The organism is Arthrobacter sp. 10T413_2 (genome assembly GCF_056394205.1).
Window position 1 is genome coordinate 1 of sequence record NZ_JBFTHK010000002.1, and the last position, 57671, is coordinate 57671.

The following is a 57671-nucleotide window of genomic DNA, read 5'->3' on the forward strand; positions in this document are numbered from 1 at the left end:
TCAGGGACGACGCCGCCCCGTTCGCCAAGGCCTTCGGTTCGGTGAAGGTGACCGCTTCCATCGCCGGGGAACGTTGGTCCACGTCGGTTTTCCCGGACAGCAAGAGCGGCTCGTACCTCCTGCCGGTCAAGAAGAGCGTCAGGACGGCGGCGGGCCTCCGCGCCGGCGACGAGGTCGACGTCGAACTTCAACTGGAGCTTGGCGGTTGAGAGGGCCTGACACAGCACAGGTGGGTTAAACAAAAGCAGGGCCCGTCCGAAGACGGGCCCTGCTCGAAACCTAACGGTCCCGGGTATCTAAAAGGAAATTAGATAGCCTGGATGTTGGTGGCCTGGGGACCCTTGGGGCCCTGCTCGGTTTCGAAGGAGACCTTCTGGTTCTCTTCGAGGGAGCGGAAGCCGGAGGAGTTGATCGCAGAGTAGTGTGCGAAAACGTCCTGTGAGGAGTCATCGGGGGAAATGAAGCCGAAGCCCTTTTCAGCGTTAAACCATTTGACGGTACCAGTAGCCATTATTTTTGTCCTTCGTGAAGGTGGAGGAACTGTCCCGACTTTCGGGTCCTCCTGTTTGGGGTGCTCAAAACCGCTGCTTCAGAAGAACAAGGTCTTGCAACCTTGCGTACTGCCTGAACTACGAACTGCATAAACACAACAACAGGATCAACTGTACAGGAGATTCTTGGGGCGGATTACCACACCCCCATCTTCTCAACATCTGCGCGGCCACCGCCCGCGGCAGCCCGGCACACGCGCCAGCTGCCTGCAGGCAGACAGCCTGTACCGGTCCCCGCCGCGGGCATATCCTGCAGGAAGACCAGTCCGTGACCGTCAGTTACCGGAGGAAGACCCATGGAAATGCCCAAAGCGTCCGACGCCGACAAGGAGCACTTCCGCTCGGTGCTCCCGGATCGTCCCGAGGTGGTCGTCAAGCCCATGTTCGGGAACCTCGGGGCGTTCGTGAACGGGAACATGTTCGCCGGCCTGTTCGGGCCCACCATCGGCGTGAAGCTGGGCGCGGAAGACAAGGAAATGCTCGAAAGTACCGAGCGGACTGTTCCGTTCGGACCGGCCGAGCGTCCGATGGGCGGCTACACCGGGCTGCCGGAGATCTGGAATGCCGAGGGCGACGGCGATGAGGCGCGGGCCAGGGCTTGGGTGGAGAAGGCATTCGAGCACGTGGCTGGCCTGCCCCCGAAGGCTTCGAAATCCCCCAAGGCTCCGAAGGCGAACGCCACGAGGAGGTAGCCATTCCACGTCAGCAGAGTCGGGCCGTAAAGGCGACCACGTCGCCCCCTGCTCCAGGGACGCCATCCTCGTGACACCTTCTCCACAGAAAATGTCCGCGGCGCACTCTAGAGTGAATCCAAGGACGTGATGCGCAACACCGCGAGGACCGGATGGACTACTACGCAATCAACGCACTGCGTGAGAACCATGCAGGCTGGTCCCTGCTGCGCGCCCAGAACGCGCCGCTCGCCATCTCGTTTTTCATGGCCGCCTTCACCGGCCCCAACCAGCGCAACCTGGGCCGCCAGCAGCTCATCGACAGCCTGGACGACGTCCTCTTCGGCCTCCGCGATGCCTACGGCGAGGACAAGTTCCCGCGGCAGGCAGCCGAGTATCTGGATGACTGGGCTGCTCCTGAGAGAGCGTGGCTGCGGAAGTACTATACCCAGGGCCAGGACGAGCCCCGCTACGATCTCACCGCGGCGGCCGAGGACGTGGTCCGCTGGGTGGAAAGCCTGCGCGGCCGCGACTTCGTCGCCACCCAGTCCCGGCTAACCAGCATCTTCGCCGTCCTCGAGCGGCTGGTCCAGCAGTCCGAAACGGACCCCGAAGTACGGCTCGCTGAGCTTCAAAAACAGCGCGACGGGATCGACGCCGAGATGCAACGGATCCGGGACGGCAACATACGCGTCATGACAGGCCCGGAAGCACTGGACCATTTCCAGCAGCTGACCGCCCTGGCCAAGGACCTCCTCTCGGACTTCCGCGAGGTCGAACAGAACTTCCGGAAACTGGACCGCCAGGTTCGCGAGCAGATCGCTACCTGGAACGGCACCCAGGGTGAGCTCCTGGAATCGATCTTCGCCAACCAGCAGGACATCAGCAGCTCCCTGCAAGGCCGGACGTTCCAGGGCTTCTGGGACTACCTCATGTCGCCGGAATCCCGGAGAAGACTGCAGGAACTCCTCCAACGCGCCACCCAGATCGAAGCCCTCGCCCACACCGAGAACCTCCACGCCGTGGCGAACCTGCACCAGGACTGGTTGCCCGCCGTCGAACAGACCCAGGGCACCGTCCGCCAGCTGTCCCAGCAGATGCGCCGGCTGCTCGACGACAAGGTCTTCCTGGAAAACAAACGCATCATGCAGCTCATCCGGAGCGTCGAATCCGGCGCCCTCGCCACCCGGGAGCAGCCGCCGTCGGGGGAGTTCATGACCATTGCGGCACCGTCCGTCGACATCACGCTGCCGTTCGAACGTCCCCTCTATGAGCCCAGCCGGCGGGTGATGGTCGACGACGACGTCCTCACCGCCGACGACGCGGACGTGGACGCCGGCGCCCTGTTCAGCCAGTTCCACGTGGACAAGGAACGCCTCAAGGCAAACATCGACGCCGTCCTCGCCGAGACGGAACAGGCCACCCTCGCGGAGGTTACCGCCGCCTACCCCGTCTCGCAGGGGCTCGCAGAGATCGTCGGCTACTACCAGCTGGCCACCGAGTCGGACTGGGCCAGCATCAACCCGGACGCCTCCCAACAAATCGCCTGGCAGTTGCCCGACGGCCGCATCCGCGAAGCCACCCTCGAACAGATCATCTTCGGAAGGCCAGCATGAATCCGGCAGCGAATTCTCCAGCCACTGCAGAAACGGAACTCCGCACACCCGAGGAACTTCCCGGCGTCGTCACCCGGCTGTTCAAAGGCGTGCTGTACGCCGAAGGGGACCAGAAGCTTTGGCAGTCGCTGCTGGGCCTGTCCTCCCAGGTCCGCGACTACGTATCCGTGCTGGGACTTGACCTGATCCTGGACGAATCTGAGGGCTACGCGTTTTTGAAGTCGCGCGAAGACCCCGACGGGACGCTCCCCCGGCTGATTCCGCGGCGGCAGCTGACCTTCAACGTCAGCCTGCTGCTGGCCCTCCTGCGCGGCCGGATGCTGGAGTTCGACACCAACAGCAGCGAGCTCCGGCTCATCATGACCGAGCAGGACATCGCGGACATGGTCGCCGTCTTCCTGCCCGAATCCAGCAACGAGGCCCGGATCATGGACCGGCTCGCCACCGACATTAAGAAGGTGGTAGACCTCGGTTTTCTGCGGCGGCTGAAGGGCCAGCCGGGCACATACGAGGTGGCCCGCATCCTCAAGGCCTTCGTGGACGCCCAGTGGCTGGAGGAGTTCGACGCGCGGCTGGCGGACTACCGGGCGACACTCGCCGGAACGCCGGTCAGCGGGACCGAAACGCCGGACGCCAGCGCAGAAGAGGAGGACAACAAGTGACCGCCGAACTGCAGGACACCCTTTTCAGCCTGGAGGATAAGACGGACGACGCCGGCACTCCCCCCGGCTTCCGGCTGCACCGTTTGGAGCTGCTGAACTGGGGCACGTTCCACCAAGGCGTGCGGACGTTTCGGCTGGACGGCGCCAACAGCCTCCTCACGGGCGACATCGGCTCCGGGAAGTCGACCGTCGTCGACGCCATCACCACCCTGCTCCTGCCCGCCAACCGGATCGAATACAACAAGGCCGCCGGCGCGCAGAAGAAGGAACGCTCGCTGATGTCTTACGTCCGCGGCTTCCATAAGAGCACGCGCAGCATCGGCGGTGAGTACTCCAAACCGGTGGCGCTGCGAGGCACCGGCGCCCTGACCGTGGTGCTCGCTGTCTTCCACAATGCCGTCCTGGAAAAGTCGGTCACCCTGGCCATCACACTCTGGGCCACCCAGGAGGCGGGCCAGCCCAGCCGCTTCTACTCGCTGGCCGAAGCGGACCAGTCCATCGCGGCCGACTTCTCCAACTTCGGCCAGGACCCGGTCCTGCTGAAAAGGAAGCTCCGAGCCGCCGGTGCCGCCGTGCACGACACCTTCGAGCCCTACGCCGCGGCGTTCAAGCGGCAGTTCGGCATCAGCGGCAACCAGGCCATGGAGCTGTTCCACCGCACGGTCTCCATGAAGCAGGTCGAGAACATCACCTCCTTCGTGCGGACCAACATGCTGGAGGAGGACAACGTCGGCGAGCGGATCGGCAACCTCATCCACCACTTCGACGATCTGAAAAAAGCCCACGATGCGGTGCTCCGGGCCAAGGACCAGATCGCCCTGCTTACGCCGATCAGGGACGGTGCCGCCCAGCACGCGAAGCTGAGCCGCGAGGACGAGTTGGCCCGCCGGCAGCGGGATCAACTGCACCTTTGGTTCACTGACCGGAGGCTGCAGCTGAGCCTGGAGCACCAGGCCGAGTTGGAACGAACCGGGGAACGGCTGCTGGAGGACAGCACCAAGCTGCGCACGGAGATCACGGCGCTGCGGCACGAGCTGCAGGCCGTGCAGGAGGATATCCGCACCAACGGCGGCGGGCGGCTGGCGGCGATCGACGCTGACATCGCTCGGCACGCTGTCGAGTCGCGGATCCAGCGGCAGCGCTTCGACACTTACGCCGCCGCGGCGAAGGACCTGGGGCTCCGCCCGCCCGAGGACAAGGTGTTCTTCGACGCCAACCGTGCCGGGCTCGGCGAAGTCGAAGCGCAGCTCGGCGCCCAGTCCGATGAGCTGCAGGACGACCGGACAAAACTGACCATCACCCGCACCGAGCAGACGGCCCGGCTGGCCGAGATCGGCGCGGAACTCCGCAGCCTGCAGTCCCGCCCCAACCTGCTCCCGCTCCCCCAGCTGGAGCTCCGCCGTCGGCTGTGCGACGGAACAGGCATCGCGGAAGCGGCGCTGCCGTACGCCGGCGAACTGCTGCGGGTCCGCGACGGCGAGGGCGCGTGGGAGGGGGCGGCCGAACGCACGCTGCACGGCTTCGCCCTCTCCCTGCTGGTGCCGGCCGAACACTATGCGGCCGTGAGCAGCTGGGTGGATGCGAACAACCTGCGCGGCCGGCTGGTCTACCTGAGGATCGGGGAATCCCCCGCCGCGCGGGCTGCCGAAGCGGGCACGCTCGCTGCCAAGATCGGCATCAAGCCGGGCACGCCGTTCCGCAACTTCCTGCTGGACGAGCTCGCCACCCGGTTCGACCACGTCTGCTGCGACACCCTCGAGGACTTCCGCCGCTATCCCAAGGCGCTCACCGTCAACGGACAGCTCAAGGGCGGCCGCGGCAGGCACGAAAAAGACGACCGGCGGGAGCTCACGGACCGGCGCAACTATGTGCTCGGCTGGGACAACCACGACAAGATCAGCCGCTTCCTCGCCGAACAGGACGAGGTCAAGGGCCAGCTCCAGATGACAGAGGCGCAGCTGGACAAGGTCAACGCGTCGCTCGGCGCGCTGGGCCGGCGGAACCAGCAGCTCGGCACCGTGCGCTCCGTGGCCGACTTCGGCGAGATCAGCTGGCAGCTCACGGCCCGGCGGATCGAAGAGCTTAAGGCCGAGAAGCGTGAGCTGGAAACCGCCAGTGACGTGCTGAAGCAGCTGACGGCCAAGGAATCCGCGGTGACCGCCGAGCTGGAGCGGCTGGAGGACAAGGCCGGCAAACTGCGGGAGCGCCTGGGCGCGAATGAGAAGGACGCGCGGGACATCGCCGAAGCCGTCGAGGAATGCCGCGGCATTCTCGCGGAGACTCCCCTGACGGACGACGGCGGGGTGCTGGCCGCCGTCGAACAGCTCACCGCCGCGGCACTCGGGGACAAGACGCTGACGTACAAGAACACCGGCACGGTGGAGAGCTCGGTCCGCGCCGGACTGACGGACACCATCGACGCGCTGTCCAAGCGGATCGCGCGGGCGGCAGAGAGCACCGTCCGGCTGATGGCGGACTTTCGTAACAAGTACCCGAACGAGACTACGGACATCGACGCCGCCCTCGAGGCCGCCGGGGACTACAACCGGCTGCTGGAGCAGCTGGTCAGCAACGATCTTCCCCGCTTCGAGTCCCATTTCAAGGAGTCCCTGAACCAGAACACCATCCACGAGGTGGTGGCATTCAACGCGTTCCTGGACAGCCGGCGGCAGGACATCGTGACCCGGATCGGTGAGATCAACCAGTCGCTGGCCGGGATTGAGTACAACCCGGGACGGCACATCCAGCTGGAGCACCAGAACACCTCGGACCAGGACGTGCGCGAGTTCATGTCGGATTTGCGGGCGTGCTCGGAGGGGACCATCGGCGACGAGGACCAGTACTCGGAGCAGAAGTATCTGCAGGTGGAGCGGCTGATCGAGCGCTTCCGCGGCCGGGAGGGCCTGACCACGCTGGACGAGCGGTGGACCGCCAAGGTCACCGACGTGCGGAACTGGTTCACATTCTCCGCATCCGAGAAGTGGACCGAAACGGGCGAGGAGTTCGAGCACTTCACCGATTCGGGCGGCAAGTCCGGCGGCCAGAAGGAAAAGCTGGCATACACGATCCTCGCGGCGGCGCTGGCCTTCCAGTTCGGGCTGGGGTCGGCGGCGGGCGGTACGTCGGCGGGTGCGGCCGGGAAGAAGTCCGGCCGGAGTTTCCGGTTTGTGGTGATCGACGAAGCGTTCGGCCGCGGATCCGACGAGTCCGCGCGGTACGGGCTGCAGCTGTTCCAGCGGATGAACCTTCAGCTGCTGATCGTCACGCCGCTGCAGAAGATCCATGTGATCGAGCCGTTCGTCTCGCACGTGGGATTCGTGGCGAACACCAACGGCGACGACTCCCAGCTGCGCAACATGACCATCCAGGAGTACCGGGACGAACGGGACCGGCGTGCCTAACCGGCGTCCCGAGGGCCCCGAATCGAGCTTGCGAGGTTTGGGAAGGGACTTCCGCGCTGAGTCCTGGACTACGGTGGCTGGGTTGCGGGCGCAGTCGCTGAAGGCGTGGACCAGCGGTGCGCTGCTTCGGGAGCTGCTGGAACCGTCGGGCGCGTACCCGCGCCGTCGTTCGCTGAAACGCCCGACGGCGGCAGCCCTCCTCAGCGATTACGCTGCGGCCCAGCGGTGGGCGGCTGAGCTGTTCGCTGGGGCCGGGCCATACGAGCTGGAGACAGTGGAGGTAGGGCGCCGCACGGTCGGCTCCAACCGGATTCCGGCCGGGGCGGTATTCGCTACCGTGGAGGACGAGATCGGCTTTGTTGGCAAGTCGCGCGAGGCGGCGCGGTTCAGGGAGCTGGCGTCCGGCCTTAGTGAAATCGATCCGCTGCTGCTGGACTGGGCTGTGCGGCGACCGCTGAGGCTTTTGGAGCTGGGACCTGACGCCCTTCCCGCGGCGCGGGTAGCACTGTGGCTTCGAGACAATCGCAAGCCTGGAATCTACGTTCGGCAGCTCGGGCTGCACGGGGTGCACACGAAATTCATCGAGCGGCACCGGCAGGACATAGATCAGCTGCTCGGTGCGCTCATGCCTGATTCCGGTATCGATGAGCCGGACGCTGTCGTGGCAGCGTCCGTGGAAGAACCTCCCGTGGAACCGGCCGAGCCGGAGGTTGCCCTGGACGAAGGTGCCGGCCGCACTCCGGCGGCACGCTTTGCCCGCCGGCACGGGTTCCTGCATCCGCCTGAGCTCGTCCGGTTCCGCGTCCTCGACCCTGCGATTTCTGCTCTGGGCGGCGCCGTGGACATCACGGTCACAGCTGAAGCCTTCAGCACCCTGCAGCTGCCTGTGCGCACCGTGATTGCGACTGAGAACCTGGTCAACTTCCTTGCCCTGCCGGAGCGTCCCGGAACGCTGGCCCTGTATGGAGCCGGTTATGGTTTTTCGTCCCTGCGGGATGCCGACTGGCTCCGTGAGTGCGAGATCCTGTACTGGGGCGACGTCGATACCCACGGCTTCCGGATCCTCGACCAGCTCCGCGCGGTCCACCCGCACGTGGAGAGCGTGCTGATGGACGAGGAAACCCTGCTCGCGCACCGGGAGGCATGGGGAACGGAGCCGTCGCCGTCGCGGGCTGCGCTGACCAGGCTGACGGCTGAAGAAGCGCTCCTCTACGAAGCACTGGGCAACGACACCTACGGACCGGCCGTCCGCCTGGAACAAGAGCTGATCCGCTGGGATTGGGCGATGGAGCGGCTCAGACTCCAGCGCCCGAGCTGAACGATGAGCGCGAGTCTGGGCTTCTGAGCACTAATCCGGACTCCACTGCCGCTTCAACAAGACGGTCCTTCTCAATGACCCGCCCAACCCGGCCGTAGGCGGCGAGGTCACCTCCGACCGAAGCGACCCCTCCGGCCGCAAGCCCAAGGGGATCCGACCGACGTCTTTATTAGAGGAGTGCGGAAGCCTTCACAGGTACTTCTTCAAGACTCGTGCGAATGTGTCCCCGGTAGCCACGAGCCACTCGACGAGCTCCTGGGACTGAGCCCCGTCTAGGAAGTCGCCGGGACGGCTGATGACGAGCTTGGATGCCTTGCGGTCGGGTTTGTCGTCCCACTCGAGGACGAAGCCAAGGTCGGCTTCGATGGCCTCGCGCTGCGCCAACAGCTTCGCGTAGAGGTCCTTGTCGTAGTTGATCCAGAAGATCGTTGTGACGAGCTTCTTCTGCGAGTTGGCCTGGAGGGAGATCACCGCACGGGAATCTCCGATGCCGACGTCGTACCAGTTCTGAGGGGCGGGCTTGCGCCAGGCACTGATGTGGGTCGCTTTCACCAGGCCGTAGTCGCGTACCCGCTCGAAGAACGCAAGCTGGGCGTCCTTCACTGACACTCGGCTTCCGGTCCCAGTGTGACCGCTCATCTTTTTGCGGCGGGTGGTCATCGCCTCCTCGTCGACATCAAAGCCGGAAGCTTCCGCGAGCTCTCCTGCACCGATGAACTGCTCGGGATCCGCGTGGCCTTGTTCATCGAACCGGAGCCCCTCCTTCTCAAGCACCACCCGCGGGTCATCGACGCGGGCGGGATCGGTCCAACGGAAACCAGATGAGATCGTCCCGCTGCTCTGCAGGACCCGCCAAGCGTTGGCCATTGGGTAGTTCGCGATCATTGCAGCCAGCGGCTGAGCCCAGGTGCCGGCGACAATCGCGACGTCGCCATAGGAAGTCCAGCGCCCTGCAGGGATCTCGGCGACTATGGCAGCAACCCGGCTACGCAGGGCTGACGGCTCGTCGCCCACAGCGACGACACTCTCGTCCGGACCCGGCCAGAGTTCGATGATCTTCTCTGCCAGTTCAGCGCTGCGGGCGTTGATCTCGTCGAGGCCCCATGTAGCGCGCGCAGCAATCGCCTGGTTCATCGATACGCCGCTCCTGGCCAGCATCTCGCGCTTCTCTTCGAACGGCTTGTTGCTGAGTTCGCTGTTGTAGCCGCTTAGAGTGAGGTTGCCGAGCGTATGCACGACCCGCTCGTGTTCGTAGTCGATGTCTGCGTCAGCGCTGAGACCCTCCGCGAACATCGTGCGCACGGAATCAGTCATAGTCTGTGGCAACACATGCTCAATTGTTAGGTGCCTAGGGTCGAGGTCGACAATCTCCTTCGGGCGGTACGCCTCTTCGAGCCACTGCAGGATGAGCTTCTTTTGCGTCCCACGGCCCTGCCAGTAAAACGCAACGGTCCCTGCAGCCTCGCGAACCTGTAGGTCGGTCGCGAAGTGCTTGCGGCCGCGGGACAGGTATTCGCGCAGCGCGACGTCGATGTGGTCCGCCTCGCTGATAGCACCCACAGCCTGGAGCAACGTTCGGTTCAGATTCGCGGTGGCACGCCCAATCACGATGCGCCGCACGAAGTAGGACTCCAGATACGTCAGCGCCCGCACTACTTCATCGTCAGCCGCGGTGCCGGCAGCACGTCGCGCAAGGATCTGCATCACCACCGGATACGCGGTCGTCGAGCCCCAGGACTTGATCCTGGTGAGTCGGCGGTGAATCTCGGCGTGCTTCTCCCCCGCAGGCTTGAGAATGGTCGCGAGCACGTCGCCGAGCTTGGCGATACGGACCACCTCGGCCTCGATCTGATCGACAGTCTTCAGCTTCTCCAGGCGCCGTTGCTGTCCGACGTAGGTGTCCGACTGCTTGGCTCGTTCGTCGCGCTGAGCGAGGTCCAGCCAGAACAACAGCTCGAGATTCTCAGAGTCGAGTTTCTTCTCAAGTGGAAGCCAAACGTTCTCGTAGACCAAATCTGCGCGGTCACCGAGTCGCATGAACAGATAGTTCTTGAGCAGGTCACTTTGCGTCAGCCGGAGGCCCGTGTTGTTCAGCGACTCGAAGATGCGGTGTGCGTTGTCCGAGGGCTCCGCTGTGACGACGACAAGCGCGAGACCGCGAACGACAGCAGCTTCGAGCATCTCCAGGTCATTTGGGTCGTCCGGGTCCCCGGCCGCAGCGATCTTCGAGCGAAAGAACCGGTACGCGTCGCCAACGGCATCTTCCCCGCCAGCCTGAGGCGCACGATTGAGAACCGCCATGTATGCGGGCCGATCCGTCTGGGTCGGCAAGACCTTAAGCGGTTTGCCGCTGTCGAAGACGTTGATTAGGTACTGTGCGTCAAGGCCGCTCGCCCGATCGGTGTCTCCCGTCTCAATCAAGTGGTCGCGGAGCGCTGCCAGAAGGAGAGTTAGGGTCGTCAGGCGCTGCTGACCGTCGACGACCAGGAACTTGTTGACGCCGATGGCGCCGAAGTCAGGACTGCTCGCCAGCACGAGGGAGCCGATGAAGTGCGAGGCCTTCGGGTCGTCGACAAGAGTGCGCTCCAGCTCCACGACGTCTGACCACAGCTGGTCGAGCTGCTTCTTGCCCCACGAGTACACGCGCTGGTAGAGCGGAATTTGGTATTGCTTCTTGCCTTCCAGAACACCCGCAAGAGTCCCGTTTTCCGCTCGAACCACACATGCCTCCTTCGGGTTACGCTAACGAAACGAGACTACATGGCGTTGTCTCGCTACCGGCGGCTACCAGAAGCCGAAAATCCCCGCGCTGTCGGCCCAGCTGCCTGGCCACATCCTGCAGCTTCACACCGACAGCTACCGCAACCCGGGCCAGCTGCCCGAGGGTGCCGTGCTCATCGTTGGCACAGGCCAGTCCGGCGGCCAGATCGCCGAGGAACTCCTCGCCGTCGGCCGCGAAATCCACCTCGCGGTGTCCACGTGCCCGGAAGCGCCGCGCCGGTACCGCGGCAGGGACCTCCTCTATTGGATGATGCAGCTTGCACAGTTCGGCCCCGACTTCGGACTGAACGGCCTCACCGTGGGGCAGCTGCCCTCCCCCGCGGCGAGGTTCGCCTGCAACCCGCTGGTGTCCGGCGCCGACGGCGGCCACGACATCCACCTGCGGGACCTCGGCCGGCGCGGCGTCCGGCTGCACGGCCATTTGGAAGCAGCCGACGACGGCGACCTCGTTTTCAGTGATGACCTTCCGGAACGCCTGGGCCTGGTGGAGGCGGCGTTCTACCAGCGGATGAAGCCGATGTTCGACAGCTATATTGCCGCCGCCGGCATGTCGGCACCGGAGCCGGAGCCACCGCGCAAGGACGACTGGCTTCCTTCGGAGCCGGCGCGGCTGAATCTCGAAGCCGCCAACGTCACGTCGGTCCTCTGGGCCACGGGCTACCGGCTGGACTTCAGCATCTTGGACATCCCGGTGCTGGACGAATGGAACTACCCCCGCCACCACCGCGGCGTCACCGAACACCCGGGCTTGTACGCCGTCGGGTTGCCGTGGCTCACGGGGCACGGATCGTCCATCGTGGCGGGTGTGGGCCGCGATGCCGAATACATTGCACAGCACATCGCCGGTAACATTGGGAAGGACGCCGCCGCCCGATGAAGGCGGCGTGCCAGAGGGGCGGCTACCCGGTCAAGGACTGTCGAAGTCCACTGGTGCGGCGAGGCCGGCGGAGCTGAACCAGTCCCTGGCCCATGCCTGGACCGAGGGCATCGCGAGTTGCTCGGCAACAACCTCCGGCGGCCCGTCGAATACAGACTTCCCCTCCTCCAGGAGGTCCCCGGTGCCGCTGCCGGCGAGGAGCCCGAAGAGGGCAGGCTGGTCGAGGAAGGGAAGCTTCCCGCCGTCGCCGTCGGTCAGCACGCCCCAGCGCGAGGTGAACAGCGAAAACCCCTCCGGGCGTTCCCCGTGGTCCGCTACGAGCGGGCAGGCTTCGCCGTCGAGCCGGATCCGCCGGTAGTTGGGCTCCGTTTCGTCAAGGGCCATCAGTTGGACATCGTCCAGCCACGAAAGCCAGACCGCTGTGCACTCTCCCGTCAGCGGATACGGGGCGGCGGCGATGTAGCCGGCCTTGCTCACGTGGGCGGAGTGGCCAACGGCGATGTTGTGCAGCTGCCCCCCGGACCAGCGGCAGGACCGCGCTGACAGGCTGGCGGTAGCTGGCGAATTTCCGCCGCATCACGTCGGCGCTTGAATTCGAGCCGATGGAGACCACCAGGGAACGGGCCTCCAGGGGTGCCGCGCCGGCTTGCGCAAGGGCTTCATCCAGTCCGGCGGAAAGATCAAGGGACCGGAATTCATTGCCGTCCATGACACCCGAGACCACGGGCGGGTCCCACGGATACAGCAGCGGATCGAGATGGCCGGCGCCGCCGGCCCTGCTCAGTCCCATGGAATCAGCCGGGTGAAGCCTGATGGAGCCGTCGGCACCGTGCTGGAGACTAATCAAGGTGGCCCGCTTTCATGGTCGGGACTTCCAGTGTCCCGCACTCTTGGGGAACCGGGCCTTCGGCGCAGAGGGAGCCCCAGATCCCGGCCCCGGAGATCGACTACGTCTCCATGGACGAGTGGGACGGTAACGCAGTGTCGCGCCGCCGGATAACGCAGGGCTGGGAGGACACGAACATCCGCAGCGCCGCGGTTCTCCCCGGAGACGTGCACCGCAGCTGGGCCAACGACGTCAAGGGCGGACTACAAGGACCCAGCCTCCCCTGTGGTCGGCTCGGAACTGTCTGCACCTCCATCACCTCCACCGGGAATGGCTCAGACTCAACTGTGGTCCGGTCAGGCCCTAAACCCGCATCTGAAGTTCTACAAAAGCTGTCACTTTCGCCGAGATCGCCGTTGCGAACAAGTCGTTCGACGTCCCGGAGCAACCTAGGCGTCCTGTCAGCGCGAAGGTCATTCGAGGAAGCTTCTATGAGATTACGAAGGGAGCGGATCCGGGCCTGAAGTTGGAAGGCTGTGCACAGTGAGCCAGAGCTTCGTGGGTCCGCTGGTGGAGACGTCCCTGGAACGGATGAGCTTTGACCGCCGCGCGTTCCTGGGCGCCGATACCGTGACGGCCAAGGACGGGATCTGCGAGGCGGACCATGCCCAGACGCGGCTCAAGGAACTCATGGCCCGCCAATGGGGTTTTGAGACGTGGGGGCCCGCGATGTATAGGTCGCCCCCGTGTACGGACGATACATTGAACCCATGACGGACGAAGACCCGTGGTACGCGCAGTTGCGCAGTCAGTGGAAACCCAGCCGCGTGAAGTTGCTGATGATCGCGGAGAGTGCGCCGGCCGACGGCGGCGATGTCTCGGCCCGCAGGTTCTTCTATGCAGACCGGCTTGGTCCCGACAACCTGTTCCGTGGCGTGGTTGAAGCGATGTACGGCGCCTCTAAAATGGATCTACAACGAAGCGGGAAGCGTCCCTGGTTGGAACGCCTCCGCGATGACGGCTTCTTCCTCATCGATCTCGCCCCATACCCAGTCAATGCCCTCAGCGCTGCCGAGCGTCGGCGAGTCCTGCACCAAGCCGTTCCGAGTTGTGTGGCGCGCGCATCGGCTCTTGATCCCGTGGGCGTCGTCGTGGTGAAAGCGGATCTCTACGGGATACTTAATCTGCCGCTCGCCTCCGCTGGCCTTCCGCTCCTGCATGACCGCCCGATCGCGTTTCCCCTCGGCAATACGCGAGCCAATTTCGCCGCTGGGTTCAACCAAGCCCGGCAGCGGCTTCCCTCGTAGTGCAGTCCGATCGCAGAACGATCACTGCGGTGGCGGCAGGCACGGGATTGCGGCTACCGAGACAGCGAGAAACGTCCCCAGGCTCGTCCTACTCGTAGCCGGCAAATCTGGGCAGATTCATACTCGCGAACGTGATGAGGAGCGAAAATTACAGAGCCCCACTGCCACCACCCGAGCCGCCTGGAGCCCTCGTTCATTCGGCATCGATACCACCTGCGTGCCGTTCGGCCTCTCCCCGACGTCCTACATAAGGCTGACGTTCTTGTGATAGTGGAAGTGGCTCTTGACACTTGTCGACACGTCGATGTTCTTCACTCCGGTTGTGCTCGGGGTGAATCCTTTGAGGCCGGCCGCTGCCTGTCCTCCCTGGGCGAGGCTGAAGGCGATTTTCAGGACGTCGTCGTTGGTCGAGTGGTAGTTGTAGACCGCGTCGTCGACCCGTCGGGTCAGGGTGTGCCAGTCGCTCTTGGCAGCGATGGCGGCGCCAAGCAGGTGGACTGCTTGAATCCGTGGGCCGTCGGGCTTGGTGCCCAAGGTCTGGGCGGCGACTGTCATCGCGCGCGCGCCGAGGCTGTGGCCCACCAGAACGTAGGACTCCGCGTTGGTCCGGGCAAGCAGGTCGGCCAGAATGACACCGGTCTTTTCGGCGCGGTTCTTAGCGACGTGCCAGGGGTTCTTCGCCAGGTCTGCTGCGAACAGAGCCGGGGCAAGTGGGCCAAGCTTCTTCGCCGCCATCTTCGCGGCCTTTGCCGCGGCCTCCTTCAGAACTGCAACGGCCACGACCGTTGCCGCTCCGCCACCACCGAGGACCCCAAGGTCCTTGAGCTCCTTGGCGCCCCAGTGGACCCGGTAGACAGGTGAGTCCGGGTACCGCGTGGTGATGATGTCATGCCACTCGCCCCATCCTTTGCCGTTCTCGCTGAGGAAGCCGTTGCAGACGACCACCGGTACGCCTGGTCCTCCTTGCAGCATCTCGATATGGAATGACTTGTCCTCGCGGACATAGGCATTCATCACCGAGGCGCCCAGCGCGCAACCCAGGGAAGCACCAAGAGCCGTTATCACGAGGGTGCCGCCGGCCATGCCGAGCCCTCCGACCGCCAGCGCGCCGCCACCCAGCAACGCCAGCCCATAACTTGTGGCTGCGGCGCCGGTGTAGCCCCCAACGAGCGCGCCGACAGCCCCTCCGATCGCAGGTGCCGCGAGGTAGGCAAAAGGGGTCGCTGCAGCGATGCCCGCGCCTGCGAAGCCTGCAACTCTGATGTCACGGGCGAGGTTGCGTTTGTCGTATTTGAGGAACTCCTCATAGTTGTTGAGCTCGCCCATCTTTCGGTCGGCCTTGGCGAAGCCGGGGATCTCGTGGCGGTGCTCGGCGCAGTACCGCTGAACCCCGATGGCGCCTTGTCCGCGCACGGCCATATTTTTGCAGACGGGGCCTGCCGCGCAGGGCGAGGTCGGCGATCCGCAGTCGCTACACAGGTATGCGGGCACGTGTCCCATCGGCAGGTTGGACTTCCGGTGTGAGTGCTCTCCGAAGCAGGCCGAACACCACCCGTACTTCTCTTCGATCGCGAGGTCGTGTGCCAGATCGGCGATCCACTCGGCCACCTTCTGGTGCCCTTCAGCTCGCTTCTGAGCGTTCTTCTGCTGTTCCTGATCTGGCCTGGTGACGGCTTCGTACCTGGCTATTGCGAAGGCCCACGCGTTTGTCACTAAGGCGCGGCTGTCACCGAGCCCACCTTTCTCGAACTCGGGTACTTCGTCCGTGCTGCTGCCGGAGAGCGTGAGCCTCTGCCCCTCAGGCGGGACGACCTGACACTGAATGCGATTCCCGTCAAGGATGCGGAAGAAAACCTCTGATTTCGACATACCTACGATCCTCTCAGATTCGGATTGCCGTGGCCCCCAGCAGCTAGAACATGTTCAGCTCGCGCATAACGGCAGTCTCAGTCCTGCATTGCAGGCGTATGACTCTGACCTATCTCGGCCGCGCCTCCTGTGCGATCCAGCGGCCGGCTTATCCTGCAGGAAGACCCGTTCAATTGCCGTCAGTTTCCGGAAGCACCCATGGAAAGGCCGAAAGTGTCCGACGCTAGCAAGGAGCACTTCCGCTCGCTGATGCCGGACCTCCCCGAGGCCGTCGTCAAGCCGATGTTCGGGAAGCTTGGGGCGTTCGTGAATGGCAACATGTTCACTGGCCTGTTCGGTCCCACCATCGGCGTGAAGCTCTCCAAGGCGGACAAGGCGACGCTCGAAAGTACCGAGCGAACCGTTCCGTTTGGGCCGGCCGAGCGCCCCATGGGCGGCTACACCGGATTGCCGGAGATCTGGAACGGCGAGGGCGACGGCGATGAGGCGCTCGCCAGGGCCTGGGTGGAGAAGGCGTTCGAGCACGTGGCCGGGCCGCCGCCAAAGACTCCCAAGGCCCCCAAGGCCTCGAAAAAGTAGACATGCCAAGTAGTGAGCGGAACTCGTCGTCGTAGCGGACGTCTAATCCTGACGCGATCCACTGAGTTGCTTCCGACAATTCGTCGATTAACCAAGAGTTATTCGACGTCAACCTCGCCTGCGCTCTCTGCGGCGACCAGTTCGGCCTCGATCTGCTCTGAGACTTGGGCGTCCACGCCGACCTCGTCTCCTTGGTCATCTTCGCCAAGGCTGGCGCGGTATTCGTTGCGAACCTCCCAGAGCGACTTCCCAGACCCTTGGATTTTCCAGAATCGCCAACCATTGATGCCGCCCCGATACAGGTCGGCCGAATTGACAGCCACCCCCGCCGCGGACGGCGTGTCATAACCGACATCGCCGACAAACACGCGCCCGTCGAGCCCAACCGCGGCGGTCGCGCCGTTCAGGACAGCGGGACGAGCTACGAGCACGGTTCCCGGCTGAATAAGCCCCTCCGAGACAAGCAGAGCCAGGTCGACTTCCCCCGAAGGTTCTGGCTGCTCCGGCTGCGCTGCGAGTCCAGTATGTCCTGCTGGGGCAGGCCAAACCTTTAGGACCGACGCCGCGAGCCTCGCCGTACGCGCAGTGATCGCCGTCTCGTCCCAATTGGTCGGGGCGGCCTGAATGACATCGTTCGTGAGGAGCACGTCGTTGACGTGCTGAAAGTGCTCTACCTTCGTCGCCCATGACCCGTTTGAAACCTTCGAATTCAGTTTCTGGGTCACCAAGGTGAGATTGCCCATTTCATGCAGAGTGCGGTCACGTGACGCCGCCTTCATTTCAGCATCGTCAGGCGACCAAGTATCCGGCCAGTTTGCCCGCCACTTCCTAGGGAGGAAGTGCTCGACCGTACCGACCCCACGCGCGATCGGCCCCATAGCCAGTGCATTCCAATCAGGGTAACCACGGCGGTAGTCTTCGAGCGCTTCAAGGATCATTCGGAGTCGAGCCCGGAGATACCTGTTGTATGCGGGTGCGCCCTTCAGCGCCGAGGTGACCTCTGCGTCGTCCGGCCAATACCCGACCGGCGTCTTGTTCGAAGCGAGGTAGGACTGGACTTCAATGGCCAGACGATCGTGCGGCTGCTTGCTGAGGTGGACGAGGAGGTCGACCATGAATCGGTTTGTGCCCTGCGAGGGCGCTTTCACGATCGCGCGGCGGACGAACCAGCTTTCGAGGTACTTGAGGATCTGGCTCTTTTCTTCTTCCGGAACATCGAGCTGTGGCTCCTCATCGAGCCAGATCAACAGTGGTCGCACGACCTCAGAATCAAGAGTGCCGACGCGGTAACTGAACCATTGTGCCCTCGTCAACGGACCGTTTACCGCCTGCGCCCCCTCGATCACGAACCGATATCTATCCGCCGCCGTCTTGATCTCAGGTAGCAAAGTGGACAGGTCGGACCGCTTGTCGGTCACGTAGCCCTTGAACTGCGTGAATAGCTCTCGAATCGGGAAATCTTCCAGCAGTCGGGCGCGCAGCCAGTGCCAGAGGAACCAGGACGCGCGCGCGTGCGAGATGCGTCCGGCCGTCACCTGCGTGACCCACCACGGAGTCTCGAGTTCAGCCCAGTTACTGAGGTACGCGACTTCGACTTCCGCTTCGGTGCCCGCGTGATTCTGGAAGATGAAGTTCTTGATGAGGTCCGCGGCGCTCAATGGCTCGCCCCGTGCATTCAGCGTCTCAAAGATCGCCTGCGCATCCTCTGTCGCGTCGAGGCGAATGCTCACGATCTCGAGCTGACCGGACACGGCATCAACGAGGAGCTTCGCGCTGATCTCGAGCTCGTCCGCTTTGTCGAGCCACACGCCTATGGAATCGCTGAAGTACTGATGCGCCTCAGCGAGCCGCGATGGCACGACGCTCGAGTAGTCAATCGGAGCAGGGGCGCTCATGACCGATTTAAATCCCACCCGGTCGAGATTCGTCGGCCAGACCTTATAGCGGTCCTCAGGCTTCTTGAGGAAGGCGGCCGGATTGACGATGAGCGGCTCGACCTGTGCCGCGAGCATCGTCAGACCGCGGTCGTCAAGCTGTGAGTGAAGTGAGTCGAGGAGGATCTGGAGCGTCGTGAGTCGCTGCTGACCATCGATGACACTCCACTCCTGCATTGTGCCAAGCGTGGAAGGCAGTTGCTGTACGACGAAAGCGCCGAGGAAATGTGTGGCGGCCGGGTTTTTCGTGGCCAGCACATCAGCGAGCCGCGCTATGTCCTCCCACAGGGGCTGCCATTGCCGCTCCTTGGACCAGACGTAAGGGCGCTGGAAAAGAGGCACCACCATTCTCGAGGGCTGATAAAAGACCTCCCTCGGATTGACCTTCTCGGGCTTCATGCCTTGTTCTCGTTCGTCGCCATGACTGCACATTCCTAGCTGGGTGAATCAGTTGTCATCTGCTGTCATCGGCTTCCCCAGGAAGGGGTGGTCCGAGACAAGCCCATAGCTGAACCTACACAGCGCGGCTGGTGTTCAAGATCACCAACGGTGTCGGCGCGCCGTGCCACTCCGATTCTCAGCTGAATGTCGCAGCTCACCGGGCAGGAGTCCCACTACAAGGCGGCGCTCATTACACGCCAATTCGGCCTCAACAAAAGTTGGTCACCCGCCTGCCTCACTTCCACCTCAAGGTATAGGCTCGTGGCGAGCCATGGAGGGGCAATGAATAAAGACAAGTCGAAGTTCCGCGAAGTGCTGGTCGAAGTCGCCGAGTACGACAAGGACGGAAACCCCATCCCCCTCGACTCGCTGAGTTCGGGTGGGGCCCGGAACGCCGACGGCTCTCTCATCACTCAATACCGGAATCCGAGGCTTCCGGAGCCAGCCAACGAGCCTGAGGTTGACCCTGAGTTTGACGAGTGGCTGAACCGTGAACACGACGCGCGGGTCAAACGCGAAAAAGAGGCCGAGGATCTCCGTATCAAGGAATATGCGGAACTCGCCAACCTTGTTCTTGACAATGTCGTGAAACCGTACGCGCGGCAAGTCGTCATTCCGCGGGCGACGGAGCTGTGGAACACCACATTACTGCCCGGGGGCAAACGGTTTGGGCAGCGTTGGATCCGCTCAAAGAAGAGCCAGCCCGAGATCCCAAACGTGAGCGGGGATGCGCCTGAGTTCCCGGCCGGGACCGTCGAACCGCTCGTAAGCAGCCACAACACCGACCACATCGTTGACATGTCGCCCATCCAAATCGGCGACGAGGACACCCCGCTGGTCGGCGTGATCCACGTAGATGAATATTGGAGCATCAATCCGCCGAGGGCCTCAGCGGCGTTTGACGTTACGGGGAACTGGGCAAACGTACGCCCAGTCGAAAATCGTAAATCACACCCTTAGCGCTATCCAGCAGGGAACACGGCTCTGATCGTTGATCTCGCAGCCATCCTTCCTTATGGGATGCGAGACTTCTCGCGGGGATCTTGCTTCTGGAGGCCTCTATCCATTCCTCGATCTTGGGCAGGAACGGGTCCGTAACCGGCCTCGATAGACCGGTTCCGCGATCGGCTGGCCCGTGTCTCGGGCAGCAACGTGCCTGGCCACCATGTGGTGCGAGCGGCAGGTGAGGGCAGTAGCCGCCTGCGGGCAGTTTTCCATGGCCGCTAACATATGCAGTTCTTGTTGCCGCAACCACAGCGGTTTTCACGCATTCGCCTAAGACGACCCATGAGCTCGTCGGGTATTGAATCTCGGGAGAATGACGGGGCTATCTCACTTCTGATCCAATTCCGAGCGACGTCGGCGCCGCGTTGAGCCTGTCGGCAGTGTGGGCCAGGATCTGCAAGTTCTCAATCTTCTCTACAAATTTGCCCACATCGCGTACGCCGGGGCCGACAAGAGGACGGGCCGGGTGCATGACGTCATTTCGAAAGTCCGAAAGCCCAGACTTGAGACGTTGCCAGCCGCGGCCTGCTGGGAGTGCCTCACGGAACACTGCGTCCTTGCCGGCCAGTCTCAGCAGGTCCTCCAGACTGCATGCGGCAATATCATCGATGTACTGGTCCGCTTCCCTGAGGCTGCTTACGAGTACCGCATGGGCAGCCCGCCTAGCTTGGGTCAAGTGCTCGATCGCAAACTCTTGGCGATGAAAGCGGCCACGCAAGAAGTCAGACAGGCCGATTTCCACCGACGCGAGTTGAAGATAGGCGAACGATCTCGCCAGCGTTGAGCCTAGATCGGAGGGAGTTATGAAGCCCGAAATACGGCTACCTGTCAGGACGAATATAAAGTCATGCTCATCGAGCTTCCGTGCCAATTCTAGTATCGGAGTATCCGCGGAGATCAGCTGACCAATCCTGAGCGCCTGTGTGCCCTGCGCGACGCTAGCGGGCGCTCCCAGGCGGCTAAAGATGCCAACGGGCTCTCCGTTATCGACTACGGGGCAATAATCAAACTGCTTTTGTTGCATGCGAAGAATGAGCGGCTCGATTGGCTCCTGGGTTCCGCAGACCATCGCTTCAGAGAGCGGCCACGCCATGTGTCGCGCCTCCATCGAACCCAAAACACCCCTGAGTTGCGTCAAGTTGTTGTCCCTTCAGACGATTCAGCTTGCAGCGGTCCTCAGACCTCAGGACCAAGGAAGCTGCCCTAATCATCGGATATGCCGGCACCATCTTTCCCGTTGCCCCCGTCTGAGACGTTACGCTGTTCTGCCGCCGGATTGCCGAGCGATTTGCGAGAGGACCGGTTAGACTCGCGGAAAACAATTCATTTGGCTCGTCCCACCGCGAAGCACAGGCTAAGACGCCGCGCGTTGAAGGTCAGTGTACAGCCGACAAGTCATTGGGCTGCTGCGCGTGTATGAGCCGATATTCTTAATCCACCATGACTAAGACCCCCGTTCCGCCAGCCGCTCCTTACGGCCGCAAGAAGACCGCCAAGTCCATCACGGTTCTAGACCTCTTCGCCGGAGCGGGCGGGCTAACCCAAGGCTTCTACGCTGCTTCTCCCCGGTTCGTCACGGAACGTGCTGTGGAGTTCGAGCCGGCAGCGGCGGCGTCGTTCGCTGCAACGTTCGGCGATAAGGTCTACCCCGGGCCGATTCAGGATTGGCTCGTCAAAGAACCCGTTCCCGAAGTGGATGTCGTGATCGGTGGACCGCCGTGCCAGGGCTTCTCTCAGCTAGGCAAGCAGGACCCGGACGATGTCAGGAATCAGCTTTGGCGGCCGTACGCTGAAGCGCTTCGCAGGGCCAAACCGAAATACTTCATCGTCGAAAACGTTCCCGCTTTCAGTAAGTCGCAGCAGCTCCAGGACTTCCGAGACGCCACTGGCAAGGATGGCATCATCGGTGATTACTCATTTCAGTGGCATGTTCTAAACGCGGCTGATTATGGGGCTCCGCAAGCACGCAAAAGGGCCATCCTTATTGGGCATCACCGAGATCTGCCCTTCCCCGGATTCCCCATGCCGACGCACATAGGTCGTCACCGTACGGTGCGGCAAGCGCTGAAGGGCCTAAATTCCCAGGTGTCAGCGACAACGCTCCCGGAACGAACGACAGAGTTCGCTGGGAGGATCTTTGCTGGCGCTTTCCGTACTTCCGAGCTGCATCTCGGGCGTGACTACGCCCGGGAATCTCTTGAACGGTTCGGGTGGATCCCTGAAGGCGGAAACAGATTCAATCTTCCTGACAGGCTCAAAGCGCCATGCTGGATAAATCATAAGTCGGGCTCCGGCGACGTCATGGGGCGCATGCATTGGGACCGCCCCTCGGTAACCGTGCGAACCGAGTTCTTCAAGCCCGAGAAGGGTCGCTACCTCCACCCGACAGAGCATCGGGCAATCACCCATCTCGAGGCGGCCAAGCTGCAAGGCTTCCCGGACGACCGCATGTGGGTCGGGTCTAAAACGGCCATCGCCAAGCAAATCGGCAACGCTGTTCCGACGGCTTTGGGTAGAGCCATAGCAGGCCAACTAGTGCAACATTTGTAGAACACTTCGTTTCGCAGACCGAGCTTCGCAGAAAAGTCGCCTCTCAATGGTAAATATTGTCGTGAAGACTTCGGCGGGGGCCGAGAGCACTTATCTCGATTTGGGGGACGGAACCGATGATGGTTCAGCAATCATGGGCGGGGACGGCTTCGCCGCTGAGCCAGTTCGTTGCAGCAGAAACTGAGAGCGCACTCAACGCGTATCGGGTCCGCCCGGACCTCATTCGCGAACACAGCAACATCGAGGCGGCTATCTCCCAGGGCGGCTACGGTCGCAAGCAGCTCAACGAACTTGTTCAAAACGCTGCTGACGCCATAAAGGAACCGGGCGGCCGCATCCGGGTCGTCCTGACCAAAGACGCGCTCTACTGCGCGAACGAGGGACGGCCCTTCACCGAGGCGGGTTTTAGGACACTAATGTTGTCTCATTCCTCCGAGAAACGAGACGACGAGATCGGCCGGTTTGGCCTCGGGTTCAAATCGGTTATTCAGGTCACCGCAGAACCTCGGATATTCAGCAGAAGCGGATCGGTTTCGTGGAGCCAGGATCAAAGCCGCAACCTTCTCGAAGGCCTGTACCCGGGTCTGACCGCCTATCCCATTCTTCGTCTGGCCACTCCGGTGGACCCCGACATCGAAGCCGCGCAGGACCCCGTCCTCTCTGAGCTTTTTGAGTGGGCCACCACGGTGGTCAAGCTTCCCTTGAGTGGCAGCGTCTCTTGGCTCTCGGACGAAATGAAGAAGTTTCCCGAGGAGTTCCTCCTGTTCTCCGACAGAATTGGTTCCCTTGAATTTGAGGACAGGGCCCAAAACTCTTCCTGGACCTGGACAGCAGCGCGGGACGGCAATCGTGTCAGCCTCTACGAGGGCGCCAACAGCAGCGAGTGGCTGATATTCAAGAGTAAGCACGAAGTCAGCAACCAAGCTGCGGTCGAGGCGGGAAGCATCGTTGCGCGACAAAATGTCGACGTGACTTGGGCTGTTCCGTTGACAGGCAACCAGCGGCGCAAGATGGGCCGCTTCTGGAACTACTTCCCGACTCAGCACGAGACTTCGCTTCGCGGCATCATTAACGCGGCCTTCAAAATGAACGAAGACCGCCACAGCATGCTGGAGACCCTCTACAACCGCGAAATTCTTACCCGCACGATTCCTCGTATGGTGGCAAGCGCCCTGCCAGACCTCGGAACACCCGAAGATCCAGCTTTGTTTTTGGATATCCTCCCGTCGCGTGACAAGGAGTCAAGTTCGTGGGCCGACTCTGTAATCAACAAACCCATCTTTGAAATCCTGCCATTCGCACCGAGCCTGCCGGACCGATCAGGCGTCCTCAGGCTCCCCAGCGAAATCAAAGTACAACCTGCCCTGGAAGAAGCCACTAGGCTCATCGCTCTCTGGGACTCATGGGTCACTGCGGACCGGCACTGGCTGCACCCGTCAGCCCTGCGGCGGGACTCTCAGGTCATGCGCATTTTGAAGGAAGCGAACCTCAAGCGCGCATCCATCGAAGAGTGGCTGGAAGAAGTTGTTGCAGGTGGAGACCTGCAGGACTACGAGAATGCTTTGCAATTAGCTGCCCTCATCGACAAGTCTTACAGCGACTATCGGCCTGCAATGCGGCGCAGTCGAATTGTGCTGATGTCGGACGGGAGCGTCCAACCACCAATCATCTCGAGAGTGTTCCTTCCAATGAAGGCCGACGATGAGTCGGCCAACGTTGTGTCATACGAACTTATGCATCACGGGAATGCGAACAGCTTCCTGCGTGCGCTCGACCTTCAGGCCCAAGACGGCCGGGGCATCGTCAGCCGGGTAGCTAGCGACGTCGCTCAAGATTACCTAGATACAGAGCTGGCCGGATCACTCTGGAAACTAACTCGGTCACTCGCCGTCCCGGAAAGTCTCTCCATACTGAATGAGAGGACGGATCCTGCAAGAATTCTGGTTCGCTGCCGCGATCATAACTGGCGTCAGCTGGGTGATGTTTGGCTACCGGGTGGGTTGATTCCCCAAACCAACATCGGGGATGAGCATGTTCTTGTGGACGACCAGTTTCACGCCAACGACATCGCCCTACTGCGCAACCTGGGCGCACGAACGACTCTTGCGGACGCGAAGATGGTCCGAGCCGGGGGCACATACGATTTGTGGAAAGCCCGGGAGGCTGGCCGCCTTTCGGATCAGTCCCGCAATGGACTGGCCCGTCTTTCAGAGGCAGGGATCCGATTCAGCCAGGCCTTGACTACGGATGGTCTTCACCTCTTGGCTGATGCGTCAGCATCGACCCGGGCGAAGGTCACCCGCACTATTCTTAGCCGGCCACAGTACCCGACCAAAGTTGAGTTCAGCAGCGGCTTCCGGGCCGCTGAGACCATCGACGGACCGGACCTTTGGTGGGTCAAGAACCACGGCGCCTTTGATACGCCGCTGGGGCTGGTAAACACGAACAAATGTGTCGGGCAAGTCGAGGGGGTACCCACGGACTATTTGCCGTTTCCTGGTGAGGAGGAAGCGAAAGCGCTAGGTCTGCCGACCGACGTACGCAAGATCCAATGGAGTTTCGTCTATTCGCTTGCTGAACAGCACTTACCGATGCTGCAAGTCCACGAACTCTATGGGGCTCTCGCCGTCCTCGACGTACGTCCACCTAAGGAGCTTCTAACTCCTCTGAGTGAGGGACGAAACTCGCGGTACCTAACTTCAGACGTAGTTCTGGCAGTAGACCTCGCGTCCCGCGACTACCTCGTCGAGTCAGCTGGCGTTCCAGTTCTCTACACCGGTCACTCGGATCTCGATGAAGCGCTCACAGAGCGTTGGGGTCTCAAGCCGGTCACCGTTGAGTTTCACACATCGGTCAGCGCGGCCCCCTTAGAGGGGGAGAAACCCGCAAGTATCAAATCGCGGTTTCCGTTTCTCAAACGCGCGGCGAGTGAAGTTTCTGTTCAGACCCTGTGTGTTCCTTGCGCATCCGTCGATGAAGTCCGCACGAATAGCTTCGACTCACGTTCCGAAGCCACGCCAAAGGCGTCGTATCTTCAGGACGGAGTGCTCTACTACCGCGCGCCCCAAGGCGATCAGGCATTGCTGACAACCATTCTCGGCGCCTTTGGAAGCAAGAAGGCCGCCTCACAGGTCATGCAGACGATGCGCCAGCTCAAAAAAGATGACGCAGCGAACACTCTCATCATTAACGCCGGCAAGCAAAAGACGGATGCAGGCAAGATCGCCGAGCTGGTCGGCCGCGACACCCTTCGGAAGCTCATTCCCGACGCAGTCACGAAGATGCTGGAAGCACGAGACCTTGAACTGACCGACGAACGGCTGTTCGAAATCGTCAGCAATTTGCACGGCAGCAGCCTTCTCAAAGTGCTCAAGCCTGCACTGTCGGAAGCGGGGATCGAAACACCGGATCAATTCAGCGGCGGCCGCACCGCACAGGAATTTGTTAGAGAGCTGGGCTTCTCGCCTGCCATGGCTGGTGCGTCCATCAAGAAGAAGCCCGAGCGCGAAGAATTTGTAGGACCGGTCGGCTTGAATCCACTTCACCGGTACCAGGAAACCACCAGCAGGAAGATCTGCGACCTCCTCGCCGGGCGCACGAAGCACAGCCGCGGCTTGGTTCAGTTGCCCACGGGGGCCGGCAAGACCCGCGTAGCCGTTGAGTCGGTTATTCGGGATATCGCAGCTTCCCCCAAAGAGCAACATCGATTGGTCATTTGGGTTGCTCAATCTGATGAACTTTGCGAGCAGGCCATCGAAACGTGGACCTATGTGTGGCAGGCCGCTGGGCCCCCGGGTGAACGAATGGCTGTGAGCAGACTCTGGGGTGGAAACAGTGCTGTTCGTGAAGAAACTAAGCTTCACCTCGTGGTGGCGACTATTCAGACTCTTTTCAGCATTCAACAAAAGAAGCGTCAGATTTACGACTGGATGTCGAACCCGGACCTCGTCATCATCGACGAGGCCCACGGTGCGACTGCGCCATCGTATACCTCGGTCCTCTCATGGTTCGGTCGTTCGTTCCACGAGAAGTCGAGGTCACTTCTCGGACTCTCGGCCACCCCCTACCGGGGCTCGAATGAGACGGAAACCGAGCGACTCGTTGGACGCTTCGACAAGAACCTCATTGAACCAGACGAATTCAGCGCGGAGAACGCCCACGAGTACCTCCAAGGCATGGGCGTTCTAGCCAAGGTGAACCACGAAGAGCTGAAAGGTATCGAGCTCAAGCTGAAAGACATGCGCTCGGCCACGGACGAGGATTCCCAAAGCGCCATGCTTGAGGCCCGGATCGACCTGCAGCAGGTAGCGGACAGCACCCAACGAAACGAAGCCATTCTGGACCACATCAAGGCTTCGGAAACGAAGGGGCCGACTCTGGTCTTCGCCGCTTCGGTTGAGCATGCCGAGGCTCTCGCAGCTGTCCTGTCAGTTGAAGGCATTCCAGCAGCCGCCATCTCCGGCAAGACCGATCTGGGCCACCGGCGTTCAATCATCGAGGACTTCCGCAACGGAAAGATCCGCGTGCTGACCAACTTCGATGTGCTTACCCAAGGCTTCGACGCACCCAAGGTCGATGCCGTGTACGTTTGCCGCCCGACGTTTTCTCCCAACAAATACATCCAGATGATCGGTCGAGGTCTCCGCGGACCACTCAACGGAGGAAGCGAAGAAGTCCTGATCGTCAACGTTAAGGACAATTTGGATCAGTACGGTCAGAAGCTGGCGTTTACCCAGTTGGACTACTTGTGGAAGAACGAGGCGATAAGTGTTCGCTGAGATAGAGCTCGACGAAAGTCAGCGAGCGGTCGCGGAAGCGGAGCCTGATGCACGGATGTTCGTCACGGCTGCAGCCGGCCAAGGCAAGACCGAGGTCCTGCTGGCTCGGGTGAAGACATTGGTGGAAGATGGCCTCAACCCCGCCGATGAAATTTTGGTGCTGAGCTTTTCCCGGGCCGCCGTCGAGGCTGTCAGGAAGCGAGCACGAATCCATGATCTTGACGGGCTTCAAATCCGAACCTTCGACTCCTTTGCCGCGCAGATTCTGATCGACATGGACGAAGAGACTCTGGGCGACAGCTTCGACGCCCGGATCCGAAAAGCCACCAGATACATCGCCGGTGACAAGACGCCCGATAGGCTCACATACCTGAAGCACATCCTGGTCGACGAAGCTCAGGACCTCGTGGGAGACCGCGCGGAGCTCGTTTTGGCGTTGTTCTCCGCCCTCGGCGACGACCTTGGATTCACCGTGCTCGGCGACCCATTGCAGGGAATTTACGACTTCCAGTTGGAAGAGTCCGAGTCCAAACGCACCTCGGCGGAGCTCATCGATACCCTTGTCGAGGAATTTGACGCCGATCAACATACGCTGGCAAAGCACTATAGGGCGGTGACCGACCGCACGAGGGAGCTCATCTCCGTTGGCGACGAGATCCGCAACCTGGGAGCACTCGACGACCCAGCGTGCGAGGCCGCACACAGCCTCCTTGACGACTTCCGCAGGGAAGTTTCCAGCACCTCCGTACTAAACGAGTCTGGAGCGCTCAGCCCGAATGACGGCGACACAACAGCCCTACTTTGTTCGACCAACTACGAAGTCCTCATCGCGAGTGAACTTCTGTGGGAGAACGGATATCCGCACCTGATCCGGCGGAAGGCGCAGGACATGAGTGTGGTGCCGTGGGTTCATCAGGTCTTCAGAGATCTGGAAGACAGGACGTACGACGCCGACGAGATCAAGTCCCGCCTGCACAACCTTTCCGGAGAGGCAGCAGCCGACCGCTGGCTCGCGTTGAAAACAGCCGAGGGCAACTTCTCCGCGTACGACTCCCTGAATGTCCCCCAGCTCAGCCAACGACTGCGCAGCAGGTCGGTCCCTCTGACGCTCACAGTGGCCGACGTCGCTCCGCTGATCGTTTCGACGGTGCATCGGGCCAAGGGGCTCGAGTTCACCAATGTCCTCTATCTGCAGCCGGAGTTTGGATCTCCCGCCGCAGAGCAGAACGCAGCCACATTGAAGCAGAAGTACGTAGCCCTTAGCCGCGCTCGAGAAGAGGTCGTCTCGACCAAGCTGCCGAAGAAGATCCTCAAGCACGCCGACGGGTCCAGGGGACGATGGCTGGAGAAGGCTTTCGGGAAGTACGGGCAGTACACGGCGCGGATGGAGTTCTTGAACTCCGACATCGACGACGTTTCGCCCTATTACCCCGCAGACGGAGACGCTCACGCCGTTCAGGACGGCCTTGTTCTCGATGACCTTCTGGGTGAAGTCGTGTCCGGCCGCATTGAGTCCCAGCCGGAGCCCGGTGAAATTCCTCGCTACGAGCTGACCACGAGCGACGGCCGCCGACTCGGCCGAACCAGCCAATCTTTTGCGTTCGCGCTGAAGAGGAGTTTCGGTTTCAAGGGCAACCGCAGCCAAGAGTGGCCCACTGCCTTTACCGGCGCCCGGGTCACATCCATCGAGTGCGCCACCGGCCATCCGGAGGAAACGAGACTCGCCGGGCTCGGTTCCTCCGGTATGTGGTTGGTGCCGCGGCTTACCGGACTGATCAGGTGGATCAAGGATTAGGAGAATGACAGTGTCGACCCTAGACAGCAAATACGCCTTCCGCCGCGAAATGGTGGACCGGCTTGTAACGGACCTCTACGGGCCCGGTGCTTCCGACGAGCTCATCACCGAGCGCCCCCTTGAGCGCTATGTCACGGGAGTACTCTGGCCGGCGGCGGACGAGACCTATTCAGAGGCGCCCGATGAGCCTGAGTCCGTGGCGGCTGCTTCTGGCGAGGCCTCCGTGGACAGCCCTGTGGCCAACGCCCGGCTGACTTATCCCAGCAGTGTGGGCTTGACCGTTTCCGTTGACACAGCACTTTCTACGGTTCTGCTCGTCTCGCCCACTGCCGCCAGGTATGCCCCGGTGCCTACCGTCCGGGACAGCGGCAGCAAACGCCGCGATGCATATGACTGGCAGCGTACGCCAGCGGAACTACCCGAGATCGTGATCGACCTGGCTTCAGCTGGGCCCCAGCGGCATTTGCTGGAGGGCGGAGCCCTGGAGCTGTACGCATTGGTACGCACTCCTGAAGAGGCGGTCGTCACCGTGACCGTGGTGCTGCGGAACACCCAGCCCAAACCTGACCCGACATCAGATAAAGACGTCGCGTGCTGGTTCCAGGCTGGACTCTCCGTTCACACCCCGAATCCCGCTCTTGTGGATCGTTCGAAGCTGCGTACCAACGTTCCTTCGGACCCCGACCTGGCGTCGTCCGAGCTCCTCTACCGAAACCACATGATCTTCGGCGCCGGGCACGGCTGCGCGGTCGAGGTGGAGGTGTCCGACGTTGACGGCCGGCTTTGTCAGCGTGTTACAACGACGTTCGTCCCCCGGCAGGATGTCCACCGGTCCATGGCTGGCGTCAGCGGCGCTAACCTATCGCTGTCGTTCATGGGTTCCGCGACGCGCGACGAAGTCGTCGCTCAGCTAAACCTGCTCGCGCAGGACTACTCATCGTGGATCACGGCATCCAGTGACTCGATGACAGCAAACGGTCACTCCCATGTCCCGCAGCACTTGCGGGGTGTCGCGGCCGAGCATATGAAGCAAGCGGGGACGGCCCACGGCCGAATCAAGGCGGGCATCCTGCTGCTTCTCAACGACGAGAAAGCTTTTGAGGCGTTTCAGCTGGCGAATCAGGCCATGCACATGCAGCGTTCGCGTCAGGACTGGGTGCGAATGGGAGGCAAGGGCGAGTTCGTACTCGGCGCCCAGGCGTGGCGCCCGTTCCAAATTGCATTCATCCTCATCAACCTGCCGTCAGTGACCGACGATCAGCACTCAGAACGCGATGTTGCAGATCTTCTCTGGTTCCCCACAGGCGGAGGAAAGACCGAAGCCTATCTCGGGCTCGTCGCCTACCTTCTGATACTTCGGCGGCTGAGAAACACGAGTGTCCGGGGCGTGGCCGTGATAATGCGCTACACACTCCGGCTTCTGACGATCCAGCAATTTGAGCGTGCTGCCATGCTCATTTGCTCCCTGGAATCTGTGCGGCTGGAGAACCAGAATAGGGTCGGCGATGCACCGTTCGGCATCGGGCTCTGGGTAGGCGGAGGGGCTACGCCCAACGACATCGCTACTGCCCGGACGAACCTAGGCAAGCTTCGGAACAACCAGGAAGTAGTTGAGGGAAACCCGAAGCAGATCGAGGCCTGCCCTTGGTGCGGCACTCGGCTCACGGTCGATGACTATCGGATCGTCAAAGTGCCGTCCGACCGGATGCTCGTCAGCTGCTCCAACAAGGCGTGCGAGTTTGTGGACGGCCTACCCGTTCACATCATCGACACAGACGTCTACCGGGAACGTCCCGAACTCGTGATCGGGACCGTGGATAAGTTCGCCGGTATGTCATGGCGGGGGGAGATCGCAACCCTATTCGGACGTTTGTCTCCCGCCGATCTTGGCCCGGATCTCATCATCCAGGACGAACTGCACCTCATCTCGGGACCGCTCGGTTCAACCGTTGGCCTCTTTGAAACGGCGGTCGACCTGGCGGCCAGCGGCATCGGACGTGAAGGTGGCTCCGCCAACCGAAAGCCCAAAATCATAGCCTCAACGGCTACGATTCGACGAGCCAAGGACCAGATCCGATCCGTCTTCAACCGCGAATCCAGTCTATTTCCGCCGCCGGGGCTTGACCCGGATGACTCATTCTTCGCCAACAAAGCGCCCTCCGACCAGTTCGGAACGCGGCAATATGTCGGCGTTCTCGCATCCGGTACGAGCCACGCCACGCTCATGGTTCGCACCTACGCGTCCTTACTTCACTCATCCAACGTCATCGAAGGGGCTGCAACCGAGGACCGCGACCCCTACTGGACGCTGATCGGCTACTTCAACAGTCTCCGCGTGCTTGGCTCGGCATACCTTCAGGTGTACGACGATGTCAGAGCCCGCTTGAATCTGCTGGCCAAGCGAGACGGCAGGCTGGAGGGGCGTGGGATCCAACTGAGTGAGCTCACCAGCCGTGTGGAAAACCACAAAATTCCGGAGGCGCTAAAGTCCCTCGAGAAGAGCTTGATGAGTAGCCAAAAGCCCGAAGACGTGGTGCTGGCCACCAACATGATCTCGGTCGGTCTGGATGTGGATCGTCTAGGACTGATGGCCGTCATGGGTCAGCCGCAGTCGAGCGCTGAGTACATCCAGGCGACCAGCCGGGTCGGGCGCCAGCACCCGGGTCTGGTCGTCACGATCTTCAATGCAGCGAGAACACGGGACCGGTCGCACTATGAATCGTTCAACGACTTCCACGGTGCTCTTTACCGTGCCGTGGAAGCCACGAGTGCCACTCCGTTCGCGGCTCGGTCGCGAGACCGCGGACTGCACGCCACGCTTGTCTCGGCGCTGCGGATGCTCGTGCCCGAATTGCGGGGCACTGCTGGCCATGTCAGGGACGAGTCCCCGGCAGTGGACGAAGTAATGTCCTGGATCGGCAACCGTGTAGATGCAGTGGACCGGGAAGAGGCTCCCGCAACCCGCGAGGAGCTCGAGCGGCTACTGAACCTCTGGCGAAAGGCTGCGCTGGCGGACGCCGACCTGCCGTACGAAGGAAAGAAGAATTCGCCTCGCTCCCTTCTAATCGATTCCAGCAAGGCCCTCGAAGATCCCGACTTCGTATACAGCACGAGCAGCATTCCCTGGCCGACACCGCGAAGCATGCGCGACGTTGATGCAGAAACCGCCCTTCGGCCGGCCCCTATGAGGAAGGACGCCTCCCTTGGCTAGAAAGACCTACGCTGCCCGACGCAGCCAGTTGATCTCCACGTTCGGGGTAGGGAGCCTCTTCCCCGCCGAAAACAACAGCTTCATGATCACAAGCATCGATCAGTGGGACACGAAGCATCTGAAGCCGGTCAGTGAGCCCCGCCTGGCCCGTAGCTTGAGGGTAACCGAGCTTCTGCTGCCGCCAGCGGGCGCGCGCGGGAAGATTCCGGTTGTCCGCTTTCCGCAGATGCTCGTGTGCCCCAGCTGCAACCGGCTAGGACGTATTCAGCAGCTGCAGGCCTCCTACGAAGACCCTAAGTGTGGCTTGTGCAAGTCCCTGGCACCGCTCACGCCGTCCCGCTTTGTCGTGGCATGCGAGGACGGACATATCGATGACTTCCCGTATTCCTACTGGGTGCACGGTTTCACGCCAAGCGGCGACTCTGACCATCTGCTATCGCTCGCTTCCGAGGGCCGCACTTCGTCGCTCGCCGACATGGTGGTTCGGTGCTCGTGCGGGAAATCTCGGACTATGGCAGACGCGTTCAACTCCGTCGCGCTAAAGGAAATGAAGTGCCAGGGAAACCGACCGTGGCTCGGTTATGGCTACCGGGAACGCGACTGCGGCAAAGCGCCCAAGACGGTTCAGCGTGGCGCCTCGAATGTTTGGTTCCCCGTGGTTCGGTCCGCGATTTCCATTCCGCCCTACTCCGAGTTTCTCGCCAAGGTGGTGACGTCAAAAGCCACCCAGCTTAGTCAACCGCAGGCTCTGGAGCCCGGCTCCACCTGGGTTCTTGAGGGCGTGGTGCAGGAATTTGACGGCCGCTTCTCAGCTGACGAACTTCGCGCAGAAATTAAGCGCCAATTCCACGGCAATGAGGAAACTGAGCTCTCTGAAGAACAGCTCAGGGAGCAAGAATTCCTAGCGCTGATGAACGGGCGCCGGGACAGCCCGGACACCGACTTCGTCGCCGAGAAAGTGGCAGTGCCTGAGGCCCACCAGCACTGGATCAATGCCGCCCGAAAGGTCACCCGGCTCAGGGAGGTCCGCGCACTGTACGGCTTTAGCCGGTTGCATCCAAGGAGTGAAGACAAGCCTGACGCCAAGCTGTCGCCGCTTTCACCTGACGACAACCGCCAGAACTGGCTGCCCGCAATTGAGACGCTGGGTGAGGGACTCTTTGTGGCTCTGGACCGATCACAGGTTGAGGCTTGGGCTGAAACGGACTTCGCAGCCGGCAGGGAGAAAACCCTCCGCCTAAACGCGAAACGTGCGGCTGAGCAGCGCGGTCAGGACCCGGTTCCCGTCAGCATCGTGGAGACCCTGATTCACACGTTGTCCCACATCATCATCGACCAGCTTTCGCTGGACGCCGGCTACCCTGCGTCATCGATTCGCGAACGGCTCTATGTGGGTCCGGATCAAGTCGGAGTGCTCTTGTATACGGCATCGTCCGACTCTGCAGGCAGCCTGGGCGGCATCGCTGCACAGGCGAGCCCCAGGCGCCTCGGGCCTGCTTTGGACGAAGGACTGTTCCGCACGTCGTGGTGTTCAGCGGATCCTGTCTGCATCGAATCCCGCGGTTCTGGTACCGATGCACGTAACCTGGCCGCCTGCCACTGCTGCGTCCTTGTGCCGGAAACAAGCTGTGAGCTGTTCAATTCCAATCTCGACCGGGGGTCACTTTTTGGCGTCCATGGTCAGATCGGGCTTGGTTTCAAGGATTGGGCAGCGCTCAACCCCATCGCCGTGGCTGGCGTTGAGAAACCAGGCGTTTCGGACGTACCCCTCAACGACAACATCCCTCTCAGCATTCGTCAGAGCCCGTGGCTGACGGTCTTCTCCGAATCCGGTCCCGAGCTCCAGGAACTCATTCCCGAGCTCGTGGAAGTCGATGTAGAGCTCGGGGATTGGGGTGCCGACATCGGCCCCGACAACCAGTGGCAAGTGGATCTCTCGTGGGCGACTGCGCGCGTGGCAGTGCTTGTCGAGCGGGATGACGAACGTGATGACTGGCTCGCGGAGCAGGGGTGGACTACCTACCACACGAACGATTTTGCACCTGCGGACCTCGCAGACAAGCTTGCCGACAAGGTTTACTGACATCTTGTTTGGGGGGTCGGACCTCCGACCCCCCAAACAGGTTGAGCTCCAGTCCATGTCGCCTTAAATCGGTTGCTTAGTCCAGGAAGTACTCGTAGCTCAGCGGCTTCAGGTTCTCTGGAGATGGCCGCCAATCGGGGTAGACGCTCATCGTCCCGTTATCGGTGGCGATAGAACCGTCGAGGTGGCGCTCCCACTGGATGTCCGCCACCACTACCAGGTCCGTCGGACCATAGTCATTTGCGTGCGTCACCTCGTTGCGCGTCAGGATGACCTTTTGTACGTATCCCTGGGAACCCTTGACTTCGATGTGCCGCTCTTCGTCTCCGCGTGTGGCGAGCAAATCGTAGGACCGGTAGGCTCCGACGTCTTCGACGCTGTACCCGGCTGCTTCGTAGTGGGCGACTGCCTGCCGGACTGCCTGCATCTCGATCGCCTTTTTCAGTATCGGGTCAGCACAGAAGCCCGCGTAGCGCTGCTTCACGCCGTTCTGTCCCCCGACCGGCGGCGCAACGAGCGGAATGTCGAATCCGCCCCAGTCGCTGTCGGGCAGCAGACCATAGACTGCTTTGATTACTTCCGCGGGCAGTTTGAAGAGATAGCCCTGATTTGGTTTGAGTCCGCTAGTGGGATGCTTCTGGAACGGAAAGTAGATCGTGAGGCCGGCCGTGTCCGTAAAGTCGCGTTCAAGGTCACTTTTGACACCAAGAATGTCTTCCTGGTGGTCCGCCCGCAGGTCTGTCAGCAGGTATGGCCGGGGAAGCGCGGTGTACTTGGTGAGGGGAATCGTGTTGGCAGGCTTACCGAACCAGTCCCCCGCCCGGGGCTGCAGCTCGCCCGCCACAATCGAGGCGCCGTACATCCCCGATTTGAAGCCCATGGGATTGTTTTTCCCCACCCAATGAAGAACGACATCGCCAATTCGAACGTCGTGCATCAGGTCGTATCGGGACGTATCCGGAGCGATGAGCTCGCTCCCCCACGTGTCAACGTTGACCAGTTCCATCCAGTAACGCTGCGAGGCATCGCCGTCCCACCAGCGCGCTTTCTTCCCAGCCGTGCTAACGGTCATTACTCCCCCAATTGGTTGTGACTGACATTGATAAGTATTGAAACTAATTTGTACCAAGCAGCTCTGATGGTCTCCCGCTCCACGACACAACCAAACCGTCGCGGGCACGCGTTGCCGCGACATACAGCAGCGATCGCTCACGGAGAATGGCGTCGGCCTGCTCAGCCGGCGCCAGGTCCCTCACCTGATAGGAAGCCGGCAGGGTTTGGTCCGAAATCCCGAAAAGAACAACCCTAGTGAACTCCATGCCCTTGGACCGGTGCATCGTCATTACTGACGGCACACCGGGCATCGTCGCCGCACCCGCTGTCCTGGCTTCAAGATCGCGTTCGTTCAGCCCATTGATAACTTTGCCGACCTGGAAATTGGAGCGCACCAGGATTCCGACGGTCTCCAGCGGCACCCCTTCGTCTTTCCACTTCCGCAGATAGTCAGCAAGGTTGTCCAGTTCCTCAGCGATGGAAGCGGAAGCTACTTCTTCCGGCCGCGGCCCTACCCGCGAAGAGGTATAGCCATTAATTGACTCCTGATCGCCCTCAATATCCGACACCGAGGCTCCGCTGAGAAGTCCGACGGCGTAGGCCAGGTTCTGCCGGGTGGTGCGGTAATTCAGAGTTAGCCGGCGCGATCGGCCGACGATGCCAATTCCGAATCGGGACAACGGGACCTTCTGGCCATAGATGCGCTGGTGCGAATCCTCCGCGATGAACAGGTCATCCGGTCCCTGCTGGACCAGCTCGCGGAGAAACAGCCAGTGGCCGGCGTGCAAGTCCTGCGCCTCATCGATCAGTACATGATCAAGAAGACGTGCTCCGCTGGCCTCTGCACGCTGGCGAAGCACCAGAGCAGCGAGGTGCGCCAGCTCCACAAACGAGGCATGCATTTCGATCCGGTTGTAGTACCGGTAGGATTCCACGACCTTCCAGACTGCAAGCCGTTTCGCCCGGTTCAAGGCCGTGCCGCGACCAGCGCGGGGCACCTTAAGATATTCGTCCTTGCCGCTGATGAAGTTGGGCAGGATCACCGTCTCGTACTCCTGCTGGAGGAATGTCGGATTGGCGAGCTCGAGTTCCAGCTGATGATCCACGTCGGCCAGGGCTGACTCCCACTGCTGGCGGGCACTTTCAGCGTCCAGAATCTTCCCCGGCGCGGAGACCTCCAGCCCGAAAAGATCCTTCATGGCACGGCGCTGCTCCGTCTCCTGAGCACCGCGAAACACCTTGCTGACGAGTGAATCAACACCAGAGACATGGATGCCGGGCGCTCCTGGCTTTGCCGCCCGGGGAAGGTCAGCATCCAGCTTCGACAAGCCGCTTTCCAACGAATTAGCAAGGGTCGTTGTGTAGGTGGTCAGGACAATTCGGGATGCCGGTTCAGCCGTGGCAAGCATCCTCGCGCGGTGGAGAAGGACCACGGTCTTGCCCGTTCCGGCACCTCCAGAGAGGCGGAAGGAACCGTTGTAATGGCGTTCGGAATAGACACGCTGTTCCGGATGAAGGAACGTGCGCCAGGAATCGAAGTCTCCCCCCTCGATGACCTTTTTAAGCTCGTCGGAATTGTCACCCACGAACGTGAACTGCATCTTCGTGGCGGGATGCTCCAGTGACTTCCGGATCTTCTCCTCTTCCGTCGCCTGCGGGTCATCCACGTAGCGGCTCAGCGCCAGCTTGTCCTGGACCTCCTGGATGGACGTGCCGGCAGCCAGCTCAAGGAGCGCAGTCGCCTGCCACTCCGGCGCCTCGTCCAAGACGTCCAGGAGTTCTTCGTCCGAGGACGCGTCGAATGCCCGGCCCACAAGATCCGCGGCGAGGCCAAGTTCTGACACCAACTCAGCCGGATCCATGCCGCAACCCAGCAGCGGGTTGACCCAGGCTTCGGGGGCTTCCTCGCGAGGTGACTCCGGCTCCTCCCCAGGCGCCTGACCTTCGACGTCGGGTTCCGGCGTCGGAGCATCAGGAACAACTGGCGTTACAGGAGGAACCGGCGGGACAGGAGGCTGCTCGCCGTCGGGCGTGGATGCCCGGATGACCTCGAGGACTCCGTTAACAGAGTTCACCTGAAGCACGCTGGAGCGGGCGATGTCGATCGCCTCGTCGTGCGGCCAGGCACCATAGTAGAAGTAGTGCGGGATGGTATCGAAAGCCACTTTGAAGAGCACAGCCCGGTAGTTCAGGTCGATGCGGCCGGTCCGCACACGGGGGTCCGCAGGTGTATGCATGGGTTCGATGTGGAGCCCGGGCGCGGTGTCGTCCTTCTGGAGCTTCTCGAAGAAGGAGTACACCTTGCTCTTCATGGTGCCGTCGATCTTGTCCTTCTGCTTGATCCATGTCACCAGCGCCATATCAAGCCCCGTTCGTCTTCAGTAATTCGCTAATATCGTCAACGTCGGTTCCCACGGTGGTCCAGCCTGCGGCCTGAAGTTCAGCCCGCCCGTCGTCGCCGTCCAGCATGACGGCGATCCGGTACTCCGGCCAGGCGACCGAGACCGGCAGGCCATCCACTTCGAAGCCGAGTTCGGGCAGGACACTGATGTCCGCATTGGCAATAGCCAGCAGAAGGGTCTTTTCGAACTCGGTGGCCTGTTCCATCAGCTCGTTCCAGGCGGGGCCGAGCCCATCTGACATCTCCAGCCGCGCCGTCTCTTCCTCAATCGCCCCACCGGCGCTAACTGTGGACATCACCGACCCGATCGTCAGACCGATCGGCTTGAACGCCAGCAGGTTAGAGAGCCGCAGCCACTCGCGCCAGGATGCTTCGTGCGCGGGAGAGCCGACCGCTTCTGCCCGGTCGTCCAGGCACAGCCCGACGGCGATCGTGGACAGGCTCTTGGGCGACCCGGCCGCCGCGAACCCAAGGCTCCCCGAACTGTACGTCCAGGCCGTGACGGTGCCCGCAGGCAAGGAGGGCTTCGCGCCTTGCGACAGCGCCGCGGCGTGCGCGTACATCGCGTCAGCGTCGCCAGGCTCGGGTCGCTGCGCCATCAGCATAAGCGGCACCAATTCCGAGAAGTTCGCCCAGGCCTCGGGATCCGGCCGGTTGACCCATTCCCAGAGCATTGTCATCGCGTCCCGGCCTAGCAGGTCCATGATCCCGGCATTCACGGGATAGTTGGCCATGAGCTGGGCGTTTAGCTTGGCGTTGGCCCAGGAAGGCAGCGCAACCGGAGCGTCGCGGCCGGCTTCGAACGTCTCAACGTCCTGCCACGTCACGGCCCACGGCACTGCGGCCCCGGATAGCTCCGAGCTGTGCCGGAGCTTGTCGCGCTTGGTAGCGTCGTCCACGATTCTATTGTGGTCCGGGGACGCGTGGAAGGTGAAGCCGTCCGTATAGATCGCCAGCACGGGGAAGTTCGGGTCCGGTGGTCCCTTGAGCAGGAAATCGGGGCGGGTGCCGGCGACATCCACCTGCGGGATGAGCTGCCATTGGAACTGCTGCCCGGGGATTCGGAAGGTGATGGTGTCCGCCAGCGCACCGGGGGTCACTTTCGTGTGTGCGCCCACCGCCTTCAGCCGGTCCATCCAGGCCTTCCGGAACCGCTTTTCCAGCAGCGATTCAATCGAGGTCTCGGCGTCGGGTGCCTCCTCGGTGACGGTCCAGTCGGAGAACGACGGCGAGACGACGCCGTCCGTGGCGGCCTCGCCGGAGCGCAACAGCAGGCCGAGCAGGCGTTCGGCACTGGCACGCGCCACCTTGTCCACCGTCCACGGATCGGCGAAGGGAAGCAGGCAGTGGTGGCACGCCAGCCGCTCCTCGAAGCGGCAGCTGCAGTCCCGTACGGTTTGCCACGCGGCGTGCAGCAGCTCCCAGACCCGTTCGGCGTTGGCGAACTCGGCAAGGTAGCCGGTGCCGCCTGGGACCTTGTCGTGCAGCATCAGGGCAATCCGGTTCCCGCCGTGCGCCGGATCGTTGATCCGCAGCACTCCCAGGTGGTCCGGGGCCCCGCCCAGGACTTTCTGGAGACCCAGCAGCATGGCGGCCTGGAGGCTGGGAACGGAGAAGTCGTCGCCGTAGGTCACGTCAAGGGGCAGGTGCAGCACGACGCCCTGGGTGCTGAGTTCCCGGGCGAGCACCACTTCTTTGACGCTTTCCTGGGCTGCCTTGCGGTATTTGCACCAGAACCGGTGCTCGGTGGGCAGGTTCTCCTTGGCGGACTGGTCCAGCTGGCCGCAGTAGGAGCACAGCCGGAACATGGGCGTCCGGACGTCGTCGCCGGCGATGGTGCGCACCCCGCCGTTGGAGGCGGTGCGTCCGGTGTTGAGCCAGCGGATGTCGACCCGGTTGAAGTATTCGGCGCCGAAGTCGTAGCTCTCCACAAACCAGCGTTTCTGCAGGTGCTGCTGGTCGATGTCCGCCGCGGCGACGATCGTGAAGCGTTCCCGGACGCGGTTGTCCCGGCGGTCGTTGATCGCGGCCTCGTCCCGGCGGACTTCGGCGGAGACTTTCTTCATGACCACGACGTCGAGGACCTGGCCCATGTCCGCGATGGCCGCCGTTCCGCAGCGCAGACAGTTCTGCACGGCCGCAACGGCGCCGAGGTCGGTCTTGATCCAGCCGCATTGCGGGCAGACCTGCCATTTTTGGATGTGACTTTGCTGGGGGCCCAGGTCCACGGCATCGATCAGGATTTCCATGCCCTGCGCGTAGAACGTGGCACCGGGCGCGAATTCGCTCAGAGCCACCGAGGCGCCGCGGTTGTAGGAGACCGTGTCCGTGACGAACTCCTGCGTGTCCGCGTCCTTCCAGGACAGCCCCACATCCAGGCTGACCGAGTCGTCCAGGAGGGTGTAGTTGGGCAGCACACCGTAGGCTTCCAGGACCGAAATCCAGTACTGGCCGCGGAGCTGCTTGAGCTGGTCCCTGATCATCTTGAGGGTGGCCTTGGCGGTCCGGACGGCCTGATGCGCGTCGGACGTTTTGTCGTCCAGCCGTTCCGCCTGGGCGGCTGCCGACTCCAGCTCGGGCAGGGCGTTGCCGATCTCTTTGCGGCGGGTGTCCAGTTCGTCGACGTCGGCCTTCCACTCCCCCGCCGCCCGGATTAGGTGACGGGCGAGACCGCTGGGCTCGCCGTCGCCGTGCTGCGAGGCCCACGCTGTCAGGCGGACGGCACTGTCTGCAGAAATCTGTGCGCCGAACTGGTCCAGGAACTCGGTCAGGTACGCCGGGGCGTTCGCAGTGGCGTCCTCGATCAGGTGCCCGATAAACGATCCTGGCGCGACGCTCCCGAGGGCCTGGATGGCGTCGACCGGGTGCGGCCGCCCCACCGCCCGGGCGAAGCGGTCAGCGACGTGGGCCACGTACTGGCGTCCCAGGATTTCTTCGGCATCCAGGTACGTGGCCGGTGGCCGGACCTCCCCGTTGATGACGGAAAGCGGTTCGTGGAGTTTAGGCAGGTGCTCCCCGCGGCCTCGCACAAAGGCGAGGACGAGGGAGTTGCCGGTCAGGCGGCCGGCGCGGCCGACCCGCTGCAAGTAGGAAGCCACAGACGTCGGCAGCGAGGCCAGCATGACACAGGAGAGGTCCCCGATGTCTATGCCCATTTCCAACGTGGGGGTCGCGACCAGGACGTTGGGAGCCTGCGGATTGTCGGCGCCGGACTTGAACTGGGTTTCGTAGAGAATCCTCGTGGCGTCGTCGAGCAGCGAGGTGTGTTCCCGGGCCACGACGCGCTTGCTTTCGCGTGAGGAGTAGAGGTCGCGGTAGAAGTTCCGGGCGTCGGCGGCGTGCCGTTGCAGGGTCCCGCTGCAGCGGACCAGGGTGCACGGGCCCCCAGCCAGCTGGTCGATGACGCTCAGGCTCCCGGGGGTAATGGCCTGGCAGACCTTGCACTGGACGGTGTGCCGTCCCGCGGCCAGATCCTCGGCGTCCGGGACGGAGAGTACGATTTTTTCCGGGTCGAGCCAGTAGACATCGGCGCCGGAGTTCGTCTTCGAGCTGCCGAGGGTTCCGTCTTCTGCTAGTGCGGTGATGAGTGCTTTGGCCAGGTAGCCGCTATCGGCGGGGGCGACGCCGAGGCAGCGGGCTGTCCAGCGTGCGTACCAGGACGCGGAGGACGTGACGCCGTCCAGGTTGTCGGTGGCTGCGGTGGCGGATCCGATCCGGGGGAAGGCCGGGGCTGGCCGGCCCGAGGGGAACGCGGGCATGCCCTCACCCTTGGGCCGCCCACCCCAGATCTGCCAGCGCTTGCCGTCGGTACCGATGTAGCCTTTGAGCCATTCATGATGGACGCCACCCTGAAGGCGGACCCTTTCCACAGTGCCGCGGATCCACTGCAGCAGCTGCTGCTGCGTGGGCGCGGTCTCTCCGACCATGTTCTGGTGAAGAGCCGAGTCATAGGCCTTCCGGGCCACGGAGAGCATGCGGGTGGCGTTGCCGGCGTCGGTTTCGACGGCCAGGGAACCGGTGAGTTCCAGTGTCCGGCCGGTCCGGGACTGGAGGCCGAGCTCCAGGAGGGCGTCGAACTGCAGCCGGCGTTTGGCGAAGCGTCGGGCACGGACGCGTTCTGCCGGGGAGGCCTTCGGGTCCCAGAACGGCCGGAAGCTTTGCCGGTCCACGAATTCGGGTGCGATCAGCTGGTACCGCGCCCCCGGGGTGTCCGCGCGGGCAATCGCGGCGTCCACGAGTTCCGAGAGCGTGGCCGGCTGCTCGCCCAGGGCGCGCCGCAGGGCGGTGCGGAGCGTCATGGTGTGGGAGCGGGACTGGACGTATCCGGCCCGGTGCGCGGCGTCCTGGACGCTGTCGGTGAAGACTAGGGCTTTCTTTTCCTCGTCGTTCAGGCCCTCGGCGCCGAACAGGTTGGAGATACTCACGGAGAGCATGGTGGCGATGGCGCTGCCCATGAAGGCGATGCCGTCCTTGGCCAGGCAGGACGGGCATACGTCCCTCTTGGATTGGTCGTCCGCGTCCTTGCCGGTGAGCATTAGGACGGGAATGATCCGCCCTTCGGCGAGGTCGGCGCTGTCCGCTTTCGGGGGCATGGTGGAGAGGCCTCGGTTGACGGTGTGGAGCCAGTGCAGGCCTTGCACCTGTTCCGAGCCGTCCTGGTGGAATTCGATGATGTCCGCCTCGGCAGCGGCCGAGATGAGGGTCCGGAAGCGCGGGTTGTTCGTGACGCGGGCTTCTCGGATCTTGGAGTCGTCCAGCTCCAGGTCCAGGCCGGTGGGGGCCAGGACGGCGCCCCAGCCCGAGCGGCCGCAATGCCGGCAATAGAGCGCCGGCAGGAACATGTCATGGGACTGGTCCACACCGTCGTCGGACCAGCGGAAGCGCGGTGAGGTGTCGACAGCGGCGTCCACGCGGGACATCTCGCGGATCCACAGGTGCGTCTCCACGGTCACGGCGGCCCGGCCGTGGCTGGCGCGGATGTGGCTGAGCAGAGCGATGACGTGGGAGACAAACTCTTCCGCGGCGTCCGGCCTCACGCCTGAGGGCAGTGAATAGGCCGGGAAAATGCCGTTGGTCAGGTCCGAGAGTGCGACGGCGTTACTCGCATGCGTCAGCAGGGCGGCGGTCAGCGGATGTGTACGCATCGCGTCCAGAAGGTCTGCGGGGCGTTCGCCGAAGAGCGCCTCCAGGACGGGCCCGAACACGGTTTCAGGGCCGCCGCCGGCTTCGCGCAGCTCCGCTACGGCCTTGTTGGCGGACTTGATATCGACGGCGACGGCGTGCAGGTCCCGACTCTGAATGGTTCCGTTGCCGAGTTCGGTCCAGGCCTCCTGGGTGAGCCGGGATTCGGTGACGACGGAGTCGTCCGGGAACACCTCCCCAAAGACAGTCTCTGCGAAGCGGAGCATCGCGTCCGGGTCGCCTTTGCTGCCCAGCGTTGCAGATGTGGCGACGGGCGTTGCCCGGCCGAGCGGGCGGGCACGGTCTTCCCCGCTCAGCCCGTGGGGATGGTCCGTCAGGTCGTCCGGCCAGTAACTCTTGAGCGTCAGTCCGAGCCGGCGCAGCAGCATTGCGACGTCGGTGCCCTGGGCGCCGTCGTAGGTGTGGAATTCGTCCAGGACCACGTATTGCAGGCTGGTCGCGGACTTCTGCCAGAGCGGTGCGTCGGTGTGGCGGAGCAGCAGCATGTCCAGCATTTTGTAGTTGGTCAGCAGAATGTCCGGCGGGTCCTGATGGAACACGTCGCGGTCATTGATCAGTCCGTCCCGGGCCACCCTGGTGCGGTTGGTGTCCTTTTGGCCGGTGTAGATACCGGCAGTGACGCCGGACAGCTCAGGATGGGTGGTCAGCAGCTCGGCCAGACGCTTGGCCTGATCATTGGCGAGGGCGTTCATCGGGTAGAGGATGAGCGCCTTGATGCCGGTGATGCCGTCCCGTTTGGCGCGCAGCACGTGATCCAGAATCGGGTAGAGGAACGCCTCCGTCTTACCGGAGCCGGTGCCCGTGGTGACCAACGTGGGTTCCGGGCGACGGCGCGCGCCACCAGTGCCTTTGCTGCTGAGCCGCTGAAAGGCCTTCGCCTGGTGGCCGTACGGCTCGAAGCCCTCGTACCAGTCCAGGCAGTCGCGCCAGCCCGGTTCCGCCGTTTCAAAAGGAAGCCTCAGCCGGACGTAGGCGCCCTTGAAGAGCCCCTGCTCCGGATCCGCCAGGAAGTCCTTGATGGCGGACTGCGCGTTCCCATCCGTGAGCGCGAACGTGGTGGCGAGATAGTCGGAGAGCCCCCGACGCAGGTCCCCGGCCTGGGCAGTGGGCAGAAGCTCCGACATCAGGACTTCCCCTCCAGCATGCTCGAGAAGTGCGCGTAGGCCTTCCGCATGTCTTCCTCGCGGTCGAAGCTCCGGAACGGGAACTCGAAGACGTACTCAACGCCGCTCTGCGGGTGTGTCCAGGTGCGTTCTTCGAGGGTTAGGTTCTCGCCGACCTTGCGATAGAGCCGGTTCATGTCGCCGGGAACCTTGCGGCCGTTAGCGTCATAGAGGTCGTTCTGTTCGTAGCCTCGGAGAACCGGGAACTGAGTTCGATAGATGGTGCACAGTTCGTCGACTGTGACCTCCAGGGACAGAGCCGTCAGCACATCCAGCTCCACTTGAACGGCGCGCCGCTCGGCTGCTTTGCGGACAACGGACTCGGCGGCCGCTGCATTTCCCGCCTCTTCACACAATGACGCGAAGACCTCTGTAAGCGAGATAAGCCTCAAGAAGTTCTCCACAATGCAGTCGACAAAAGGCGACTTCATGTGGATTGGGAGCCGACCGATGTCATCACCGGAGATTTTGGAAGCACCGACGACTTTCATGAGGAAGTCAGCTACCAACGATGACGAAACGCCAGCTACGGCCACAAGCGTTCGAGCATCGTGCGCGACAACTATGCCAGCAGCGTAGACGTTATCGACGTGCGCAGCGCCAGGCGGGATAACCGAGGGGTGCAGTGTTCGCGCCCCCGTGACGGCGGCCATTCTTCGCCAGACCATGCGGTACTGGCTCCGTTGCTGAATCGGCCGTCCGTCGGCTGACACCCATGACCCGAAATTGGAGTTATAGAGCGGCCTGTCGCCGACGCGTTGATAGCTAGTACGCGGGATGAAGTCTACGGGGAGAGCCTCGAGGTCCAGCTCCGTCCAGTCAAGATTGTGCTTCATAGTCGGGTTGGGCTGCTTGGCAAAAGGGTTTGCGACGGTAAAGTGCGGGCCCTGCAGGATGACGTCTTCCCAGGAGCCGGGAACATCAGATCCAACTTCGAAGTAACCGTTCTTCCGGTCTGTCGTCTCGTTCCAACCGGATGAATATTGCAGCCCCAGCTCACGCACCCGTGGCGCTCTGCTGAGCTTTTCCAGTACCCGCGAGCTTGCCCTATTGACTGGGTACACCATGCGGGCCTGGACGGCGGGGGTTCCCGGCTCGTCCAGGATGTCCGCCCAAACTGCCAGCGCGGTTTCATCCACATAGATAATGCGCTCGGAGTGAGGGCGCGTGTCCCATTTACCCTCCTCGTCTTTGATGCCCGGTACGTCCCCGGACCCGTCATGGACCTCAGAACGAGTCACCGTGTCAGGGTGAAAGAGCGAAGCGGCCATGCGGAACAGCGGACTCTGTCGAGGGACACCATAAACGTGTACACCGTAGGTCACGCGGTGGTGGATCTCGAAAAGTGATAACTCGTTGACGAACTGCCAGTGTCTGCGCAGACGGCGATATGTTTCGGCGCGTAAGTGAACGGCCTTTTGCTCGGTGAAATGCGATTCTGGGTGCACCATTGCCACGATGCCTGACGGCGACGTGGAACGCCATGTGCTTTCCATGAACGACCGGTATAAGTCGGGGCGGAGTCCGGAAACGATTGGGTAAAAAGACGCAGAAGTCAGCAGTTCACGGACAGCCACGATGCTCGTTGCCTGCTCGCACATGAACTCAACCTGCTTTGAGTCGAGCTTTGCTTCAGCTTGTTTTGCGGATTTGGAGGCCTGCGTCTGCTTCTCGTTCAACTGCCACCACGGATCAAACTCCGCATAGACGGCATTCTCGTCCCAATCCGGCCGAACCCACGGCGGGTTACCCACCTGAAGATCAAAGCCACCGCGACCAAACACCGAAGCGAAGTCCAGCTCCCAGTGGAAGAACCCCTGATCTGCGCTAATGTTCTCGCACACCTGCAGCCATGAATTTTGCTTCTTAGCGATCTCGACGTCGGACACTAGGGCAAACTCAAGGTCGGCCCGTTCGGCCTCGTTCAGTTCTTCCCAGGTCGACGCGGCTCCGAAGGTCTGCTGTCCCGCCATCTTCGATTCCTTGCCCTGCAGGCCAAGAAGCATTTCCAGCGCTGCGAGCCACTCGTCCAATGTCGGAGGTGTTGCCCCACCGGTCGCGCGCTCGGTCAGAGGCCAGAACCACAGCGCGTTCCACGCATCCATGACCCGGCGGAGGCGCTGGTAGGCGCCGTTCGGGTCGTTGAGGGTTTCCTCGATCTGGTCGCGGGTGACGGCTTCAGGCCGAGTTCCTGCATCGCCGGGCGCTTCAACCGCGGGGTGTTTGCCGAAGTAGTCGATGTCCCGGCGGGCCTCCGATTCGGCGACCTGGAGCCGGCGCAGTGTGAGCTTCCACAGGGATTCCACGCGGCGGCCAAGGTTCACCATCCGGTCGACCTGGGTCTTGCTGGGCTTGGACTTGATCTTGGTGCGCCAGGCCTTGAGATCCTGCTGGGCCTCCCCTGCCAGGTCCTTGACTTCTTTGGCGTCGGCGGCCGCGCCCCAGCCCTCGGCCGGGAGCAGGAAGTGGTGGACACGGCCCACCACGTTGGGATCGTCCGTCTCCGCAGTCATGGCCTCGACGAGCCCGGGCAGGGGCGTGTCCTGCGGGGCGCTTTTCAGCCATGACTTGTCATTCACTGACTGCCGGGAGTACGTGGCCCGGCGGGCGCCGATGAGCGAGTTTCCGCGGCGCAGGCGAAGCCCGAACCAGGGCGCCTGCAGGTCCTTCACCATGGTGTCGAGCCAGAGGGAGACTTCGGCTAGTTCCACCGCCGTCGAATTCAGGTCCACGCCGTGGACCTGGTGCAGCGCGATCTGGGCCTTGACCTTCTGGAGTTCCTGCGGATATTCGTCCGCGGGGATCCGGACGTCCAGCTCATCCTGTTTGCGCTTCAGGTACTCGTCGGCGAGCTGGCGAACCGCTTCCAGCGCGAACGCGCCGGATCCCAGGGCCGGCTCGCAGACCGTCAGGTTAAGGATGTCGTCCGCTGCAGTCTTCTGGTCGTTTTGGTCCATCAGCTCTTCGAGCGCCTGGGAGACGACGAACTTGGTAAGCACCTCAGGGGTGTAATAAGAGGCAGACTGTTGGCGTTCGCGGCCGGCGAGCCGGAAGACGAACGAGCCTGCGGGGTGTAGCACCGGGCGGCGCTCCCCTGTCCGTTCGTCCTCTTCCACCACGAAGTGCTCGGCGTCAATGGACTCGGACCGGTCAACCGGGACCACCCAGGAACCCTTTTCTGGATTCCCGTCTTTGGCCACCTCGTGGAGGGGCTCCGCGGCGATGAAACCCGTGTAGGACATCAGGCCCTCATAGACGGCCCCGAGCTGGTTGATGCCCAGTTCCGCGTAGGAAATGAAACCGCGGTCCTTGCCCTTGGCCTCCTTGCTGAGCAACAGGTGCTGGAGGACGCGCTGCAGCTCGCCGTTGCTGAGCTTGGTGTCATTGATGAGGGACGTTGCGGCGTCGTGGAAGAGGTCGGCCTTGAGCGGCTGGAAGACCAGGCCTTCGTTCTCGCCCGAGGCATCCTCGGAGGGGTTGGCTCCTGCCGGAGCGTGGCCGTTGTCCACCAGGTGAAAGAGCTGCGCGAGGGAATCGTAGATGTGGGTGCCGCGACGGGACTCCGGGGACTGGATATTGACCAGGGTCAGTTCCCGCAGTCGGTCCAGGCCGTAGCCCTCGTTGTATTCGCCAGCCCCGACGGGAAGGACGCCCATTTCCGGGGAGGCCTCCGCGTAGAGCAGGAAGAGGATCCGGTAGAGGAACCGCAGGGACTGGCGGGCCAGGACCTGCCCGTCCACGTCCTCGACGCCCAGACCTGCTTCACGGCGGCGGTCCAGGACATCATTGGCAATGATTTCGATGGAGCGTCGGATGCCTTCGCGCAGATCCTGGGAGACGCCCACAGTATGTTTGACGGAGGCCTCGAGGACACCATCCCACCAGATGGAGCCGTCCGGCGTCGGCATGAGGGAGTCGCGGCCGAAGATCGCCAGGAACCGGTCCGTCTCGGCGTTTTTCTTAGTGTCGTTTCGGTCCGCGACCAGGAGCGCGTCCGCGGCCAGATAGCGGCCCTCGGCCCAGCGTTCCTGCTCGGTCAGCACCAGCCAGCGGCCCGCCATGATGACGACAAACTTTGGCGCTTCGTCCGAGAGGTAGGCCTCGGACACTGTCTTAGCCACTGTCAGCGCCGGGGTAGGTTCTTTCCCGTCCACCAGAACCCGCCCGAGCGGCAGCACCGTGGACAGCACGTCCTCCAGGGCGTCCGCCGGAGCGGCCTCGACGAACAGAACCTCTGAGTTCCCCGTCGCCCACACGCCGGGCACGAGCGTTTCAGTGCCGCTGCGCTCGAAGGTGACGGCCGCCGTCGTGCCCTTATAACCGAGGGCGCCGCGCAGGAGTGCGTAGGCCTCAGACGCACCCGCAGGGTCCTCCGACAGCCCGGCGAGCAGGATCTGAAGGCGTCCGCGGACCTCGGCGAAGCGGGTCAGGGTAGTTGAGTGGCCGTCTTTGGCAGCCTCGTCCCAGCCTTTGCGGTGTTTGACGACCTCGGCCTGGAAGGATTCCTTGGTGGAGTCCGTGGTGAAGAAGTGTTCGCTTATCCAGTCTTCGCCTACAACGATTGAATCAAAGGACGGCATTACTGGTCAGCACCTTCCGGGACGGCGACAGGGGTTGCTCGGGGAACGACGATCAGGAGGGGGCGGACCAGGCGTTGGGCCGGGGCGAGCGACTCCGCGATGCGCTGCTCCTCGCTGACACGCTCTCGCTGCTTTTTCACTTCCGCCCGCTGCGCGAAATCGAAGGACAGCTGGGTCCAGCCCGTGGCCCGGTCCTTCCAGGCCTGCAGCCGCTGGTTGGCGGAGCTGGCAGCAGCTTCAAAGGTCAGCTGCATGGTCTGCCGGGCGCTCTCCACCGCCTGCGGCAGCAGGGCCTGCAGCCCGTTCACCGTAACCGGCCCGGGGTTGGTCGCTTTGGCATCGACGCCGATGCCGCTCAGGTGCTCACCCAGATCCTCGAGGGGTTCGGAGAGACAGAACGCCGGGTTGGCCGGGTCGGGGAAGTCCACCGCGATGAACGCTTTGGAGACCACCTGCCCGCGGCGGTTCATCAACGTTCCCATGAGCAGGACCTGGGCGGCGTCGACGTCGCCGCGGACAACGAGGACTTCGCTGCGGGACATCGAGGACAGCGCCCGGTCACTGGCCCAGTCTAGGACGGGGTGGAGCGGGCCGAGGTAGTGGGCCTCCGGCCAGCTCATGTCATCGGATTCGCGGGCGCGGTTCAGTTCCCGGCTGCCGGCTTCGACCGTGGTCGCGAGCTTGAGGCGCTCGGTGACTCGCCGCTCGGACAGGTAGTCCTGCGGCAGGTAGCCCAAGCGGTGCTGGAGGTCAGCGGGCGGGTTTAGTTCGGCGAGGCCGTGGCCTGTGTGGACGGTCCAGCCGAGGACCTTGTGCGGATCACCGAAGGCCTCGTTGAGTGCTTCGTCAAGAAAGTCCAGGTCCGTGGAATAGAGTCCGAGGGGCTTCTCGACTGGGATGGCCTCCATCTTTCCGTCGTCCTTCAAGGCCCCGAAGTCGAGGAAGTCCCAGAGGTCGGCTGAGTCCGGATCGACGTCGGGTTCTCCGACAACGTCGTCGAAGTCTTTCTTGCCGAGGAGGACGTCGCGGATGGCGTCTTCCTCCTGCTTGACGCTGTACTGCCCCATCAGGGAGGCGACGTCGTTGAGGACCGTGTGTGCCTCGTACTCGCGTTCCATCAGACGCGTCAGGACCTTGATGTCGCCCGAGAAACGGGTGTTGTGCGGGTTCAGGAGCAGGGTGGTGATCTGCGGTTTCTGGCGCTGGCCGAACCGGTCGATGCGGCCGTTCCGCTGTTCGATCCGGATGAGGCTCCAGGGGATGTCGAAGTGGATCAGGTGGTGGCATTCGGCGTGCAGGTTCACACCTTCAGACGCGACATCGCCGGTGACCAGGACCCGCAGCGGGCTGTTGCCGCGCTTGAACTTGTCCACAATGCTTTGCTGTTCGACGTCGCTGAGTCCACCGTGCAGGAGGCCGACGTTTTCCGGCTTGAGGCCAAGCGCCTTGGGCAGCGTCTCCTGCAGCCACTTGAGCGTGGCGACCCGCTCGGCGAAGACAACCGCCCGCATCGGGGAGCCCTTGCCGACGCCGATCTTCTTCAGATAGCTGACGAGCTCAGTGTATTTTGCGGAGTCGCCGGTGTTGGCGGCCTCGGCGAGCTTGCTGAGCCGTTTGAGGGCCTCGGTTTCCTTGGCTTCGGAGGGGGAATCGGCGTCGAGCTTCCTGAGACGCTCGGTGACCGTTTCGAGCAGCGCGGCAGGGCTGGAGAGGAAGGCCTTGGCAAGGATCCAGGAGAACAGCGCGCCGTTCTGCCCCGAGTAAGGTGCCGGTTTGCCTTCGGGGTAGAGCCAGACGTCGGAGAGCTCCTCGGCAATGGCGTTCTCCGCGGCGGAGGCGGACACGAGCCTGTTGTCCGGCTCTTCCCGCTCGGCCCAGTCCGCTCCGACTTCCTGGGCGACCTCGGGGCTGTGGCGGTGCCTACGGATGATGAGGTTCTCCACGTGCTTGGGATCGAAGGTGCCGTCCGGGCGGACGGCAGTGGGGTCCAGCAGCCGCAGGATTTCCGCGAACGACTCGTTGCGTCCGTTGTGCGGGGTTGCAGAGGCCAGGATAAGGGCCTCGGTATTCGGCGCAAGCACCCGGGCGAGCTCGTTGTTCATGGCCTGGGTGTTGGTGACGTTGTGGGCCTCGTCAATGACCACAGCGTCCCAGTGCAGCTTGCCGAGCTGTGCCCGGTAGCGGGGGCTCTTGAGCGTATCCATGGAGATGATGGCGCGCTTGTAGTAGGTGAAGGGGTTCCGGGTGGCCGGGAGCTTCTGCAGGATCTTCTGGATGCCGGCGGAGTCGAGGCGGACGAACGGCAGGGCGAAGCGGCACCAGAGCTCGTGCTGCATCTGCTCCAGCACGTGCCGCGGGGTGACGATGAGGATACGTTCGCCGCGGCCTCGTTTGACCAGCTCACTGAGGATCATGCCAATCTCGAGGGTCTTACCGAGGCCGACTGCGTCGGCGATGAGGATGCGCGGCCGGATATTCGTGGTATCTAAGGCCTTCGCGACGGCGATCTGCTGGTACTTGAGGTTCCGCGACAGCATGCGCGTGGAGACAGTCAGGTACTCCGCCGACTGGGGTGTCGGCGTTTTCCTGAGGGTGGTCTCCAGGAAGAGGCGCGCGCGGCGATAGTTTGGGGTGTCGTCCGCGACGACCTTGGACTTAGCCGGGTCCACGATCTCAATGGTGTCCAGCGCTGAGTAGAAGGCGGCTGTAGTGTCCCTGACGAGCTCGCTGAGGCCTTGGACCCTTATGAGGGTGCCGTCCACCGATTTCTCGACGCTGGTGACGAGCCAGTCCTCGTCCCGGACACGGACGACCGAACCGGGTGCGACGTTGAGTTCCCGGTGTGTGGCTGTAACTGTCAAGACCTGCTCCTGTGCTTCATGCTGTCACTGTTTTGGCGGCCAATCAGCCTACGACGGCGCAGTCCAGGACCCCAGCTGCAATAAACTCGGCAAGGTGGGACTTCACGGACCGGGCCGACCGTAGACACGCTCGCAGGCCCTCTTTCGCCGGGCAGTGCGGTTGTCCTACTCTTCCTCATATTTCTGACGTTGACTCGCTTCAGCTTTTTGGCGGTCCGTCATGAACTCGACCAGTTCCTTGAGAATAATCAAGTCGCACGCCCAGGAGCGATTATCTGGAACCTGAAGGGTGTGCGTAAAACCGTGCACTTGACGATTCTCGTAGTTTTCAGGGAGCAAGTGTGTCGATATAGCGTAATCGTCCCTATAATCGTCGCCAGTCTCCCAAACCACACACAAATCAATGTCTGACAAGTTCTTGTCAAGGCCGTTTATATCGGATATCAATCCATCAAGACTGTATTTGTATTCCAGAACTTTCGGCTCGGTTACAAGTCCTTCCATGTCCTCAAATAGCTCGGCACTGATGCCGAGAGGGTTGGTGACGGAATCGTATTCAAAGAGGGCATTATCCCCTGAGAAAGTCGCCCGATATAGGCCATCATATGTTGAACGTTCATTAGTTGCCAGAGTCTGAACGCCGCGAATCACGCCACCAGAAACTAGCTCATGGAAGAGTGCGATCACGTCCTGCTCCCGTGACGGAATAGACGTGATGGATATCCGCTTAGTGGGAAGGAAGAAATGATCAGACTCAATTTCAAGGGGATTAGCCTTCTCATGTGCTACCATCTCAGTTTTCCACTGGTCTAGCTGCGTCGAACGCTTCAAGTCCGGCGCCGCACCAGTATTTTCCTTGAGATACCCGTGGTATCGGTTTATAAGACGCTGCGTTATGTACTGGGCGGCATCCTCGGAGAAATCCACCAACTCGCGCTTGAAACCCTTTCGACCATAATCAGGGGTGTAACGGTCAAAATGCACAAGGAAATGAACCTGATTTTGACGTCCTATATTCTTCGTCAGAGGGACTTGAATAACCTCACCCTGCGGCATTCCATTCGCTGCAAGCTGAATCCCAGCCTTCACAACAGATTGGCCGCTCCGGACTTTCAGCTGCTCGTTATACGAAGACCAAAGCTTCGCCGAGTACCCATACTCCATTTCGATTGTCGGAGTATAATGCGCGATGACATCTTCATGCTGTGCCAAAATATCTTTCGAGAGGACGTCTTGAAGTTCGACGGCAGTCCAACTGTTGTACAAGAAGTCCAAGTTATTGAAACGGCCTGGAAGTCGTCGCCCCCGCCCATATTCCGCAGTGCTTTTCTCTTCCGCCTCCATAATCTCATTCAAGGACCGAGGCTTTTTTCCTTGACTCCTAAGCCAGAAGTAGCCGATACCCTCGCGGATCACTTCCTCAGCTTCTCCGCCGTACACGACCACAAGACGTATCTGCACATCAGAAGACGGCACCACCGCACCGATGGCTGTCTTGACCGACAAAATCGTCATCCAGGAAGCCGCTGTTTTCGCCTGGAGCCAGCCAAGGCTCTTCAACGTCGTGTGCTCGCCAAACTCCACGGTTATCGATAGACCTTGTTCTTGTGAGGCAAAAAAATCAGTCTCCATTGAACTTGGATCCGCGGTTACCAAGGGGAACTCGAGACTTGGATCCTGCAACTCTACCCAGCCCCGCGCGCCCCGGATTATTCCGGTGGCGGTAAAATCCGGCGTCTTGTTCGAAATTCGCATGTAATCAAACCCATAAGCAACAAAAGTCGCACCTACACCCTTATGCCCTCGACTCATACCATTCTTGGCTTTGAACGAGCAGTTAGGGGCTAAGAAGCTGCGGTACTGTCCTTCCGAGAGGCCGACGCCGTTATCGGAAACTGTAATGCGGTTAGTGTCAATGTCGACTACGACTTCAACTGCCGGGATATATGTCGTCGCATCCCGTAATGTCCGCTTTCGAAGGTCAACGGAATCCAAAGAGTTCTGGATCAACTCAGCAAATGCATCGTAGCGTCCCGTGTAGCTACTGAGAATGTTATCGATTTCGCGTAGCAATGAGCTTCTCAGGAGCGGAATATTGGCGCCAGACAAACGCTCCTCAAGCGGATTAAACGATTCCAACGAAGTCATGCATCCCTACTCACTCTTCGGACGCGACCTCTAAACGCGCGCGTTCCCCAAAAAACCCCTCGTGGCAAAGAATACTGCATGCGCCTAGCCATGCACGTCGGTGGCTCCTGAACCAGTAGGAACGCGGCGCCGCTGACACGAGTTAAAGGCCTCCACTGGCCGCAGGCTTGATGTTCGCGTTTCTCAGCGAGGTCAAACATCACGGTAGCGTGGTGATGTCGCTCACCTCGCGCCGGCGTTGCCCCGCGCTTCCTTCCGCACGCTTCGTTCCGCCTGCAGCGGCCCCTGTTCCCCGTGCAGTCCGCGCCTTACTACGGAGACTGCGCAGCACTCCGGGCGTTTGGGCGAATCCCACGCACGCCGGGCGCGCCGCGGGGGCATGTACTGAGCCCGCGGCTTGGGAAGCCTCTTAGCTGGAAGGATGGGAGGCGCCGGTGGGGCGGCAGATACGGCTGGCCGCCTGCACGGGTTGATGAAGATTCCCTGTAATCCCCGCGCCGAGGGCCGGCACAGCACATGCCTCAAGAGCCCAGCCGGAAAACCGCTCGTTTACGAAACGCAACGCGATCCCCTGCCCACCCCTTACTGTTGATCCTGCATCTAACGAAACCGTTTACGTAAACCGTTTGCGTGACCCGTCGCCATGACGGGTTGCGCAAACAACCAGACACCCTCAGGGAAGAGGAACAGTGGTCACCATCCGCGATGTCGCCAAGCACGCCGGCGTCTCTCCGGCCACCGTCTCCCGGGTTGTCAACGGGCTCGTTGGCTACTCCGACGAAACAAGGGAACGCGTCGAAACTGCGGTCAAGAGCCTCAGCTACGAAACGGACTACCTTGCCCGCGGCCTGAAAACCCGGCAGACGTCTGTGATCGGACTCCTCGCCCCCATGGTCTCGGACGCCCTGGCCTCCCAGGTCATGCAGGGCGTGGAGGAGGAGGCCCAGGAACGCGGCTACGCCGTGATGCTCGGCCGCACCGGCGCCAAATCCGCCTACATCGCCGGGTACCTGCGGACCCTGCGCACCTACCGGGCCGCCGGCGTCATCCTCATCTCCGCGGTGATCACGCCGGAAACGAGGCAGCTGCTGGGGCCCAACGTCCCCATCATCTCCGTCGCCATCAGCGACAAGTCGGGCTCCCCCAGCGTGGCCATCGACGACGAGCAGGCAGCCTACGACGCGACCCGTCACCTGCTGCGGCTCGGCCACCGGCGCATCGGCCTCCTGACCGGGGATCCGGCGTCGATCTACGTCGGCCAGCCCCGCAAGCGCGGCTACCTCCGCGCCATGATCGAAGCCGGCTGCACCCCGGTCACCGCCACCGGCAGCTTCTTCTACGAAAGCGGCGCCGCCGGCGTCGACGAACTGCTGCAGCAGGAACCCGGCCTCACCGCCATCTTCGCGATGAGCGACGAGATGGGTGCCGCCGTCGTCAACGAACTGCAGCGGCGCGGGCTCCGGGTGCCGGAGGACGTCTCCGTCCTGGGCTTCGACAACACCTCCACCTCCCTGCACGTCAACCCGCCGCTGAGCACCATGGCCCAACCGCTCGAGGAGATGGGACGGATGGCCGTGAAAAAGCTGCTCCGATCCCGCGACCTGGGGCCGAAGATCATGCCGCACCGGCTGATCGAGCGCGGCTCCACCGCGCCGCCCATTTCAACAGCGGCGAATCCGGCACCGCCCGGCGAACAAGTCGGCACCCAAGTTCTAGTCAGCTAGCCAAGACCCCAAACACCACCACCCACGGCGACAGCCGGCACTCCCCCGTGCCACCAGGCAACCATCGCCGCAGTTCCGCATGCACCAAACCACCCGCACCACCCGACTCGCACCAACCCAAAACAAGGAGCAACACATGAGGCAGCGCCGCCACACCTGGCAGACTCTTCTCGCCACCACCGCATCCCTGACCGTCGCCGCCGTCGCCCTCACCGGCTGCGGCGGGACGTCCACGGACGCGAAGAGCGCCCCGAAGGCCGCCGCGTCCTTCGAGGGTAAGGGCCCCATCAACTACGTCTCCAACCGCGATGCCTCCGGTGCCGCCAACAAGAGCATCGAGGAATGGAACGCCGCCCACCCGGAGGAAAAGGTCACGTTCGTCGAACTGCCGGACTCCGCTGACCAGCAGCGCCAGCAGCTCATCCAGAACGCCCAGATCAAGTCGGACACCTTCAGCGTGCTGAACCTGGACGTCGTCTGGACCTCCGAGTTCGCCGCCAACAAGTGGATCATGCCGCTGCCCGCGGACGCGATCCCCACGGACACGATGATCCCCGCCACCGTCAACGCCGCGACCTACCGGGACACCCTGGTGGGCGCCCCGTATTACACCGACGGCGCGCTGTTCTACTTCCGCTCGGACCTGCTCAAGGCCGCCGGCATCGCCGCCCCGCCCAAGACCTGGAACGAGATGAAGACCGCCTGCAAGGCCATCCTGGCCCTCCCCCAGGCCGCGGGCATGTCCTGCTACGCCGGCCAGTTCGACAAGAACGAGGCCCTCACGGTCAACTTCTCCGAGGCCGTGGCCTCCGCCGGCGGCACCGTGGTGGACGCCGACGGCAAGCCCACCGTCAACACCCCCGAGGCCAAGAAGGGCCTGAACCTGCTGGTGGACGGCTTCAAAGAAGGCCTCTTCCCCTCCGACGCCATCACCTACCTCGAAGAGCAGGGCCGCCGCGCATTCCAGGACGGCAAGCTCGTCTTCCTGCGCAACTGGCCCTTCCTGCACGCCTCCCTGAGCGCCACGGACGGCTCCAGCAAGGTGGCCGGCAAGTTCGGCATCACCTCCATCCCGGGCACCGACGGCCCCGGCGTCTCCACCCTCGGCGGCCGCAGCCTCGCCATCTCGCCGTTCACCGCCAACAAGGCCACCGCCCTGGAGTTCATCAAGTTCTTCACCAGCGAAGAGCAGGCCAAGAAGCGCCTCGCCCTGTCCTCCCGCGCCCCGGCCTACGCCTCCCTCTACGCGGACCCCGCCGTCGTCGCCAAGCGCCCGTTCTTCCCCACCCTGCTGACCTCGCTGAACAACGCCCAGCCCCGCCCCAAGGTGGTCCAGTACGGCGCCACCACCAAGGCCATCCAGGAAGAGGCCTACGCGGCCATCACCGGCAAGAAGGACACGGACACGGCCCTGAACGACATGCAGGCCAAGCTCACCGAGCTCTCCGCCAAGTAATTCCGCCCCGTAGCAACAGCCGGGCCGGCCGGTTCACCCCGGCCGGCCCGGCAGCTGCAACCCCAGTGAGGTTCCCAGAATGACGACGACGACCGCCCCGCCCGCCGGCGCGCAGACCGGCACGCCCCAACCAGCCAGCCCGCGCAAACGCGGCCACCGCGGCAACCGCTCTCCCGGCGAAGGCCGCATGGCCGCACTGCTGCTCTCCCCCACCATCCTGGTGCTGGCCCTGGTGATCGTGTACCCGCTGCTCGCCGCGGTGCACCAGTCCCTCTACCGCGCCGAATCCGGACTGGACGCGGACGGCTTCGTCGCCGACGTCGAATCCTTCGTGGGCCTGGCCAACTACGCCGACCTCTTCGTCGGCGAAACCGGGCGGCGCTTCCTCAACGCGCTCGGCAACACCACGTTCTTCACCATTACTACGGTGTTCCTCGAGACCGTCCTGGGCCTCTGCCTGGCCCTGGCCATGAACCGCGCCTTCCGCGGCCGATCCTTCCTCCGCGCCAGCATCTTGGTCCCCTGGGCCGTGCCCACCGCCGTCTCCGGCCTGCTGTGGCGCTGGATCTTCCAGTCCGACGGCATCGCCAACACCCTGCTCGGCAGCGAAATCCTCTGGACCGCCGAGGGCAACGCCTCCCGCGCGGCCATCATCATCGCCGAAGTCTGGAAGACCGCCCCGTTCATCGGCCTGCTGGTTCTCGCCGGCATGCAGGTCATCCCCGGCGAAGTCTACGAAGCGGCCAAGATCGACGGCGCCGGCTGGTGGCGCCAGCTCGGCTCCATCACCCTCCCGCTGGTCAAGCCCACCCTGCTGGTCGCTGTGCT

30 protein-coding genes and 2 pseudogenes (1 of these 32 running past the window's edge) are annotated in these 57671 nt (G+C 62.6%); 20 read left to right on the top strand and 12 right to left on the bottom strand.

The features are described from left to right. Nucleotides 1-209, top strand: a 209-nt coding sequence (locus tag AC1DBQ_RS00665; RefSeq protein WP_476926650.1) for a DUF1905 domain-containing protein, incomplete at its 5' end; no start/stop codon positions are given. Nucleotides 210-307: 98 nt separating this feature from the next. Here the strand turns inward: AC1DBQ_RS00665 and AC1DBQ_RS00670 are convergent. Then, nucleotides 308-511: a cold-shock protein gene (locus AC1DBQ_RS00670; RefSeq protein ID WP_011690916.1), complete on the bottom strand. Its 204-nt coding sequence runs from the start codon at nt 509-511 to the stop codon at nt 308-310. Nucleotides 512-847: 336 nt separating this feature from the next. Between AC1DBQ_RS00670 and AC1DBQ_RS00675 the strand changes: the two genes are divergently transcribed. The 5 genes from AC1DBQ_RS00675 (at nt 848) to AC1DBQ_RS00695 (ending at nt 8219) form a co-directional block, all read left to right on the top strand. Next, the gene (locus AC1DBQ_RS00675) at nt 848-1243 is read left to right on the top strand and encodes a TfoX/Sxy family protein (protein WP_476926651.1); all 396 of its coding nucleotides are present in this window, start codon (nt 848-850) and stop codon (nt 1241-1243) included. Between the two features lie 152 nt (nt 1244-1395). Continuing rightward, a complete protein-coding gene (locus tag AC1DBQ_RS00680) occupies nt 1396-2838 on the top strand; it encodes a DUF3375 domain-containing protein (protein ID WP_476926652.1) in 1443 nt (480 codons plus the stop codon). Continuing rightward, on the top strand, nt 2835-3500 hold the full coding sequence (locus AC1DBQ_RS00685; protein ID WP_476926653.1) for a DUF4194 domain-containing protein: 666 nt from the start codon (nt 2835-2837) through the stop codon (nt 3498-3500). The genes AC1DBQ_RS00680 and AC1DBQ_RS00685 overlap by 4 nt, the downstream gene beginning before the upstream one ends. Beyond that, nucleotides 3497-6901 (top strand): ATP-binding protein, encoded by a 3405-nt coding sequence (locus tag AC1DBQ_RS00690; RefSeq protein WP_476926654.1) that lies wholly within the window; start codon nt 3497-3499, stop codon nt 6899-6901. The genes AC1DBQ_RS00685 and AC1DBQ_RS00690 overlap by 4 nt, the downstream gene beginning before the upstream one ends. 73 nt (nt 6902-6974) lie before the next feature. Beyond that, nucleotides 6975-8219, top strand: a complete 1245-nt coding sequence (locus AC1DBQ_RS00695; protein WP_476926655.1) for a Wadjet anti-phage system protein JetD domain-containing protein — start codon at nt 6975-6977, stop codon at nt 8217-8219. Between the two features lie 189 nt (nt 8220-8408). Here the strand turns inward: AC1DBQ_RS00695 and AC1DBQ_RS00700 are convergent, their stop codons facing one another. Further along, nucleotides 8409-10940 carry a DUF4268 domain-containing protein gene (locus AC1DBQ_RS00700; protein ID WP_476926656.1) on the bottom strand — a complete coding sequence of 844 codons (2532 nt, stop codon included), beginning with the start codon at nt 10938-10940 and terminating at the stop codon, nt 8409-8411. A 49-nt stretch (nt 10941-10989) separates the two neighbouring features. Between AC1DBQ_RS00700 and AC1DBQ_RS00705 the strand changes: the two are divergent. Next, a pseudogene (locus AC1DBQ_RS00705) lies at nt 10990-11877 on the top strand (NAD(P)/FAD-dependent oxidoreductase); the annotation flags it as partial. Between the two features lie 30 nt (nt 11878-11907). On the opposite strand, the gene AC1DBQ_RS00710 reads toward AC1DBQ_RS00705, so the two are convergent. After that, nucleotides 11908-12354, bottom strand: a complete 447-nt coding sequence (locus tag AC1DBQ_RS00710; protein ID WP_476926657.1) for a hypothetical protein — start codon at nt 12352-12354, stop codon at nt 11908-11910. A gap of 480 nt (nt 12355-12834) precedes the next feature. Here AC1DBQ_RS00710 and AC1DBQ_RS00715 point away from each other — a divergent pair, with 480 nt between their 5' ends. The 3 genes and pseudogenes from AC1DBQ_RS00715 to AC1DBQ_RS00725 all read left to right on the top strand — a co-directional run bounded on the left by AC1DBQ_RS00715 (nt 12835) and on the right by AC1DBQ_RS00725 (nt 14010). Beyond that, entirely contained in the window at nt 12835-13227 is a 393-nt protein-coding gene (locus AC1DBQ_RS00715; RefSeq protein ID WP_476926711.1) for an alkaline phosphatase D family protein, read from the top strand. 4 nt (nt 13228-13231) lie between these two features. After that, nucleotides 13232-13405 (top strand): annotated as a pseudogene (locus tag AC1DBQ_RS00720) (DeoR/GlpR family DNA-binding transcription regulator); the annotation flags it as partial. Between the two features lie 68 nt (nt 13406-13473). Further along, on the top strand, nt 13474-14010 hold the full coding sequence (locus tag AC1DBQ_RS00725; protein ID WP_476926658.1) for a hypothetical protein: 537 nt from the start codon (nt 13474-13476) through the stop codon (nt 14008-14010). 243 nt (nt 14011-14253) lie between these two features. On the opposite strand, the gene AC1DBQ_RS00730 is transcribed toward AC1DBQ_RS00725, so the two are convergent. Further along, nucleotides 14254-15879, bottom strand: a complete 1626-nt coding sequence (locus AC1DBQ_RS00730) for a DUF726 domain-containing protein (RefSeq protein ID WP_476926659.1) — start codon at nt 15877-15879, stop codon at nt 14254-14256. A gap of 198 nt (nt 15880-16077) precedes the next feature. On the opposite strand from AC1DBQ_RS00730, the gene AC1DBQ_RS00735 reads away from it, so the two are divergent. Then, on the top strand, nt 16078-16458 hold the full coding sequence (locus AC1DBQ_RS00735; protein WP_476926660.1) for a TfoX/Sxy family protein: 381 nt from the start codon (nt 16078-16080) through the stop codon (nt 16456-16458). Between the two features lie 98 nt (nt 16459-16556). On the opposite strand, the gene AC1DBQ_RS00740 is transcribed toward AC1DBQ_RS00735, so the two are convergent. Beyond that, nucleotides 16557-18791 carry a GmrSD restriction endonuclease domain-containing protein gene (locus tag AC1DBQ_RS00740; RefSeq protein WP_476926661.1) on the bottom strand — a complete coding sequence of 745 codons (2235 nt, stop codon included), beginning with the start codon at nt 18789-18791 and terminating at the stop codon, nt 16557-16559. 324 nt (nt 18792-19115) lie between these two features. Here AC1DBQ_RS00740 and AC1DBQ_RS00745 point away from each other — a divergent pair, with 324 nt between their 5' ends. Then, nucleotides 19116-19793: a hypothetical protein gene (locus tag AC1DBQ_RS00745; protein WP_476926662.1), complete on the top strand. Its 678-nt coding sequence runs from the start codon at nt 19116-19118 to the stop codon at nt 19791-19793. 367 nt (nt 19794-20160) lie between these two features. Here AC1DBQ_RS00745 and AC1DBQ_RS00750 read toward each other — a convergent pair whose 3' ends face one another. Continuing rightward, nucleotides 20161-20931 carry a CBS domain-containing protein gene (locus AC1DBQ_RS00750; RefSeq protein WP_476926663.1) on the bottom strand — a complete coding sequence of 257 codons (771 nt, stop codon included), beginning with the start codon at nt 20929-20931 and terminating at the stop codon, nt 20161-20163. A 347-nt stretch (nt 20932-21278) separates the two neighbouring features. Between AC1DBQ_RS00750 and AC1DBQ_RS00755 the strand changes: the two genes are divergently transcribed. The 5 genes from AC1DBQ_RS00755 (at nt 21279) to drmB (ending at nt 34255) form a co-directional block, all read left to right on the top strand. After that, nucleotides 21279-22388: a DNA cytosine methyltransferase gene (locus AC1DBQ_RS00755; protein ID WP_476926664.1), complete on the top strand. Its 1110-nt coding sequence runs from the start codon at nt 21279-21281 to the stop codon at nt 22386-22388. Between the two features lie 116 nt (nt 22389-22504). After that, nucleotides 22505-27166 (top strand): DEAD/DEAH box helicase, encoded by a 4662-nt coding sequence (locus tag AC1DBQ_RS00760; RefSeq protein WP_476926665.1) that lies wholly within the window; start codon nt 22505-22507, stop codon nt 27164-27166. Further along, nucleotides 27156-28961, top strand: coding sequence for a UvrD-helicase domain-containing protein (locus AC1DBQ_RS00765; protein ID WP_476926666.1), 1806 nt, complete (start codon nt 27156-27158; stop codon nt 28959-28961). The genes AC1DBQ_RS00760 and AC1DBQ_RS00765 overlap by 11 nt, the downstream gene beginning before the upstream one ends. Before the next feature lie 4 nt (nt 28962-28965). Next, the gene (locus AC1DBQ_RS00770; protein WP_476926667.1) at nt 28966-32172 is read left to right on the top strand and encodes a helicase-related protein; all 3207 of its coding nucleotides are present in this window, start codon (nt 28966-28968) and stop codon (nt 32170-32172) included. Next, a complete protein-coding gene (gene drmB / locus AC1DBQ_RS00775) occupies nt 32165-34255 on the top strand; it encodes a DrmB family protein (RefSeq protein ID WP_476926668.1) in 2091 nt (696 codons plus the stop codon). The genes AC1DBQ_RS00770 and drmB overlap by 8 nt, the downstream gene beginning before the upstream one ends. Before the next feature lie 76 nt (nt 34256-34331). On the opposite strand, the gene AC1DBQ_RS00780 is transcribed toward drmB, so the two are convergent. The 6 genes from AC1DBQ_RS00780 to AC1DBQ_RS00805 form a co-directional block, all read right to left on the bottom strand. Continuing rightward, nucleotides 34332-35327: a protein NO VEIN domain-containing protein gene (locus AC1DBQ_RS00780; RefSeq protein WP_476926669.1), complete on the bottom strand. Its 996-nt coding sequence runs from the start codon at nt 35325-35327 to the stop codon at nt 34332-34334. A 43-nt stretch (nt 35328-35370) separates the two neighbouring features. Beyond that, nucleotides 35371-37668 carry a 3'-5' exonuclease gene (locus AC1DBQ_RS00785; RefSeq protein WP_476926670.1) on the bottom strand — a complete coding sequence of 766 codons (2298 nt, stop codon included), beginning with the start codon at nt 37666-37668 and terminating at the stop codon, nt 35371-35373. A gap of 1 nt (nt 37669) precedes the next feature. Next, the gene (locus AC1DBQ_RS00790) at nt 37670-44035 is read right to left on the bottom strand and encodes a DEAD/DEAH box helicase (protein WP_476926671.1); all 6366 of its coding nucleotides are present in this window, start codon (nt 44033-44035) and stop codon (nt 37670-37672) included. Next, entirely contained in the window at nt 44035-48654 is a 4620-nt protein-coding gene (locus AC1DBQ_RS00795) for an Eco57I restriction-modification methylase domain-containing protein (RefSeq protein WP_476926672.1), read from the bottom strand. Before AC1DBQ_RS00795 ends, AC1DBQ_RS00790 begins: the two co-directional genes overlap by 1 nt. Then, on the bottom strand, nt 48654-51515 hold the full coding sequence (locus tag AC1DBQ_RS00800) for a helicase-related protein (RefSeq protein WP_476926673.1): 2862 nt from the start codon (nt 51513-51515) through the stop codon (nt 48654-48656). The genes AC1DBQ_RS00795 and AC1DBQ_RS00800 overlap by 1 nt, the downstream gene beginning before the upstream one ends. 165 nt (nt 51516-51680) lie before the next feature. Beyond that, on the bottom strand, nt 51681-53663 hold the full coding sequence (locus tag AC1DBQ_RS00805; RefSeq protein ID WP_476926674.1) for a hypothetical protein: 1983 nt from the start codon (nt 53661-53663) through the stop codon (nt 51681-51683). A 689-nt stretch (nt 53664-54352) separates the two neighbouring features. Here AC1DBQ_RS00805 and AC1DBQ_RS00810 point away from each other — a divergent pair. The 3 genes from AC1DBQ_RS00810 to AC1DBQ_RS00820 form a co-directional block, all read left to right on the top strand. Further along, nucleotides 54353-55387 (top strand): LacI family DNA-binding transcriptional regulator, encoded by a 1035-nt coding sequence (locus AC1DBQ_RS00810; protein ID WP_476926675.1) that lies wholly within the window; start codon nt 54353-54355, stop codon nt 55385-55387. A 136-nt stretch (nt 55388-55523) separates the two neighbouring features. Next, nucleotides 55524-56843: an ABC transporter substrate-binding protein gene (locus AC1DBQ_RS00815; RefSeq protein ID WP_476926676.1), complete on the top strand. Its 1320-nt coding sequence runs from the start codon at nt 55524-55526 to the stop codon at nt 56841-56843. A 79-nt stretch (nt 56844-56922) separates the two neighbouring features. Further along, nucleotides 56923-57671: the 5' portion of a carbohydrate ABC transporter permease gene (locus AC1DBQ_RS00820; RefSeq protein WP_476926677.1), read on the top strand. It continues 325 nt past the right edge of the window; the window shows 749 of its 1074 coding nt (coding positions 1-749); it begins with the start codon at nt 56923-56925; its stop codon lies beyond the right edge, outside the window.

Bases quoted from the DNA above. Each gene is read 5' to 3' on its own strand.
- AC1DBQ_RS00670 (WP_011690916.1), bottom strand. From the start codon at position 511: ATGGCTACTGGTACCGTCAAATGGTTTAACGCTGAAAAGGGCTTCGGC.
- AC1DBQ_RS00675 (WP_476926651.1), top strand. From the start codon at position 848: ATGGAAATGCCCAAAGCGTCCGACGCCGACAAGGAGCACTTCCGCTCG.
- AC1DBQ_RS00680 (WP_476926652.1), top strand. From the start codon at position 1,396: ATGGACTACTACGCAATCAACGCACTGCGTGAGAACCATGCAGGCTGG.
- AC1DBQ_RS00685 (WP_476926653.1), top strand. From the start codon at position 2,835: ATGAATCCGGCAGCGAATTCTCCAGCCACTGCAGAAACGGAACTCCGC.
- AC1DBQ_RS00715 (WP_476926711.1), top strand. From the start codon at position 12,835: ATGGACGAGTGGGACGGTAACGCAGTGTCGCGCCGCCGGATAACGCAG.
- AC1DBQ_RS00725 (WP_476926658.1), top strand. From the start codon at position 13,474: ATGACGGACGAAGACCCGTGGTACGCGCAGTTGCGCAGTCAGTGGAAA.
- AC1DBQ_RS00730 (WP_476926659.1), bottom strand. From the start codon at position 15,879: ATGTCGAAATCAGAGGTTTTCTTCCGCATCCTTGACGGGAATCGCATT.
- AC1DBQ_RS00735 (WP_476926660.1), top strand. From the start codon at position 16,078: ATGGAAAGGCCGAAAGTGTCCGACGCTAGCAAGGAGCACTTCCGCTCG.
- AC1DBQ_RS00740 (WP_476926661.1), bottom strand. From the start codon at position 18,791: ATGAAGCCCGAGAAGGTCAATCCGAGGGAGGTCTTTTATCAGCCCTCG.
- AC1DBQ_RS00745 (WP_476926662.1), top strand. From the start codon at position 19,116: ATGAATAAAGACAAGTCGAAGTTCCGCGAAGTGCTGGTCGAAGTCGCC.
- AC1DBQ_RS00750 (WP_476926663.1), bottom strand. From the start codon at position 20,931: ATGGCGTGGCCGCTCTCTGAAGCGATGGTCTGCGGAACCCAGGAGCCA.
- AC1DBQ_RS00755 (WP_476926664.1), top strand. From the start codon at position 21,279: ATGACTAAGACCCCCGTTCCGCCAGCCGCTCCTTACGGCCGCAAGAAG.
- AC1DBQ_RS00760 (WP_476926665.1), top strand. From the start codon at position 22,505: ATGATGGTTCAGCAATCATGGGCGGGGACGGCTTCGCCGCTGAGCCAG.
- AC1DBQ_RS00770 (WP_476926667.1), top strand. From the start codon at position 28,966: ATGACAGTGTCGACCCTAGACAGCAAATACGCCTTCCGCCGCGAAATG.
- AC1DBQ_RS00780 (WP_476926669.1), bottom strand. From the start codon at position 35,327: ATGACCGTTAGCACGGCTGGGAAGAAAGCGCGCTGGTGGGACGGCGAT.
- AC1DBQ_RS00785 (WP_476926670.1), bottom strand. From the start codon at position 37,668: ATGGCGCTGGTGACATGGATCAAGCAGAAGGACAAGATCGACGGCACC.
- AC1DBQ_RS00790 (WP_476926671.1), bottom strand. From the start codon at position 44,035: ATGTCGGAGCTTCTGCCCACTGCCCAGGCCGGGGACCTGCGTCGGGGG.
- AC1DBQ_RS00795 (WP_476926672.1), bottom strand. From the start codon at position 48,654: ATGCCGTCCTTTGATTCAATCGTTGTAGGCGAAGACTGGATAAGCGAA.
- AC1DBQ_RS00805 (WP_476926674.1), bottom strand. From the start codon at position 53,663: ATGACTTCGTTGGAATCGTTTAATCCGCTTGAGGAGCGTTTGTCTGGC.
- AC1DBQ_RS00815 (WP_476926676.1), top strand. From the start codon at position 55,524: ATGAGGCAGCGCCGCCACACCTGGCAGACTCTTCTCGCCACCACCGCA.